We start from the raw sequence: 55,465 nt of genomic DNA, 5'->3' as shown, positions 1-55,465 counted from the left end.
CGCGCAGGGCTTCTTCCAGTTCGTAGCCTGCAAGATCGTCGGGCAGGCTCCGGGCTGCCTGTACGTGGTCCAGCGCCCGCCGGGCCGCGTCCGCCTGCCGCTCGGTGGTCAGCCACGCCTCGCCGCGCGCCGCGTCCCCCAGCAGTGCCGTCCGAACCCCCTCGCGCAACAGGGGAAGGCCCTCACCCGTGACGGCACTCACGTCCAGCAGATCCACACTCGTCCACGCGGCGGGAAGATCGGCCTTTGTGCGGAGGCGAATCACCCGTGCGGGCGTGCCGGTCAGGTCCAGCGGCAACTCCTCGCGCGGCGCGCTGCCGTCCTCCAGGGCCAGGATGAGATCAGCGGCCTCTGCCAGCGCCCGTGCCTGCCTGACCCCCGCCGCCTCGATCTCGTCCAGAGTCTCGCGCAGGCCCGCGGTGTCTACCAGCGTGACCGGCACGCCTGCCAGTTCCAGGCCCGCCTCCAGATAGTCGCGAGTGGTGCCCGGGGTGGGTGTCACGATGCTGCGCTCAAAGCCGACCAGCGCATTCAGCAAGCTGCTTTTCCCCGCGTTGGGCCGCCCGATCAGCGCCAGTCGCGCGCCCCGCGTGCTGACCTGTCCGGCACGCGCACTGGCGAGCAGGGCTTCCAGTTCCGCCTGGGCGTGGGCCAGCGGCTGGGCGCGGTCCTCATCCGGCACGCCTTCCTCGGGGTAGTCCAGCATGGCCTGAATGGCGGCCAGCGCGCGGATCAGCCCGCCCGCCACCCGTGCCACCCGCGCGCCCAGCGCCCCCGACAGGCCCAGGCTGGCCTGCCGCCGCGCGCCATCGGTCTGGGCCTCTACCAGCCCCAGCACGGCCTCGGCCTGCGCTAGATCCAGGCGGCCTGCCAGGTACGCCCGCAAGGTGAATTCGCCGGGCCGCGCCGGGCGGGCGCCCAGTTCCAGTGCCCGCGCCAGCACCCGGCTCAGGACGGCTGGGCTGCCGTGCGATTGCAGTTCCACCACGTTCTCGCCGGTGTAGCTCCGTGGCTCCCGGAAAATCAGACACAGCCCCTCGTCCAGGACCTCGCCGTCGTCTGCGACCAGCTCACCAAAGAGAAAGCGCCCACCTCCCGTGCCGGAGGGGGTGCGCCTTCCTTTGAACAGGCCGTCGGCCACGGTCAGCGCCGCTGGTCCGCTGACCCGCACGATGCCCACCCCCGCGCTGCCGGGGGCAGTGGCAATAGCGGCGATGGTGTCGGACAGGCCAGAACGGGTCACGGGGCCAAGCGTAGCAGGGGAGAGGGGTGATCCAGATGGCAGGAGATCACCAAATCGCTCAGCGCTTCCAGCGCCCCCGTCCACGCGTGCCTGCCTTCGCGCCCGGCGTGCTGGTGTGCGCCCGGATCTGCTCGTCGTCATAGCGCAGCATCACGGCCAGCCGGGCGCGGCTGATGATGTGATGCGGGTGTTTGGGCACGAAGGCAGTCACGATGTCCAGGTGTCCGTCCCTGTGGTACTGGGCCACCACATGCAGCGGCAGAGCCACCCCGCAGGCCTCGAAGGAGCCGCAGACCAGCCAGCGCCGATCTTCTGGGTACACGGCGCGCACGCGCCCGCTGAGCAGCACGTTGATGATGTCGTGTTCTAGAAAGCCCTCGGCGCGGGCGTGACCGATAGCATGCGGGCACAGGTGGTACCGGGTGTCGTAGACCGCGTCGCGCAGCTGAGCGTGGGCGCGCGACAGGCTGAATTCGTCGGTGGCGACGCCGGCCAGCTCGACCTCGCGCTGCGGCTTGACCGGGGCCGCGCGTACGGCGCGGGGGGGCAGGGGTGTGGGCGCACGGCGGGCAGCCTTCTCGGCGCGCGACAACTGGGCGCGCAGGGCCAGCAGATCAGTCCCGGTCTGGACCTCGGCCAGCAGCGCAGACTGCGGCTGCCCCTTGGACTGGGTGGGTGTCTGCGGCGCAGCGGGCAGGGCACGGCGGCCCCCCTGACGGTTGTGGTTCATCCCAAGCGGTTTGCTGGACTGTTTGGTCACGGCGAACACCTCCGAAAAAACGTTGCCCGCCTCCCTGCCCTTCGGTCCTTTCTGTCGGGTGACCCTCTGACCTGCACCCTTCAAAAAAGAAAAGGCCCCTCAAACACGGCTTCGTGTCTGTGGGGAGGCAGGCGTCGTACCCTGTTCAGGGCATGCAGTCAATATAGCACGGCGCGGCAAAAAAGGGCGTGACGCGCTCGGCAGACAGCGCGCCGCCTCGCCTCCTACGCTGAGAGGCGAATTTCAGGCCGCCGCCGATCCACCGCCTTCCCGCTGGAGGACACCCCATGATCCGTTCCATGCAGGCCACCGATATTCCTGACGTCCTCGCGCTGCTCCACTGGATGGACGCTGCCCCCGAACGTGAGGTCTTCGCTCCCGATTCCCGTGACCCGCGTGAACTGCATCTGGAATGCGAGGACGGCCTGTGTCTGGTAGAAGAGGATGACGACGGCGTGCGCGCGTACTGCGCCCTGTCGCCCTTCCGCGACGGTCTGGTGCTTGAGGGACCGATCAGTGACGGCGGCTCTCTGAGCGCCCTGCTGAACCGCGCCGCGCAGCATACCGAGGGCCAGCCAGTGTATGCCTTCACCGCCCGCGACAACCTGCCGGTGCGCTCCGCGCTGGAGGCTGCCGGGTTTGCGCCGCTGCACAGCACTGCCTTCTACTCCGCGCCGCTGGGCCAGATCTCGCGCTCCGCCCGTGTTCCTGAGGGTCTGCGGGCCACCAGTACCCTGCCCATTGCCGAATACCGCGCTCTGTACCGCGCTGCCGAGGACGCCTGGGCCGGCCGCCTGGACTGGACCCCCGAGCAGTACGCTGCGCACTTCGCCGACGATACGGTGAGGTTGGTGGCGCTCTGGCGTGGGGACCACCCGGTAGGCTTTGCCGAGCTGGAATTCAGCCCGGACGACGCCCGCGCCGACGTGACGTATCTGGCAGTCCATCCCGCCGAGCGTGGACAGGGGTTGGGTCGCGTGCTGCTGGCCCTGGCCGCCGCCGAGGCCCAGACGCATCCTGAACTGCGCACCCTGCGTGTGCGCGCCCATGACCATCTGCGCTCGGCCCGCGCCCTGTATGCCCATATGGGGTTCACCCACTGCCGCAGCATCGTGACCTACCTGCTGGACGGCGAGGAAGAGGCGTAGCGGGCTCCCAGAAATTAGAAGCTGGTCAGGACACGCCCTCTGCCACAAACCCCGCCGCCCGCGCGCCGATCATCATGGTCGTGGCGTTGGTGTTGGCGTGGATGATGCGCGGCATGACGCTGGCGTCGGCCACCCACAGCCCCTGTGTGCCGTGCACGGCCAGCCGACGGTCTACCACTGCAGTTTCCCCGTCCCCCAGCGCCGCCGTCCCGACAGGGTGATACAGCGTCGCCGCTTCGGCGCGGATAAAGGCGGCGATCGCGGCGTCGCTGCGGATGCCGCCGCCGGGTAGGGCCTCGCCCTGCCGGTGGGCCAGCAGCGGCGGGGTATCGGCGATCTCGCGGGCCAGCCGAACGCCTGCAATCAGGCTCTGGAGGTCACGTTCGTCGCTCAGATACTGCGGATCGATCAGCGGCGCGTCCCGCACGTCCGCCGAGGCCAAGGTGATGCGCCCCCGGCTGTGCGGCTCCACCAGCACGGGGCCAATCGAGAAATGATGTCCCTCTTCTCTGGTAAAGCCGTGGTCCCGGAAGTACGCGGGGCCAAAGTGATACTGCAGATCGGGGTCATCCTTCTGCGGGTCCAGGCCGGGGCGGGCGTGGGCAAATGCCGAGGCCTCGGCAATGTTGCTGGCCAGTGGACCGCTACGGTTTCGCAGGTACTGGGCCAGCGCCAAAACTTCGGGCATGGCCCCCAGAGACGGTGTGTGCGAGCGGAAGATGACGGGCGTCGCCAGATGGTCCTGCAGGCCCTCGCCCACTCCGGGGAGATGCTGGCGCACGCGCAGGCCGTGTTTTTCCAGCTCGGCACGCGGCCCCACGCCCGAGAGCATCAGCAGTTGTGGCGTCTGCACCGCGCCCGCCGCCAGGATGACTGCGCCAGCCGGAGCGTCCAGCGTGCGCCCCTGCCAGCGAAAGCGCACGCCCACCGCCCGCGGTGCGGTGGAATGCGAGGGGTTCCACAGCATCTCCAGCATCTGTGCTCCGGTCAGCACCGTCAGGTTGGGGTGGTTCAACACGGGTTTCAGAAAGGCCCGAAACGCGCTGTAGCGCTCACCGCGCAGGTGGTTGCTTTCCAGCAAGCCCGCGCCCTCCAGTACGCCGTCGTTGAAAGTCCTGGCCTCTGGAATGTGCAGTGCCGCCGCTGCCGCCGTCACGAACGCCTCGCTCAACGGGTGAGAGGCGGCCCGCGAGCCGACCGGCAATTCGCCGTCCACTCCACGCGTTTCGGACGCCCCGCCCCGAAAGTTTTCCAGCGCCCGGAAGGCGGGTAGCACGTCCGCCCAGGTCCAACCCTCGCCCCAGCCGTCGTAGTCGCGTTTCGAGCCACGGATGTAGATGGTGGCGTTGATGGCGCTGGAGCCGCCCAGCACCTTGCCCCGTGGCCAATAGAACCTTCGGCCATCGGCGCGGGCTTGCGGCACCGTCTGAAAGTTCCAGTCCACGGCAGAACGGAACAGGCGCGGAAAGCCTGCTGGGGTGCGAATATACGGATTGGTGTCGCGGCCCCCGGCCTCCAGCAGCAGCACCCGCAGACCCGCGTCCAGCAGCCGCCTCGCCGCCACGCAGCCCCCCGATCCGGCCCCGACGATGACCACATCCGCCCGATTCTTGCCTGTCTGAGCTGTCATTGAACAAAGTATAGGGAGCCGCGCTCAAGTCCAGGCTAGGCCAGCAAACGCTCGGTCAGTCCTGGCAGCAGACGGTAAATGTTGACGCCGCATTCGCGGTCAAAGTCGCCTTTGAGCTTCAGCTTCGCGCGCCACTTGTCGGGCGTACGGGCATTGAAGGTGTAGCGCAGAGCGATGTCCACCAGCCGCTCCTCAACGGTACAAAACCCCCCAGCGAGCCCCAGCATGTCGCACAGCTGAATCAGGCGGTCCTCGTCGGTCTGCCGGGCGCTGGCCATCAAGCGGCTCAGGCGCTGCCACTCCTCGGGCGTGCCGTCCCATTCGCCCTGCAGGCTCTCCATGTCGGGAATCACGAAAGCGTGCGTCACGGCGATGCGGGCGGCGTCACTGTATCCAAGGCCCAGCAGGAAGTCGTGGCCGTCAAGCAGATGACGGTCCCGGTTCGGCCCGGTGCGCCGTCCTAGGTCATGCAGCAGCCCCAGCGTGTAGGCCCGTGTGGGATCGAGGCGCGGATGAACTTCGGCGATGTGCCGCGCGGCCAGGGCGACATTCCGTGAATGGTCCACCCAGGCGCCGGGGTTCAAGGCCGCAGCTTCCAGCAACAGCCCCTCGGCGGTCAGGACGTCCGGCAGGCTCAGGCGCGGCTCCACTCGGCGGCCTGCCTGAGGGCGGCGGCAGCCTGATCGATCTCGTCCGGGGTGGTGGCCCGCCCGAAGCTGAAGCGCAGGCTAGCGCGGGCGTCAGCAGCGCTCAGGCCAATGGCGCTCAGCACATGGCTGGGCTGCATGGTGCCGGCGCTGCACGCGCTCCCGGCACTGGCCGCCACGCCCAGCAGGTCCAAGTTCATCAGTAGAGCCTCGCCATCGGCCCCCGGCAACGTGACCGAGACGACTTTGGGGCTGCCGTCCGCTGGATGGTTGACGCGCAGGCCAGGAATGTCGGAGATATTCCCCATAAATCGCTCGCGCAGCCCGGAGAGGTGGGCAAACGTCGCCTCGCGCTCAGCCTCGGCCCCGTTCAGGGCCACGCCCGCCGCGTAGACCCCGGCGGTGTCCTGGGTGCCGGGGCGGGTGCCGCCCTCCTGCCCCCCGCCGAAAGTCACCGGGGGCAATTGCGCGCCGCGCCGCACGTAAACGAAGCCCACGCCACGCGGCCCGCCCCATTTGTGGGCACTGAAGGTGGCGTAGGTCACGCCCCAATCGGCCAGATTCACGGCCAGCACGCCGGGGGCCTGCACCGCGTCGCTGTGATAGGGCACGCCCCGCGCGGCGGCGACGGCAGTCAGGGCGGGCGTGTCCTGCACGGTCCCCAGCTCGTTGTTAGCGTGATGGATGGACACCAGCGCGGTCTCGGGGCGCAGCGTGGCCTCCAGCTCCTGCGGCGAGTAGCGCCCGTGGGCATCGGGCTTCAGCCAGGACACCGCCCAGCCGCGAGCCTCCAGCCAGCGGGCCGGGGCCAGCACGGCGGAATGCTCGGTGGGTGTGGTGATCAGGTGGCCGGGCGCACCGTGCGCTTCCTGCCACTCGCGGGCCACGCCCAGCAACACGGCGTTGTCGCCCTCGGTGCCGCCGCTGTTGGCGATCACGGTACGCGGGTCCACGCCGAAGGCCGCGGCGACGTGCGCGCGTCCCTCCTCCAGCCGCTCGCGGGCGGCCTGACCCGCCGCGTGGACGCTGGCGGGATTGCCGGGCAGGGCCGCCGCCTGCGCGTAGGCGGCGAGTGCCTCGGCGGTCATGGGATGTGTGGCTGCGTAGTCTAAATAAATCATGCCGTGTGCTAGTTGGGATTGACGGTGGCGTAATCCGCCCCGTCCTGCCGCACGATGAACACCGCGTCCCCCACGACCTGGATGGGCTGCGAACTGTTGGCGTTGCGCCCGGCGAGTTGCGAGGCGTCGGTGGGTTGCAGGATCTGGCGTTCGCCGTTCGCGTCGCTGACCACCACGCTGTAGGTTCCGGCAGGTAGATCGGCGGGGAAGGTGTACTCGAAACTGACGCTGCGGGTCTCAGGGGCAGTGGTCTCGGGGGTGCCCGTTTCTGCATCTGGAACTGTGGCAGAACCCTCCTGCGTTGTGGGGACCGTGGTGTCCGCCGGCTCCTGTGGAGCGGGGATCTGTTCCTGCGGCAATGGTTCGGGGGTTGCCTCCTGCGGCAGGGGCTGCGGCCCGCTGGGAACCTCGGACTCAGGGGTCTCGGGTTCGGGCGGAGGTGGCAGGGGCAGGCTGCCTGCCGGGCGACTGGGCGGGCTGTAACGGGCCACCGCCACGGTCAGGGTCACGGGGCCGCCCACCTCCACCCGAACGAAGGGCGCGGGAGTCTGCTCCAGCACGCTGCCGGGGGGCTTGTCGCTGGGCTGCTCGCTCACCTTGGTGATCACCAGACCAGCCGTCCGGGCGTACTCGCGCGCCTGATCCACGGTCAGGCCCGTCAGGGAGGGCAGCCAGGTTTCCTTGCCGCTAATTCCGGTGCTGACCATCACCTGCACGGGCTGACCGCGCTGGGCGGGCGAGCCGGCTTCGGGCAGTTGCGAGACGATACGCCCCTCGGGAGTGTTGGTCAGCGTGCCGTCCACCTTGAGCACCTTGCCCAGCACCATCGAGCGGTCCTTGAGGGTGTTCCTCGCCTGATCGAGGTTCTGTTCTTCCAGTTTGGGCACTTCGACGGAGGGGGGATTGTTGACCGTCAGCGTGATCAGGCGTCCAATCGGCAGGTTGGTGCCGGCTGCCGGCTCCTGCCGGATGATCGTGCCCACTCCCTGGTTGCCCACTTGTCCCTCGGTATAGGCCACCCGGAAGCCGTCGGCGGTCAATTTCTTGGCCGCGGTCCGCGCGTCCTGCCCACCCACAGCGGCCACCTCACGCACCGGGGGATTGAGGTAGATCTGCGCGGCCTGCGCGCCCAGGTAGACCGCGCCGCCCAGGAACAGCAGCCCCGGAATAAAGGTCAGCCACGCGCCGGGCTGGCGGGGCCGTTTGATGCGTCCACCGTTCAGCGCGGCCAGCGTTGGGGCGTTGCGCGCCGCGATGTCCTCGGGCGTGCGGGGCAGCTGCAATGCCCGCAGGTAAGCAATCCTGGGCTCGTCACCCTCCAGCATGATGTCGGCGTCGCTGAGGGCGTATCCGTGTTCAGCCAGCCGGGCCGCCAGCGTGCGAACGTTGTCCACCGTTTCCTGGCGCTTCTTGGGCTGCGCCAGCGCACCTTCCAGCGGGAGGCCACCCACCGTCTGCCACACCGCGTAATACGCGCCGGGCCGCGCCACGATATCGGTCAGGCCCGCCGGATTCAGGGCACGCAGCACCGAGCGGTACGCGTGAAATGCCTGACGGTCCGCCGGGGTGGAAATGTCGAACCACGCCACCTGCCGGGTCACACCCTCGGCGGCCCGGACCTCGGAGAGCGTCACGTTGCCGTACCGTGACAACTCCCTCAACACGCCGTACTTGCCGTCGATGGTGGTCATCCTGTTGGTCGCTCCTGCATCGCTCGCCTGCCCCGTCATTCATCCACAGCATAGCGCGGGCCGTGTGTGCGAGGTGGGAGGTCTTGAACCCTAGCGGATCAAGTCGCCAAACCCGCTGTGGGTCCATCCAAATCCCAGTTCCTGCTGTGCAAGAGATTCAGACACCACCGCCAGGACGGAGGTCTCCGTCTCCTGCGCTCAACCGGGACAGTTCGAGAATCCGACGGCAATGGCCCGCCCCATCGGTAGTCGGGCCGCCCGCCGTGCGTGGACTGTTCATTTCGGATCTTCGCCCGGCGCTTCAGGCAGTGTGGCCCCGGATGTCCGCTCCGGTCTTTGCCTGGAGTTCCTCCAGTGTCACGCCGGGAGCAAGCTCCACCAGCGCCAGCCCGCCTTCAGTCACGTCAAGCACCCCCAGATCGGTGATGATCCGGTCCACCACACCCACGCCGGTCAGCGGCAGGGTGCATTCCTGCAAGATCTTGTGGGCCTCGCCCTTGGCGGTGTGTTCCATTAGCACCACCACGCGCTGCACCCCGGCCACAAGATCCATCGCGCCGCCCATGCCCTTGACCATCTTACCGGGGATCATCCAGTTGGCCAGATCGCCGCGTTCGCTGACCTGCATGGCCCCCAGGATGGCGAGGTTGATGTGCCCGCCTCGGATCATGGCGAAGCTGTCGGCGCTAGAGAAGAAGCTCGCGCCGGGCAGCGCCGTCACCGTCTGCTTGCCCGCGTTGATCAGGTCCGGGTCGACGGCGTCCTCTGTGGGGAAGGGGCCGATGCCCAGCAGGCCGTTCTCGGATTGCAGCATCACCGACACGCCCTGCGGGATGTGGTTGGCCACCAGCGTGGGCAGGCCGATGCCCAGATTCACGTAATAGCCGTCCTGCAATTCCTGTGCGGCGCGGGCCGCCATCTCGTCACGGTTCCAGGGCATCTTTAGACCTCCTCTCCGGCGGCGGACGAGGCCGGTGTTTCAGCCTTGCGCGTGGTCCGCTGCTCGATGCGTTTTTCCGGCGTCGCGTTCAGAATCACGCGCTGCACGTAGATGCCGGGCGTGTCGATGGTGTCGGGATCGAGCTGGCCGACCTCTACGATTTCCTCCACCTCGGCCACCGTGACCCGCCCGCAGGTCGCCACCACCGGGTTGAAGTTCCGCGCGGTCTTGCGGTACACCAGATTGCCGCTTCGATCGGCCTTCCAGGCCTTGACCAGACTGAGATCGGCCACGATGCCGCGTTCCAGGATGTAGCGCTCGCCGTCAAACTCCTTCTCTTCCTTGCCCTCGGCCACCACCGTGCCCACACCGGTCCGGGTGTAGAAGCCGGGAATGCCTGCCCCGCCCGCGCGCATCCGCTCGGCCAGGGTACCCTGAGGCGTGAATTCCAGCTCCAGCTCCCCGGCCAGGTACTGGCGCTCGAACTCCTTGTTCTCGCCGACGTAGCTGGAGATCATCTTCCTGATCTGACGGGTCTGGAGCAGCAGGCCCAGGCCCCAGCCGTCCACTCCTGCATTGTTGCTCACGGCGGTCAGGTCACGGGCCCCGCTGTCGCGCAGCGCCCCGATCAGGGCCTCGGGAATGCCGCACAGCCCGAAGCCTCCCACCGCGACGGTCTGCCCGTCGGCCACCACATCCGAAAGCGCCTCCGCGGCGCTGGCATACACTTTGTCCATGTGCCGGCCAGTCTAGCGGGCCGGCGTTACGGTAGGGTCACGCGGCGCCGCGGGTCACCGAAAACTCCCCCAGTCCGTTCAACGGTGGGGGAGAAATCTGGGGGTTGAACCTAGCGGCGGATCAGCTGTTGGTTGTCCCCGAGTCGCCGTGGACCTTAGCTTTGAGGGCCGCCATGGCGTCTTCCAGCTCCCGGTCCCGTCCAAGGTCCTTGAGCTGGGCGTCAATGTCGTTCTCGTTGCGCAACTCGGTCATGGCCCTGTTGCGGTCTTCCATGCCGGCGACGCGCTGCTCCATTTCTTCGAAGGCGTCCATCGCGCCCCCGGCCTTGTTGAAGCCGCTGGCGCGGTCCAGGGTCTCGCTGGCCTGTGCAGTCTTCTGGCGGGCCGCCAGCAGCGACTTCTTGGACTCCATCTCGTCGATCTTGGCTTCCAGCGCGCGCAGCTGGGTCTTGAGCTGATCGACAGTGCTGCTCTGGGTGGCGCGCTGCTCGTCGAAGCCCTGGGCCAGGTCCTTGGAGTTCTGGGCGCGGCGCAGCGCTTCTCTTGCCAGATCCTCGTTGCCGCCGCGCAGGGCTTCCTCGGCCTTCTTGTTGTACTCGTCCGCCAGGCGGCGGTTGGTGTTCGCCTCGCGCTCCAGCTTGGCGTTCTGACTCATGGCGTCGGCCACTTCGCTGCGGGCTTCGCCGTAGGCAGCTCGCATGTCGCGCAGGGCCTGATCGATGATCTTGGCGGGATCCTCGGCCTTGCTGATCATATCGTTGACGTTGGCGCGCAGCAGTCGGGACAGTCGGTCAAGAATGCTCATGGTGAATCCTCCTTGGAAAATGAACAACGCCTCAGGGCAACAGGCGATTGCAGCTATGATTACGCACCCGACGCGCGGCGGGTTGCCATCAGCCCCGTTATGAGGCGAGGGTCAAGGCGCTCTCAAGGTGCAGCGGCCCCAGCAGAAGGAGGTGAACGGTCAGACCCGCTCACCTCCTTTCCAGTGGTCTCGCCTTAGAACACGATGGGCTTGAGGCCGATGCTGTCGGCCCCGCAGGCCACGGTCAGGCTCTTTCCGGCGGGAGTCACGGTGCAGCCCAGCGAGCGCAGGCCGTCCAGCGGGAAGATCAGGTTGGTGCCGTCGGTGGCGGGGGCCAGGGGCAGTTCCACCGTGCCGCTGGCGGTCTGCGCGGACTTGCGGCCGACCGTGGCAGTCAGCACCGAGCCGTCTTCCGTGGTCAGGCGGTAGCTGCCGCCGCCCTGGCTGGTCACGTTGACCACCCCGGCCAGATCCCGGCCCAGCACGTAGGGCTGACCCTTGATCACGCCTGCCGGTGTGGTGGGTTTGCCGGCGGCTGGGGCGGCCTTGGCCTGCGCGGCGTCCACCACCACCAGGCTTTCCTTGTCGTTTAGCGCGCTGAGGAGGACAAAAGCACCCAGCGGTCCATTCGCCCGCTCACGGACCAGCAGGGTGCTGGCCTTTCCAGTGGTTTTCCAGGTGCCCACCGCACGCCCGCTGAGTTTGCCGGCAATCAGGGGACGCAGCGAGGCCGCGCCGGTTTGGGTATACAGGCACACCGCCCGTGGGCTGAGCTTGAGGCTGGACGGGCAGCTCACGATCTGTCCTTTGATGGCGGCGCTGATCTCGATGGCGACGGCGCTGGCAGCCTGCGTGGTGGCCGCAGAGGTGGCGGCGGGTTTGGGCGCGGCGGTCTGGGCCGAGGCCGGGGCAGACAGGGTCAGCGCGCCGAGGCCCGAGGCCCCCAGCAACAGCAGGGCCCGCGCCGCATGGCGCGCAGGGGTCAGGGCAACCGAATCAGAATTGGGGAACATATGCGCGCATCCTAAGCGCCGCGCATGAGCATCTACTTTGAGGCGGCTGACCGCGCCTGCAGGTCTAGCCTGCCAGCCGTGCCAGCGCCCGCTGAAAGACGTTCAGGCTGCCGGGGTCGTACAGCACCATGCGGACTTCCAACTCTGGATGAACCTCCAGAAATGCCCGGATCGTCGAGAGGGCCACCGGTGCGGCCTTCTCGGTCGGATAGCCGTAGACGCCCGTGCTGAGCGAGGGAAAGGCGATGCACGAACAGCCATGTTCCACCGCCAGTTCCAGGCTGCGACGGTACGCCCCGGCCAGCAGTTCGGCCTCGCCGCTGTTGCCGCCGCGCCAGATCGGCCCCACGGCGTGGATGACGTACTGCACGCCGCGCCCCTCCAGACCGAAAGCGGGTGTAATGACGGCTGTGCCGGTGGGTGTGCCGCCAAGGCGCCGGATGGCCCGCAACAACTCCGGTCCGGCGGCGCGGTGGATCACGCCGTCCACGCCGCCGCCCCCCATCAGTTCCTTGTTGGCCGCCGTAACGACGGCGGCACAGTCCTGTGCGACGATGTCGCCCTGAACCAGTTCAAGCGGCATAGCTTCCCCTCCGATTCCTGTTATGAATCCACGACACGCTGCAGATCCTGCGCGTCCAGCGTCTCGCTCCTGACCGCCTGCGCCGCCGTGACCGCTGCCCGGTCCTCAGCGGTCCACTCAGCAGGGGCCACCTGCGCGGCCCGCTCGGCGCGCTGCACGGCCAGCAACTCGTCCACGGCGCGGTCGAGGTCATCGTTCACGATCACGTAGCGGAAGGCGTGCGCCTCCTGAATCTCCTCGCGGGCGCGGCGTAACCTCTTCTCGATGCGCTCGGGGGTCTCGGTGGCGCGGCCCTCCAGCCGGCGGCGCAGTTCGGTCAGGCTAGGCGGCATGATGAACACCAGCACCGCCTCGTCGCCCATCCGTGCCTTGACCTGCATGGCGCCCTCCACCTCAATTTCTAGCACCACGTCCTGCCCACGGGCCAGGGCGGCTTCGATGGGTTCGATGGGCGTGCCGTAACGGTTGCCCACGAAGGCGGCATGTTCCAGAAAGCCGCCCGCCCTGGCCTTGCTGTCGAACACTTCCGGCGGCACGAACACGTAATCCACGCCGTGACGTTCTCCAGGCCGGGCCTCACGGGTGGTCCAGGACGTGCTGTAGAAGACGTTCTGTCCCGCCAGCCAGCGCTCGCGCAGGGTGCCCTTGCCCACGCCGGAGGCTCCCGTGATCACGATCAGAAGGCCCCGGCGGGCGGTGGGCGGTGTGGACGGTTCGGCCAGGTCGAGCATCATTGCCCTCCAGAATACCTGCAAGGCGCGCCAGCGTGATAGGGGCACAGCGAGAGTGGGGCAGCTCGGACTGGCCTGCCAGAGTGTGATGCCTGCCGAAAGCCTGGCCCACCTTCCGCCCCGGTTGCGGCCTCTACACTGAAAGGTGTCTTCCGCCCTGACGGTCCGAATGCTGGCCCCGCTGCTGGGGGCGCTGGCGCTGATGGGTTGCACGCCGCTGTACGAGGTGCACCCGGCGCGCACCCCGGCGCTGAATCTGCAGGGGCTGCCACCGGACATCGTGATCTTCAGCATGGCCGGGCGCTGCGCGCCGCCGTGTCTGGCCCCGCGTGACAACTGGGACTATCTGGAATCGCGCGGCACGCTGGACCGGCTGGCCGACGTGTTCACGGCGGCCGGCTTCAGCGTGCAGGTGGCCGGGTACGCCAGCAACGCCGCCGCCAGTTTCTCCTCTGAATACATCGGCGGGCCGCAGCGCGGGTACGAGGCGCTCCGGGGCGACTTCGCGAGGGTCACGAACAGCTGGATGGGGTCGGCCCGCCCACCCCGGCTGGTCCTGCTGGGCCACTCGCAGGGCTCGGTGTGGCTGCACCACCTGGCGCGCGTCAATCCCTATGTTCCAGTTGCCCTGCAGGTCGATCTGGACGGCATCTGCCTGGCCTGGAAGTCCGATTTCGGGGACGGCATCCGCGCCCTGGGGGACCCTTACGGTGACGAGCCGTCCCCCCTGCACGCCTGCGACGCCTTCACGGTGGCCGGGCGCACGGTGGGGGCCAAGGACATCGTGTGGCCCAATGTGGCCCGCAATCTGGAAGTGCAGAGCAAGCGTGTGCCGGCCCGTCCCTCGGCCAGCGGCGGATGGCCGGTCAACTACCTGTTCGAACTCACCCCCAATGTCCGCCTGGACGGCACCCGGAGAGGCATTGAGCGCTTCATCTCCTCGCGTGAGGATCACAGCGCCATCTCGTTCCCGAACAGCGACGCACTGGCCTGGGTCACGGGCAAGGCTGCCGCCGTTGCCGCGGAATGGCGTTTGGAGGACGCCCGGCGCGACAACCTCAAGCCGGACCGTTGACCGGTTCCGCCCCCATCTGCTCCAGGGCGCCGTAGCCCCGCGCCTGCAGGTTGTAGAGGGCGGCGTACTGCCCGCCGCGCTCTATCAATTCCGCGTGACTGCCCGACTCCGCGATCACGCCGCCGTCCAGAACCACGATCTGATCGGCCAGCCGTACGGTGGAAAAGCGGTGCGAGATCAGCAGCGTGATTCGGTCGGTGGTCTGAGCACGCAGCGCCTCGATGGTGTCCGATTCCGCGCGGGCATCCAGCGCCGCCGTCGGCTCGTCGAAGACCAGTACTGAGGCGTCGCGGAAGTACAGTCGCGCCAGTGCCAGCCGTTGCCACTGCCCGCCCGACAGCTGGCGTCCGCCCTGAAACAGTCGGCCCAGCGGCGTGTTCAGCCCTTCGGGCAGCTCGTCCACAAATTCTGCGCCGGCCCGCTGCACCGCGCCCTCCACACCGCCCGCCTCTGAAAGCCGCGCCACCTCGGCCAGCGCCACGTTCTCGCGGGCGCTCATCTGATACTGGCCGAAGTCCTGGAAGATGATGCTCATCTGCTTTTGCACGCTGCGGGGGCTGAAGCGGGCGGCGTCCATACCATTGAGCAGAATGGTGCCGCTGCTCGGTTCGAACAGCCGCGTGAGCAGCTTGACGAGGGTGGTCTTGCCCGCGCCATTCTCGCCCACCAGGGCCAGCGCCTGTCCGCGCCGCACGCTGAAGTTCACGCCGCGCAGCACGTCGCGCTCGGTCAGCGGGTAGCGGAAGCCCACATTCTTGAATTCGATGGTGTCGATTGGCCCGCTCCACACCTCGCCGGCATCCAGATCGCGGCTGGGCAGTTCCAGGAAGTCGAAGAGATTGCGCATGTACAGCAGGTTCTGATAGATGCCGCTGACGCCGTTCAGGAGGTTGCTCACCGTGCCCTGTACCTGCGCGATGCCCAGGACGAAGATGGAGAAGTCCCCTACGCTGATCTGCCCGTCCGCCGCCCGCCGCAGAATCAGCGCGCTCGCCAGCCCGATCAGCAGCGCGGAGGCCAGCGCCGCCGAGAAGCCCCACACCGAGCGGCGGCGCACCAGGTCTTCCAGGGTCTTGCGGAAGCCCAGGTAGTACGCACGCCAGCGGCCCAGCAGATGGCCCTCGAAGCCGAACAGCCGCACTTCCTTGACCAGCGTGTCGGAGGTCAGCAGGCTGCCCAGGTAGTTCTGCACGCGGGCGTCGTGGGTCTGGCGGCGCAGCATGCGGTAGCCCTCGATGCCGAACCGGTTGCTGACGATCACCCCCGGCACGCTCGCCAGCAGCACCAGGGGCAACACCCATACGCCCAGCCGGGCCATCAATGCGCCCACCGACACGAGGGTCACGGCGGCCCCCGCCAGTCCCACCAGTTGCGTCGCCACGCCGAGGGGCCGCGAACCCACCTCGCGGTACGCCTGCTGCAGCCGGTCGTAGGTCTCGGCGTTCTCGAAAGCCTCCACCGACAGGCCCGACGCCTTGTCCAGAATCCGGCGGCTGACGCTGTGTTGCAGGCTGTCGCCCAGCAGTTGCTGAGAGGCAGTGCCCACCGTGGACAGCAGGCTGCCGAACACACCCAGCGCCACCTGAATGGCGAGCAGGGTCAGCAGCGCCGCGTAGGTCACGCCGCCGCTCGCCGCCTGCGCCACCTCATCCAGTAGCAGTTTGCCGACGTACAGATTGGCGGCAGGCAGCGCGCTCCCGATCAGGGTGGTGGCGGCATAGGTGAAGCTGTGCCGGGGGCTGGCATGCCACACGAGCCCCAGCGTGCTGAGCAGGTCACGCAGCCGGTGCGACAGGGCCACGTTCTCGTTCTGAACTGGGTTTTGCGGGCGCGCCATGCCGGTCATCCGCGCCGAGTCTGCCGCAATTGGCTGGTCACGAAGGTAATTAGGGCCGTCCACTCAGGGTGATCAGCGTCGTGTCTCCTTCCTGGGTGGCCAGATACTGAATTTCTGGCGCGCCCGCACGTCCCAGAAAGGCCGAATAATTGCCCGTCCCGATCAGTTCATCGCTGAGCTGCCCGTACCCCCCAGCTTTGATGGCGGGCAGGAGCGCGCGTGGCTGCCAGCCCGGCACGCGGTACTGCTCCACCCGCGCGTCACCGGCGCGGACCTCCGCGCGGTAGCTGTCGCTCTGGGGGCATTCGGGCTGGAAGCCGGGCGGCAGGGGCGCCACGCCGTTCCAGACCGTGCCCGACTGTTCGATGCAGTACAGCGGTCCCCGCCCCCCGGCCTCGCGTGCCAGCCACACTCCTCCGATGGCCCCAAGCGCCGCCAGAATTGCCAGTACCGCGCCCAGCTGCGGCCAGCGCCTCTTGCTGCTGGCTGACCTATTCCCTGACGTGTTCAAGGGCATTCTCGATCAGCAGGGTGACGTGGTGGTCCAGCAGGCGGTAGTACGCCACGCGGCCCGCCTTGCGGAAGGTCACCACCCGTCCGGTCCGCAGCAGGCGCAGTTGATGACTCACCGCGCTCTCCGAGAGGCCCACCACCGCTGCCAGATCGCAGACGCACAGTTCGCGGGCCTTCAGGGCACTCAGAATCTTCAGCCGGGTGGGATCCCCCACCAGCTTCAGGAAGGCGCTGGCGGTCTCGACCTCCTGCCCGCCCGGCAGCTCGGTCCGTGCCTGCGCCACCGCGTCGGGATGGACGCAGTTCACCTCGCAGACGTCCGCCGGGGCCTCCTCCTGTTGAGAAACCGTTCTCATTTCTGCAGTGTAGCGCGACGGACCGAAGGGTCCGGTCATGAGCCCAACTCGATGAGGTACAGCGCGATGAAGCCCAGGAAAAAGGCGCTGGTGATCCACGGCGTTTCCTTGACCTCGTGAGCCTCCACCAGCAGTTCCTCGGTGACCAGAAACAGCAGCGCCGCCGCGCCGAAGGACAGCACGATTTCCAGCGGTAGCCCTGAGAGCCCCTGGAGCAGCGTGCCGCCCAGCGCGGCCCCCACGATCACCAGCAGGCTCAGGCCACCCACCGTCAGGATGCTGCGGCCCCTCGAGGCCCCACGCTGGCCCAGGCTGGCCGCCACCGACAGGCCCAGGAACAGCAGTTCCAGCGTCAGGGCAACCACCAGCAGCGTTCCCACCCGCTCGCCTGCCGCGAAGCCCACGCCGATCAGCAGGCCATCGATCAGAATATCGATGCCCACCGCCGCCAGCAGCCCGGTGGCCGCGCGTGGGGCCGCATCTGTGTCCTGCCCATTGTCGTCCTCCGGCTCCAGCCGTCCCACCAGCGCCCGTACCGACAGCATCACGCCCACGCCCAGTGCGAAACCGATTACCACGCCCAGCGGCTCGCGGCCCGCCGTGATCTGAGGCAGCAGTTCCCCGGCCACGGCTGCGAACACCACGCCCGCCGCGAAGTGCTGAACGAAACTGCGAACACGCGGCCCCGGAGGACGAAAACTCGCCACCACGCCGCCCAGAAAGGTGGCCACCACCGGAATCAGCGTCAGCAGCAGAATCTGGGTCAACGAGGTCGTCATTTTGCGGCCCCCAGCGCGGACAGTATGCCAGGCCGCTGATCATCGAAAAGGTCGTGAAAGACCTGATCTCCGATCACCGTCACGGGGGCAATCCGCACGTTCGCCTTCGCCTGCATTTCGGCCAGCGCCAAGGGATCTCCCCGCACGTTCTTTTCGGTGAAGGCGGCCCCCTGGCTGGTCAGCAGCCGCTTGACGGCCTCGCAATCGGCGCATTGGGGAACCGTGTAGACGGTAATGTCACGCATGTCTCAGGCTCCCGGGGTGGCCGGCAGGCGAGACGGCGCGGCGGTCTGCCCCGTCGTCTGGCCGCTCCATCCCAGCAGCCTCAGCGCGTTGGCCGTGACAATCGCCGTTGCCCCGGTGTCGGCCAGAATCGCCATCCACAGGTTGGTGTAGCCCAACAGCGTCGTGACCAGAAAGATGGCCTTGAGGCCCAGCGCAAAGGCGATATTCCATTTGATGTTGGTCATGGTGTCGCGCGACAGTTGGACCAGATCAGCCACGCCCTGCACCCGCTCGCGCAGCAGGGCTGCGTCCGCCGTTTCCAGCGCCACGTCGGTGCCGCCGCCCATCGCAATGCCCACGTCCGCCTGGGCCAGCGCCGGGGCGTCGTTGATGCCGTCCCCCACCATCGCCACCCCGCCCTGTCCCTTCAGTTCGGCAATCAGGCGCAGCTTGTCCTCGGGCAGCAGTTCCGACTGGACCTCCAGCCCCAGCCCGGACGCGATGGCACGGCCTGTGCGGGCGTTGTCGCCCGTCAACATCACGGCGTTCACGCCCATTGCTCTCAGGCGGGCAATGGCGTCTCTGGCGTCTGCGCGCGGCTCGTCCCGGATCGCCAGGACGCCCAGGACCTCACCTTCGCTGTGCAGCACCACCGCCGTCTTGCCCTGCTCCTCCAGTGCCGTCAGTCGGTCACGCAGGTCCGGCGTCACGCTCAGCGTGCTGGCGGCGTGCTGGGGCGAGCTGATGAAGAGGTCACGGCCTTCCACCCTGGCACGAACGCCCTTGCCGGCGAGAGCCCTGGCGTCCTGCGCGATGGGAGCGGTGACGTTCTGACGGATGGCCTCTTTCGTAATGGCCTGCGCCAGGGGATGGGAACTGCCTGCTTCGACGGCGGCGGCCAGTCTCAGCACTTCACGTTCTGTGACGCCCACACCCAGCACGTCGGTCACGCGTGGCTTGCCCGCCGTCAGCGTGCCGGTCTTGTCGAAGGCCACGGTCTTGACGGTGCCGATCGCCTCCAGTGCCGCGCCGCCCTTGATCAGCAGTCCGCGCCGCGTCCCCGCGCTGATGCCGCTGGTGATCGCCGCAGGCACGCTCAGGACCAGCGCGCAGGGGCAGCCGATCAGCAGCAATGTGATGCCCTTGTACAGCCACGGAGACCACGCTGAGCCAAAGACGAGCGGCGGAACGAGGGCCACCAGCGCCGACACCAGCACCACCCCTGGGGTGTAGTAGCGGCTGAACCGGTCTATGAAACGGGCGGTGGCCGCCTTGCTGCCCTCGGCCTCCTCTACCAGATGAATGATGCGGGCGATAGTGTTGTCGCTGGCCTCCCGGTCCACCTGGATGCTCAGCACGCCGTCGGTGTTGATGCTCCCCGCAAACACGGGATCGCCCACTGTTTTGCTGACTGGCATGCTCTCGCCCGTCACCGGGCTGTCGTCCAGGCTGGACGTGCCGCTCAGAATCGTGCCGTCCGCCGGAACCCGTCCGCCGGGGCGCACCTGCACGGTCTGTCCAACCTGCAGCGAATCGGCGGGCACTTCGCGCGTCCCGACCGCATCCACCAGCAGCGCCGTCTTGGGGGCCAACGCCGACAGCGCCTGAATTCCGGCCCGTGCCCGGCCTGCCGCCACGCCCTCCAGCAGTTCTCCGATGGCGAAGAAGAAGACCACCACCGCGCCCTCTGCCGCCTGCCCGATTAGCACCGCGCCGATGGCCGCCAGCGACACCAGCATGTTGATCGAGAACGGATCGCCCAGCCGCGCGCTGGCATACGCCTGTTTCGCCAGCGGCCAGACCCCCAGCGCGGTGGCCGCGATATACCCGTAAACAGATAGCCCAGGCTCAATGAAACCGAAGCCCCAGGCCAGGCCCAGAAGCACCCCTGAGAAGATCACCAGCCTGCCCTGCCTGCCCGCGTACCACGGCGTTCCGGCGGGCAGCACTTCATGGACGTGTCCGGCGTGGTCATGCCCCTCATGGTCCTGTGCCGAGGAATGTTGCGCGGCAGGGGGGGTCCCGCTCTGGGGCGCCTCCTGCAAGGATGGCGTGTAGCCCAGCGCCCTCAGGTTCTTCTCCAGCTCCGCGCGGGAAGTCTGCGTCTCGTCCAGCTCCAGCTTGAGGGTCTGCCTGGCGAAACTGGTTCTGACCTCCGCCGTCCCTGGCAGTCGCCCCACCATTTGCTCGACCTTCTGCACACAACTCGCGCAGTCCATACCGTCCACGAAATACTGCAGAGGCGCGGCACCGGGAGAAGGAGAGGAGGAGTCCATGAACGTCAGTATATATGAATGAGCGCTCAGATGTTTCGGGCGGGCTGGGACAAGTGCTGGGAAATTGCTGTCGCCTGCGGCTTTTGGCCGACAGATCAAGTAGCCTCTGAGCCATGCCCGCCGCCCATTACCTCCGTTCGATCTGCGTGATTCCCGTGGCTCCGGGCGCAGACCTGCACGATCAGGCGCTGTGGGAGCGGGTGTTCAGTGGCTGGCGCTTCATGCCCCTGCGCAATGCCGACGGCTCGCTGACCGAGCAGGCCCAGTCGGTCACCGATCTGGTGATCACCCATGACCGCGCCGAGGTCCAGGCGGGGGCGCTGGTGCTGGTGTCGTGGCCGCAGGCGGGCCAGAGTCTCCCCGGTCTGGTGAATACCCTCGACGCGGGCCGGTTTGTGGTGGTGCGCGTGTTCGGGGTGCATCTGACCGAGGTGCAGGACCGCACCGAGCGCCTGACCGAACAGCTGCTGAAGGAAAAAGCCTTTGCCTTTTCTGCCGGAACCCGCGTGACCCTGGGACTGAGTGTGGACGGCGTGCGAACGGACCTGACCAGCGGACGCATCCACAGGTCGAGGGGCGGAGCCTGGAGCGGCTTCTACCAGAAAAACAAGTACGCCCTGATCGTGATGCTCGGGGTGTTCGTGCTGGCTCTCTCGGCGGTGCTGCTGCTCACCCCGGACCGGTCCTATACCCCGCTGGCCAAGGTCTATGACCTGGCAGGCCGGGTGCTGTCGGCGGTGCTGTTCAACATTGTCCTGCTGGGATCGCAGTTCCTCTTCTACCTGCGTCACCGCGACGTGATCGAATGGGAAAAGCCGTAGGCCCTTCCCCCGGACGGATAGACCTCTGGCCTTGCAGCCCCCGCCACAGGCGCGATACTTCCGGCCATGCCCCGCGTCTGGAAATTTGGCGACAGTGTGAACACCGACGACATCCTGCCCGGCAAGTTTGCCCCGTTCATGGCCGGGGAGGACGTGTTCCAGACTTTCGCCTTTCACTACACCCGCCCGGAATTTGCAGCGCAGGTGCGTCCTGGCGATGTGCTGATCGGGGGGCGGAACTGGGGCCTAGGCAGCAGCCGCGAGTACGCTCCACAGGCCCTCAAGAAGCTGCAGATCGGGGCCATCGTCGCCCCCAGCTTCGCGCGCATCCATTACCGTAACCTGCTGAATCTGGGTATTCCCGCCTTTGAGGCCGATCTGATCGACATTCTAGAAGACGGGGAAGAGGTCACGCTTGAGATCGATACTGGGACGCTGACCTACCCGCGCGGTACCGTCCAACTGCCGCCCCCGCCCGAGTTCCTGCGTGAGGCCCTGGCCGAGGGCAGCATCCTGGCGTTTTTCAAGAAGCACGGACGCTTTCCGGGTGAACGGGGTGAGGGCGAAAAGCCCACGGCGGAGCAGAACCCGTAAACTGCAAGTTATGGCTATGCTGGAAATTGAATGCCCCGTCTGTGCTGAGGTCCTAGAACTGAGCGACGAGGACCGCACCGAGTTGCAACCCGGTGACGTGATCGTGTGTGACTCGTGCAATGCGGAAATGGAAATCACCCGCAATGGTGGCGGCGAGGACTTTGAACTCGAACTGCTGGGTATTCTGACCACCTGCCCGAACTGCAATGAGGAATTCGAGGTGACCGAGGATGTCCTCGCCGCCGCCCCTACCGTGCAGGCCGCCGATGGCAGCGAGGTCAGTCTCGTGAGCTGCCCCCACTGTCAGGCCAGCATTGAACTGGAGTTTGAGGACGAGGCCGACGCTCCCTTCTTGTCTAGTCAATAACATTTGATAGATTTCTGATCATTTAGCCTATCAAACGCAAGGAGAGTATATGACTACCATTCAATTTGAAAATCCAGATACCGGTGCGTCCATTGAGTTGACGAACCCCGAACTCGGCGAACTGGTCATTGACGACGAAACTGGCGTGGAGTACGAGGTGGTGTCGGTGGATCCACCTCGCCTGGAAGCTGCCCCGCAGGAAGCGGAGGACTGGGGAGAGTAAGTTCCGTTCAGCGTGCGGCGGCCAGGGCAAAATTCGCGCTGGCCGCCGCACGCTGCGGACTTTTCCCGTTTCAACTATGGCCGAACTCGCTGTTCTGTATGACCGCATTCGCCCAGACGAGAAAATGCTGTTCGAGGCATTGGACGCCCTGGGTACGCCCTACGACAAGGTGTACGTCCCCCACCTGAAATTGACCTTTGACGGGGCAGGCGCGCAGGCCGTGCCGTGGAAGGTGGCCATCGAACGCTGCGTCAGCCAAACGCGTGGGCACGCGGTCACGCGCGCCTTGGAAGGGTTTGGTGTGCAGGTAATCAATCCCGGTCACGTCATCGAACTGTGCGGCGACAAGCTGGCGACAAATGCCTGCCTGTACGCTGCGGGTTTGCCCACGCCGCGCACAGGAGTCAGCTTCGACGGTGACGCCGCGCTGGAACAGATCGAGGCTCTAGGCTACCCGCTGGTGCTCAAGCCCACCGTCGGTTCGTGGGGGCGCATGGTCAGCAAGCTCAACGACCGCGACGCCGCCGAGGCTGTGATCGAGCACAAGGAAGTCCTGGGCGGGCCGCAGCACGGCATCTTCTACGTGCAGGAACTGGTGAACAAGCCCGAACGCGACATCCGGGCCTTCGTGGTTGGCGGCGAATGTATCGGCGCGATCTACCGCACATCAGCGCACTGGATCACCAACACGGCACGCGGCGCGACGGCCAGCAAGTGCGAGGTCACGCCCGAACTCGCCGATCTGGCGGTGCGCGCCGCCGCCGCCGTGGATGGCCGGATCGTCGCCATCGATCTGGTCGAAGATCCCGAGCGCGGTCTGCTGGTCATTGAGATCAACCACACCATGGAATTCAAGAACAGCGTGGCCACCACGGGCGTGGACATCCCGCGCCGGATGGGGGAGTACGCCATTGGTCTGCTGAGAGAGGTGTCCCACGGTCAGGCCAGCTAGCGGCGCGGGGCCAGAAATCCGCGCCATGCTGACTTTTTCATGCAGGATGCTCTAGCCTCGGGCCATGACTGCAGCACAATCCAGCGAAAAGCCCAGCCGCCTTCCCGCCCGCGCCGAGGTGCCCCGGGAGCAGACCTGGGACATCGAGGCGCTGTACGCCACCCCCCAGGCCTGGGAGGCCGAGGCCGAGGCGTTGCCAGGGGCCATCGACGCGCTGGCGGCGCACGCTGGCGGGCTTAACAGTCCCGAAGCCCTGCTGACCTACCTGAGCGCGGCCGACGACGTGGAACTGCGGCTGACCCGTTTCTTCTCCTATGCCAGTATGAGTGCCAGTGTGGACGGTCACGATGCGGTGGCCGCCGCCCGCCGGGACCGGGCCAGCAGCGTTGCCGCCCGTTACGGCAGCGTGTCCGCCTTCTTCCGCCCTGAACTGCTGGCGCTGGACGAAACCACGGTCTCGCAGTGGCTGGATCGCCCCGATTTTGCCGATCAGCGGGTCCGCCTGGACCGCATCCTCCGCAACCGCCCGCACGTCCGCAGCGCCGAGGTGGAGGAACTGCTGGGCGCGGTGGCCTCACCCTTCGCCTCCGAGCGCAGCATTCACCCGGCGCTGGCGAATATGGACCTGCGATTCGGTACGGCGGGGGGCGTCAAGGTCACGCAGGGCAACGTGGACAGTCTGATCAGTGGACCGAACCGCGAGGTCCGCCGCGAGGCCTGGGAAAACTACGCTGACGCCCATCTGGCTGCCCGCCACTCGCAGGCCGCCATGTACGCCACCAACGTCCGCCAGAGCGTGTTTCTGGCTCGCGCCCGTAATTACCCCGATGCCATCACCGCTTCGCTCGCGCCGGACCGTATTCCAGTTGAAGTCGTGACCACCCTGCTCGACACCTACCGCGCCAACACTCCCATCTGGCACCGCTACTGGCGCGTCCGCCGTGACTGGCTGGGCCTGCAGGAGCTGCGCGAGTACGACGTGAAAGCCTCGCTGGTGCCGCCCCGCAAGGTGGAATACGCGCAGGCGGTGGACTGGATTGCAGCCGGCATGGCCCCGCTGGGCGAGGACTATGTGAAGGACCTGCGCTTCGGCCTGACGGAAGACCGCTGGACCGACTACGCCGAGAACGACGGCAAGCGCCAGGGCGCGTATAGCAACGGCGGCGGGCGGGTCAAGCCGTACATCTTCATGACCTGGAACGGTACGCTGGGCAGCTACAGCACGCTGGCTCACGAAATCGGCCACTCGATGCACTCGCTGTTGTCCATGCGGGAGCATCCCTACTCGGTACCGCGCTACACGCTGTTCCACGCTGAGGTCGCCAGCAATTTCAATCAGGCCATGGTCCGCCGTCACCTGCTCACAGAGGCCCGCGCCGCCGGGGATACCCAGCTGGAAGTCGCGATCATTGAGGAGGCGCTGGGCAACTTCCACCGCTACTTCTTCATCATGCCTACACTGGCCGCTTTCGAGCTGGAGTGCTACCGCCGGATTGAGGCTGGGGGGACCCTCAGTGCCCCAGACCTGATCGAACTGACGGCCGATCTGCTTCACCAGGGGTATGGCGACGGCGTGACCATGGACCGCGAGCGCAGCGGCATCCTGTGGGCGCAGTTCTCCACGCACCTGTACGCCAACTTCTACGCCTACCAGTACGCCACGGGCATCAGCGCGGCGCATCAGCTCCTGGAACAGTTTAGCGAGGACGAAGCGGCGGCCCGCGAGACCTACCTGCGCTTCCTGAAGTCTGGCGGCAGTCTCGATCCCATCGATGCGCTCCGGGAGGCCGGCGTGGATATGCTCTCGCCCGATCCCGTGCAGGCGACGTTCCGCACCCTGGAGCAGTATGTCGGTCGCCTGGAAGAGTTGCTGGGCAAGGTCTAAATCTGGTCAGCATCCTGTTGGCGGTCCGTTAGAGAAAGCCACAGGAACGGGGAGGACGGTCCAGACATCCAGGACTGGTTGGTCTCCCTTCTCTCATGGCCGCTGGCAACGGTGACAATGACGACGCAGGCCCACGCTTCCCTATAGGCCCGCTAAAGTCCCACTGAACCTCTGGTGAAGGTCAGCTCCGGACGCACTGAACCTTCCGCTCACCCCCAGGACACGACCGGCCCGTGTAATGAGCGACGTCTGCGCCTACCGGATGGCGCGGCTTTTCCTGGGAGGGCAACCATGTTCTATTACGACAACAAGCTGCAGTATCAGGTCCGCGTCGATACCCCCGATCCTCGTTTCGCCCGTCTATTGCAACAGGCCATCGGCGGCGTCGAGGGCGAGATGCGGGTGTGCCTGCAATACCTGTTTCAGGCCTTCGGAGCGCGTGGCCCGGCCAAGTACCGCAACATGCTGATGTCCACCGGCACCGAGGAGATCGGTCACATCGAGATGCTGGCCACCGCCGTGGCCCTGAACCTGGAAGGGTCGTCAAGCCGCGTCAAGGACGAATTTGCCGCGAACAATCCCGTGGTGGAAGCTCTGATGGGCGGCATGGACCCGCGCCAGTACCTCTCTGCAGGCATGGCCGCGCTGGCCTCGGACGCCAACGGAGTGCCGTTCAATGGCTCGCATGTCTACGCCAGTGGCAACCTGGCCGCCGATATGTACGCCAACGTGACCGCCGAGGCCACCGGACGCGCCCTGGCCTGCCGTCTGTTTGAAGCCACCGATGATCCCGGCATGAAAGACATGCTGCGCTTCCTGATCGCCCGCGACACCATGCACCAGCAACAGTGGCTGGCGGTCATCGAGGAACTCGGCGGTCACAAGGGCACGCTGCCCATTCCCAACTCCTTCCCGGTGGAGGAAGAACTGCGTGACGTGAGCTACGACTACTTCTTCACGGGCGTGGAGGGTGTCGAGGTGCCGTCGGGCCGCTGGACCCAGGGCCAGTCGCTCGACGGCATGGGCGAGTTCCGTCTGAACGCAGTCAAGCCAATGGGCCAGGAGCCGAAGCTGGCCCCGCCGATGCCACAGGCGTATGCCGAAAAGCAGCAGATGGAAGGAACCTCCGGCGACGACTGAAGCACATCCCTTCAGAGCAAAAAAAGGGAGAGGGACGATTTACCGTCTCTCTCCCTTCTTCCTTGCGGACAGTTACTTCAAGGCGTCGTTCATCCCGATCACGTCCGGTACCTTGAGGCTCGCTCCGCCCACCAGCGCGCCGTTGACGTTCGGCTTGGCGCAGATGGACGCGATGTTGTCCGGCTTGACGCTGCCACCGTACAGGATGCGAATCCCCTCTGCGTCTGAGCCGTAGCGCTCGGTCAGCGCGTCGCGAATGGCAGCGGCCAGTTCCTCGGCGTCGTCGGCTGTGGCTGTTTTGCCCGTGCCGATGGCCCACACCGGCTCGTAGGCGATCACCACGTCCGGCCCCACGCCCGTCAGGCTACCTTGCAACTGTCCCAGCGTGTAGGCCACCTGTTCACCCTTCTCGCGTACCTCGAGGCCCTCGCCCACGCAGACAATCGGGGTCAGACCGTTGGCCTGCGCCTGCCTGGCTTTGGCGGCCACGTCCGAATCGGATTCGTGGTGGTACTCGCGGCGCTCACTGTGGCCCACGACGGCGTATTTCGCACCCACGTCCACGAGCATGGCCGCGCTGATCTCGCCGGTGTACGCGCCGGACTCGTGGGCCGAGACGTCCTGCGCGCCGAGAGCGACGCCGGGAGGCAGGTGCGCCGCCAGCGACGGCAACGTGATGGAGGGGGCCATAACTGCCAGTTCGGCCTCGCCCAGCTCCAATTTCTCACGTAATTCCTCGGCCCACCCCCTCGCCTGGGCGGGGGTCTTGTTCATCTTCCAGTTCAGTGCCAGTAGGTTCTGTGGCATGGGGTCTCCTTGGGAATGGATGTGCGGGAAAGAGGGGGTGAAACCGTCAGACCGCTCCTGCGCGGGCCTTACGCCATCGCCTCCACACCGGGCAGCGCCTGACCTTCCAGCAGTTCCAGGCTCGCGCCGCCACCGGTACTGATGTGAGACACCCGGTCAGCCTGTCCGCTCTTGTTGATGGCACTCACGCTGTCGCCGCCGCCGATGACGGTGTAGGCGTCACCCAGGTTACCCACGGCGGTGGCAATCGCGTTGGTCCCGCCCGCGAAGGCCTCGAACTCGAAAACGCCCAGCGGGCCATTCCAGAACACGGTCTTTGCGCCCTGGAGCGCCTCGGTGTAGGCCCTGACGGTCTCTGGCCCGGCGTCCAACCCCTGCCAGCCATCAGGAATCTGGTCGCTGGGCACGACCTTGGTGTTCGCGTCCGCGCTGAAAGCGTCGGCGGCGATCACGTCGCTGGGCAACATCAGCTTGTCGCCGAATTCGGACAGCAGGCGCTTTGCGAGGTCGAGCTGATCGTCCTCGTGGATGCTGTCCCCGATCTGACCGCCGCGCGACTTGATGAAGGTGTAGGCCATACCGCCGCCGATCAGCATGCGGTCCACCTTCGGCAGCAGATTCTCGATCACCTTGATCTTGTCGCTGACCTTGGCCCCGCCAATGATGACTACGTAGGGACGCGCCGGATCGTGCAGCAACCGGCCCAGCGCGTCCACCTCGCGTTGAAGCAGCAGACCCGCCGCGTGCGGCAACTCTGCCGCCACGCCGCTGACCGACGAATGTGCCCGGTGGGCGCTGCCAAAGGCGTCCAGTACGAAGGCGTCTCCCAGCCGCGCCAGTCTGGCGTTCAGGGACCAATCGTTCTTTTCCTCTCCTGCCTCGAAACGCACGTTTTCCAGCAGGGCCACGCTCCCGGCCTTCAGGTTCCGCACCGCCACCAGGGTTTCGTCGCTGGACGGCAGGCTTTCGATGAAGGTCACGTCCTGGCCCAGCGCCCGCGACAGCACATCCGCCACGGGTTGCAGGCTGTATTTGGCCTCCGGCCCGCTCTTGGGGCGTCCGAAGTGGCTCATCAGCACCACTGAAGCTGCGCCCATCTCCAGCAGCCTCCTGATGGTGGGCAGACTGGCAGTCACGCGGGTGTCGTCCTGCACTACGCCGTCCTTGATCGGCACGTTGTAATCCACACGGACCAGCACACGCTTGCCATTAACGTCCAGTTGATCGAGCGTTTGCATGTTGACTCCTTGAACCTTTGCGGCTTGAACAAAAAAGATGGCAGAAGGCCCTGAGCCCTCCACCATCTTCCGTCAATGTTTAGACGCCTTTTTCCTGGACCAGTTCCACCAGATCGGCGATGCGGTTGCTGTAACCCCACTCGTTGTCATACCACGAGAAGAATTTGACCAGATTGCCCATCGCCATGGTCAGGCCGCCGTCGATGATCGCGCTGTGCGGATCGCCCACGATGTCCTGCAGGACAATCGGATCTTCGGTGTAGCTGATGATGCCCTTGTGGCTGCCCTCGGCGGCCTTGCGGAACACGTCGTTGACCTCATCCACGGTCACGTCGCGACCCAGGATGACCACCACGTCGCTGATGCTGCCCACGGGCGTGGGGACGCGCAACGAGGTGCCGTCGAATTTGCCCTTCAGCTTAGGGTACACCTGCGAGACGGCCTTCGCCGCGCCGGTGCTGGTGGGGATGATGTTGATCGCGGCGGCGCGCGCCCGGCGCAGGTCGCTGTGCGGCAGGTCCAGAATGCGCTGATCGTTGGTGTAACTGTGGACCGTGGTCATGATGGCTTTCTCGATGCCAAACGCCTCGTCCAGCAGTTTCATCGGCGCACCCAGGCTGTTGGTGGTGCAACTCGCGTTGCTGATGATGTTGTGGTTCTTGGGATCGTAATCCTGCTCGTTGACGCCCAACACGATGGAGAAGTCCTCGTTCTTGGCTGGGGCGGTGATCAGCACTTTCTTCGCGCCGCCGGCCAGGTGCTTGCTCGCACCCTCACGGTTGGTGAAAATCCCGGTGGACTCGATCACGATGTCCGCACCCATCTCGCCCCACTTGATGTTGGCAGGATCGCGTTCGGCCAGCGTGTGGATCCTGTTGCCGTTGACGGTCATGCTGTCTTCGTCGTAGTCCACAGTGCCGTTGAAGCGTCCGGCGGTGCTGTCGTACTTGAGCAACGTCGCCAGGGTTTTGTTGTCGGTCAGATCGTTGATCGCCACCACATCCACGCCCCGGTCCATCAGGATGCGGAATACCAGACGCCCGATGCGGCCAAATCCGTTAATGCCCACTTTCATCTTGCCCGTCCCGTTTGTAGTCATGCTTCCTCCAGTCGTGAGGGCCGCCTCCCACTGCGGGCGGCGACTGACCTCTCATGGCCCAGTCTAACGGCTGCTCACCTCCTGGGCTTGGTGTCGTCTCTACACCAAAGCGTCACACTGCCAACGTGAGAAGAGAAAGGGTGTCCACGCGGACCCCGAATGTATTCCCTCCTTTTGGCCCAGAACGGTGGGTTTCACCCATGCTGGTGACCTGGAAGGAGACCTCAGGAGTCGGGACAGCTGCGGCGGTGCGTGGGCGTACACTTGGCTGGACTTGATGCTCCAGCGTGCCACCGATTCTTCTCTCAGACGTCTGCTGGCGCTTCTGACGGTGGTGGCCGCTTTCGCTTTTCAGATGCGTGCGGGCGGCATGGCGACCTTGCCGTCGCCGCAGCCACCCCGCACAGCACAGATGGCTGGGCACGCCATGACCCAGGCGCCCACTGTGCCTGCTGCCGTGCCGGGAGTACCGGTCCAGGGAAGCCACAGGGAAAGCGAAAGCCACAATCACGGCGCGCACTGCCCGTTCTGCGTGACCGGGGCTTTCGCGCTGGAGGCGGGTGTGCTGCCGCTGCCCAACGGGCCGCCTGTTCTGTCTCCACAGGTTCTGCTTTCCACCCCAGGCCCTCGGCCTGCCGCGCTCCGCCATGCCGACGCCCGCGCGCCACCCTTTCTGCTCTGAAAAGCCCACGACTTCCCCCTTTTTCAGAGGAGATTTTCAGCCATGTCTAAACTCTTAGCGCTGTCCGCTGCGCTGCTGCTGTCCTTCGCCGCTGCCCACGCCACGGTGAAGACCGAAATGGGCCAGTCCGAATCCGGAGCTGGCAAATCCGAGACCTACCGCCTGCAGGTGCCTGTCGAGAAGGACATCGCCACCACCCAGGTTCGCCTGGTGGTTCCCGCGGGCGTGGGCGTCAGCCGCTTTCAGGTCACGCCTGGCTTTGCCCGCACCGTCACCAGAAACGCCGACGGGCTGGTGACCGAGGTGGTCTGGACGGGCAACATCGCCCCGATGGAATACGCCCGCTTCTTCTTCCACGCAAAGAACCCGGAAGCGGCGGGTGAACTGGTCTGGAAGGTTTACCAGACCTACGCCGACGGCAGTGTGGTGGCCTGGGACGACACCCAGCCCGACACGGCGCCTGCCAGTCACACCACCGTCAAATAACCGTCTACTGGGGGAGGCAACTGGCCTCTCCCCTGAAAGATCACGGAGACCCTATGCGCGCACTCTTGCTGTTGCTGGCGCTGGCCCTCGGCACCGCCAGCGCCCATACCACCGTCCTGTCCATCACGCCCACAGCCGATGCCAGTGTGGCCGCCCCGAAAGAGGTGGTCTTCAAATTCAGCGAACCCATTGAGCTGCGTTTCAGTACCTTCCGCGTGATGGCTCTGGGCGCGGAGATGAAGCCTGAAGATGGGGCCAAAGCGGCCTTGACCCTCAAGCCCGACGCCCCCGAACTCGTGAGCCGACCGATCACTGCCCGGACTCTGGCCGCGCAGCTTCGCATTCCGCTCAGGCCCGGTCTGAACGCCGGAACCTACGTGGTGGCCTGGAAACTTCTGTCCGAGGACGGCCATCCGGTCACGGGGCACAGCGTCTTCACCGTGAAGTGATCGCCGACCTGCTGCCCAGGCTGCTGCTGTACCTGGGCGCGGTGCTGTTGGTGGGCGGCGTCGCGGCCCGTCGCCTGCTGACGCCAGCCCACCCGCGCCTCGCGTGGCTGGGTGCAGGACTGGCGCTCCTCGTTGCGGGCGGCGGTCTGGGGGTGTCCACCACCCTGGCCGATCTGGGCTTCACCGCTCCCACCGACATTCTGGATTACCTGACGGGCACGGCGGCTGGCCGTTCCGTGTTGGTTTTGTGGATAGGCAGTCTCGTCCTGCTGGCCGCCGAGCTTGCGGCGTTGACGTGGCTTGCGGCGCTGGGGGCTTGCGGCGTGCTGCTGTGGGGACTGGCTGGCATTGGCCACGGAGCCTCACACGGGCAGGGTGTGCACGTCCTGCACACCCTGCACGCCGGGGCGATGTGCCTGTGGCTGGGTGGCGTGTCCGCGCTCCTGACCTCACGTGGGGCCTCCGCCGCCCTGGCCCGCAGATTCACTCCCTATGCCCTGGGATCGGTTCTGATCCTGGGCGTGAGTGGAGTGTGGATGTCAGTGGAGCATGCGGGCAACCTGCTCCAGCTCCCCGAATCGGCATATGGACGGTCCCTGCTCCTCAAGCTCGCACTGGTGATTCTGGCGCTCCTGGCCGCCACCGTCGTTCGCTCTGCTTTCGCACGCGGCCAGGGGGTGCGCCCTCGTCTGGCCGCCGAGGCGCTTACCCTGCTGGCCGTGCTGGGCGTGACTGCCTCGCTATCGGGGCAGGCTCCGCCCACCCACGAGTCCGGAAGCCAGCATTCGGCACACTAACGCGGGTCAGCGCAGGGGGCGTGGCGCCAGAGGGTAGTCCACGCCTCCTTTTTTTGTTGCTGCCCAGACTTCCGTTTCCACCTTCCCCCATCTCGCCGCATACTGACCCCCATGAGCGACACCCTTCTGGTGATGAAATTCGGTGGCACCAACATGCAGGATGCCGCAGCCATCCGCCACAGCGCTTCTCTGGCGGGGCGCAGCATCTCGGCAGGCGTGCGAGTGGTGGTGGTGGTTTCCGCCATGGCGGGCGTGACCAACACACTCCTTGCACTGGCTGACGCGGCTGAGTCTGGTGACATCGCTGCGGCCAACGACGAGATCGCCGCGCTGCGAACCCGCCACTTCACGGCGGCGCAGGAACTTGGCGCTGCGCCCGACAGTGCCACCGTGCGCGACATCCGCGAGATGCACGAGACGCTGCGTCAGGCGGTCTACGGCGTTTACCTACTGCGCGAGCTGACGCCCCGCAGCCGTGACCTGATCGTGGCGTTCGGCGAGCGCCTCTCGGCCCCGCTGATGGCGCTGGCCCTTGAAGCCCAGAGCTACCGCGCCCATCACCTGACCGGCGGCGAGGCGGGCATTCTGACCGATCATCATTTCGGCAATGCCAAGCCGCTGCCCACCACCTACGAGCGGGTCAAGGATCGCCTGAGCGGACTCCTGGCGGCGGGGGTCACCCCGGTGATTTCCGGGTTCATGGGGGAAACCGATCGCGGCGCGATCACCACGCTGGGCCGCGGCGGCACCGATTTTTCGGCCACCATTATCGGCAAGGCGCTGGGCGCGGACGAGGTCTGGGCCTGGAAGGACGTGGACGGGGTGATGAGCGCTGATCCTAGAGTGGTGGCCGACGCCCGCAACATTTCCACCCTCAGCTACGGGGAGGTCATGGAACTGGCCTACTTCGGCGCCAAGGTGCTGCACCCGCTGGCCGTCACGCCCTTGCAGGAAAGCGGTATTCCGCTGCGGGTCAAGAGCGCGGCCGATCCCGACTTTCCCGGAACACTGGTGCAGGCCCAGGCCCTGGACGAGGCCGGGCACCCGGTCAAGGCCGTCACCGCCATCCGCAATGTCTCGATCATCAATATCAGCGGTGCGGGCGTACTGGGCATTCCAGAGGTCATCGCCAGCGTGTTTGACGCGATTGCCCGCGAGAACATCACGCTGCTGATGGTGTCTCAGAGCAGCTCGATGAGCAACGTTTCGCTGGCGGTCCAGAGTGGCGACGCCGAGCGCACGCTGTCCGCCCTGCGCGCTGGTGTCAGCCGCGAACTCAAGGTGGACCGCCAATCCGACGTGGCGGTCCTGGCCATCGTGGGCAGCGGCATGCGCGGTCAACGTGGCGTTTCCGCCCGGCTCTTCACCGCCCTTGCCAGCCAGGACATCAATATTCTGATGATCTCTCAGGGCAGCAGCGAGTTGAACATTTCTGTCGCCATTGAAGGCCTGCAAGTGGACGACGCCACACGCGCCGTGCATACCGCCTTCGGCCTGGGCACTCCAGCCGCAGCGAGCATATGAAGGGAAAAGAGGTGCATTTAAAGGAACATAAGTTTCACGAACTAAATTATCGTGAATAAAATCACTTGAAGATTGGAGCTATATTCCTTGTTGTTCCACCGATCTGGCAACAGTCCCCAATGACCTAATCAAGAAGGGAGAGCATGGTTGTCGGGCGTGCCCGCTCGAATCCAACTCGGCATCCTGTTCGTGCGCCCCGGATTGTTTGGCGGGACGCACGCAGGAACGGTCAGGGTAGGTTGACCGCGGCCGTTTCGTCTCCTATCTGAAACATGTATAGGCCATCCTGCACCTTGCCGATAACCGGACCAAAAACGTCACCCGTGAAGGCTTCCAGCCGCTCCAGTGGAACCATCAGGCTCAACGTGCGGGCTTCACCCGGTTTCAGTGCGGCCCGGACGACACCGACTGGCCGTCTGACCGTTTCCAGATTTCCTGTCGGTGGCAGGCTGGCGTTGACAATGAATGTTCCGGTGCCTGCCACATCGCCCGTGTTCGTCACAGTGACGTTGACCCGGACGCCGGCATCTGTCGCGACTGCTCCTGCGTCGGTGGTGCGGAAGGAGGTGTAATCGCGCCCGAAGCCCAGTGGATACAGGGGCAAAGGCGCCTCGCCCGCGCCCTCGGGGGGACGATCAGCAGTCAGGCCTGCCTCTCCCAAAGTTCCGGGCCAGGTAAAAGGCAGACGGCCTGGAAAGCCGGTGCGGCCATACAGCGCGTCAGCCAGAGCGGCGCCGCCCTCACTGCCGGGCAGGTAGGCCATCACGAAGGCCGAAACGCGGTTCTGAAGGTCTTCGGGCAGCAGGACCGGTCGGCCCGCCATCAGCACCAGCACCACCGGTTTGCCAGTGCCCAGCACGTCGCGCAGCAGTCCAATCTGTGCGGGAGGCAGCGACAGCGTGGAATTGTTCGCCTGACTTTCCGCAGCGGGCGGCTCACCCAGCGCCACAATAATGGTGTCTGCCTTCGCCGCAGCTTGCAGCAGCGCCGCGCGTTTGGTGTCGGGCAGGGCGCTGACAGTCAAACTTGCCGGAGCCGAGGCCTTCAGGGCGGTGGCCAGGCTGCTGATTTTTGGCACGTCCGTCACGTTGCCCTTGCCCACGCCCTGCCAGTTGACGCTCCAGCCGCCCAGTTGAATGGCCGCGCTGTCCATCGCCGGGCCGGTCACCAGCACCCGTCCTTTCTTGAGGGGCAGGGTCTGGTCATTTTCCAGCAGCGTCAGGGTTGCGGCAGCGGCCCGTTTCGCCAGTGCCCGGTGATCGATCAGGACACCGCTCCCCGCAGGCCGGGCGTCCATCAGGCCCAGCTGGGCCTTGAACGTCAGTACCCGCAGGGCCGCCTCGTCCAGTCGGGCGGGGGAGACCTGCCCATCCTCCACCGCTTCCTTCAGTGCGGCGCCGTATTTCTCCACGTCGTTCGGCACCATGTACAGGTCAATCCCGGCGTTGACACTGGCGGCGGCGGCCTGCACCAGATCGGCGTGGGTCTTGTAGACCGTCACGAGCCGCTCAACGTCGTTCCAGTCGCTGACCACCAGTCCGCCAAAGCTCAGCTCCTCCCGGAGTACCCCGGTCAGCAGCTCGTGCGAGGCGTGAACCGGCAGGCCGTTGACGCTGCCGCTGTTGGCCATGACGGCCAGCGCTCCGGCCCGGATGCCCGCTTGAAAGGGCGGCAGATTCAGCTCGTGCAGGGCGCGCTCGCTGATCTCCGCATTGGCCCGGTCCCGGCCCAGTCCCGGCGAGCCGTACCCCACGAAATGCTTGAGGGTGGCGGCCACCCCGCCCGATTGCAGGCCCGTCACGGCGGCGGCCACCTGATCGGCCACCAGCCACGGCGATTCGCCGAAGGTCTCGTAGAAGCGCCCCCAGCGTGGATCGCGGCCCAGATCGGCCACCGGGCTGAAATTCCAGTCCATATTCATGGACCGCATGTCGGCGGCAGTGGCGCGCGAGATCTCCTGGGTCAGCGCCGGGTCGAAGGCCGCGCCAAGCCCGAGGTTGTGCGGGTACAGCGTTGCGCCCGGCACGTTGTTGACGCCGTGCACTGCATCGGTGCCGAAAACGGCAGGCAGGCCGCCGGGCAGCCCCTCGCGGCCCAGCGCCTCCAGCCCGCGCAGGGTGTCGGCCCAGCCTCGCGGTGTGTTGGGCTGCGGAGCGTCCCCACCGCCGTTGAGCGTCGCGCCGGGCCTGAGCCTGGACAGGATCTCGCCCGCGTTCGGGGCAATGGGCCCGCTGCGCCCGCCCTCCAGAAAACGGAAGAAATGCGCCATGCTGACCTGCCCGATCTTCTCGTCCAGCGTCATGGTCTCCAGCACGGCGCGCGCGCGGCTCTCGGCTTCAGAGGGGGATAGTCGGGGCACGGCCTGTGCCCCGGCCACCCCGGTCAGCAGCAGCGCGGCGGTCAGCAGATGCTTCACTCGGTCTCCGTGTACTCGGCCCAGTGAAATTCTGCCGTCCTGCCCCGCCCGCTCAGGTCCTGACAGGTCAGCGCCAGGAAGGTCCCTGTGAAGCTCAGGCCGCCGCAGTGCTCATCGCTCAGCAGCCCCGCGCTCAGCCTGTCACCGATAGATTGCCAGGTCTCACCGTCCACGCTGTACTCAAACCAAAACTGTCCACCCGAATACACCAGTCCAAGCTCCACTGGATCGGCGTTACCCACCGGAACTTCCTGTGACAGCAGTTCGCGGTAGGCGCCGTTCTCGCTCTGGAGCAGCGCCAGGGTGCGGCCCAGCGTCTCGTCGCGGCTCAGGCGCAGGAAGACCCAGTTGCGCGAGTCATAGTAGGCGCACACGCCCGCCATCTGCTGGAAATCCTCGGGATCAAAGCTGAGCGCCGTGCGGAAGCGAGCCTCCAGCGATTGCAGCCGGCGGCCCACCAGGGCCAGCCGATGTTTGCTGTTCAGCGATTCGTGCCCCGTAAGGCGCAGGCTGTGGCCGGTCAGCTCCACGCCCATCAATTCGGCGGGCGCACGCAGGGTCATCCACTCGGGGCGCAGAGTCATGCTACTGAACCCATCGCGTGCGGGTGGTGTGGGCCACGGCTGCGGGGGCAGCGCAGGCAATTCGGTGTGCAACTGCGGGTGGTGCCCGCCGGAGGCCAGACGCGGCCAGCCGTCCTCGTCCCAGACCAGGGCTTGCAGCGCCGTCTCGCGGCCCAGCGGGCACTCGCCCTGCTCGCTCAGGGGCCGCCCGCACAGGTAGGCCAGCAGCCATTGTCCGTCGGGCGTGTTGGTGAAGCTGGCGTGCCCGCTTTTCTGAATCGGCAATCCCGGCGCGTCCACGGCGCTCAGGACCGGGTTGTCGGGATGTACCTCGTAGGGGCCGTGAAGGCTGCGCGAACGGGCCAGCGTTACCGCGTGTTCGTAACTCGTGCCGCCCTCCGCCGTCAGCAGGTAGTACCAGCCGCCACGGCGGAACAGGTGGGGGGCTTCGGTCACGCCCAGTTCAGTCCCCTCGAAGATAATTTCACGGGGGCCAACGAGTCGCCGCTCTTCCGGGCTGTACTCCTGCAGCACGATGCCCGAGAAGCGGTTGCGCCCCTGGCGGTGGTCCCAGCGCATGTTGACAAACCACTTGCGCCCGTCGCCGCCCTCGTCCACCACCGTGCTGCCGTGTGTGTCGTGAAAGAGGCTGGGGTCAAAGCCGCTGGAATTCAGGTACACCGGCTCGGACCACGGGCCTTCGATCTGCTCCGCCGTGGTCAGGAAGTTGTGGCTGTCCTTGAAGACCTCGGCGCTGCCCCAGCTTTTCACGTCGGTGTAGATCAGGTGGAAGCGCTCGCCGTCATGGGACAGGGCCGGTGCCCAGATTCCACCGGAATCGGCGTTGCCGCGCATGTCCAGCAGTGTCGTCCGGGTCAGCGGCTGCGCGGCGGGCCGCCAGTTCACCAGATCACGCGAGTGGTAGATCGCCACGCCGGGATACCACTGGAAGGTGCTGGTGGCGAGATAATAGTCCTGGCCCACCCGCACGATGCTGGGATCGGGATGAAAGCCGCGCAGCACCGGGTTGGTGACCGTTACGGTCCCCGGCCGTGCTGGCCGCTCCAGCTGCGAGGTCATGCGGGCTGGCCCTCCTGGGCGCGGGTCAGGAAGTCGCGGTACCAGCGCCCCGACTGCTTGAGGGTCCGCGCCTGCGTTTCAAAATCCACATGCACGATGCCGAAGCGCTTGTCGTAGCCCTCGGCCCACTCGAAGTTATCCATCAGTGACCAGGCGAAGTACCCGGCCATCTTCGCGCCGCCGGTGATGGCGGCCCCCAGCGCGGCGAGATGCTGCTGGAAGTAGCGGGTGCGCTCCTGGTCGTGCACGGTGCCGTCCTCCGCCACGGTGTCGGGATACGTCGCGCCGTTCTCCGTGATGTAGATGGCGGGCGGATTGTAGTCGTGTTGCAGCCGCACCATCAGATCGGTCAGGCTCTGCGGCGCCACCTCCCAGTCGAAGCCGGTGTACTCGCTGCCCTCCACACGCAGTTGCCTCACGTCCAGGAATCCGCTGCCAGGGGCGTCGGCCACCACGCTGCGCGAGTACATGTTGACGCCCAGAAAATCGGTGGGGGCACCGATGATGTCCAGATCGCCGTCCCTCACCAGCCCCTGCGCCTGCGGACTGGCCGCGCCCAGCAACTCCACCATGTCCTGCGGGTAGCCGCGTCCGAACACCGGATCCAGGTACCAGCGGTTGGCAAAGCCGTCCTGGCGCCACGCGGCAGCCCTATCTGCCTCGCTGTCGGTGGCCGGGTACGATGCCGCCAGGTTCAGGGTGATGCCGGCCTTGGCGCCGGGCACGTTGGCACGGATGGCCTGCAAGGCCAGCCCATGCGCCAGCAGCAGGTGGTGGGAGGCCGCGAAACTCTCGGCCAGATCCGTATGGCCCGGCGCGTGAATGCCGTTGCCGTAGCCCATGAACGCGGCCACCCACGGCTCGTTGATGGTAATCCAGTGCTCCACCCGGTCTCCGAGGGCGTCGGTCACCACTGCGGCGTAGTCGCCCAGCGCCAGCGCCGTGTCGCGGGCGGGCCAGCCGCCCCGGTCCTGTAACACCTGTGGCAGGTCCCAGTGGTACAGCGTCAGCCACGGCGTGATGCCCCGCGTCAGCAGGCCGTCCACCAGCCGTGAGTAGAAGTCCAGCCCAGCCTGGTTGGTTTTTCCCCGTCCCTCCGGCACGATGCGTGGCCAGGCCACGCTGAATCGGTAGGCGTTAACCCCCAGGGAGGCGATCAGGTCGAGATCGCCCTCCAGGCGGTGGTAGTGGTCACAGGCCACGTCGCCACTGTCGCCGTTCAGGACTTTGCCCGGTGTGGCGCAGAAGGTGTCCCAGATGCTGGGGCTACGGCCATCCTCGTGCGCGGCCCCCTCGATCTGGTAGCTGCTGGTGGCGACGCCCCAGGTGAAACGCGGTGGGAAGATTTCCGGGTTGGGTTGGTTGGTGTTGGCTGTCATGGTTTCCTTGGGGAGGTGGGAGTGGGCTTGTTTGCGAAGTGCACGCTGAACGGGCGACTGGCGACGCTGGCTTTTGGTGCAGCCTTGAGTACCACCCGCGTCAAGCTCAGCGGTGGCAACATGAGTGGCCCGCCGATCCTCAGCGCACGCGGAGGTTGGTCGGCCATGACGTCCGCGTCCGTGACCGTCTTGGCCCCGATTACGGCGAAGCCGGGCAGATCGAGGGTGAGGGGTTGAGGGGTTGCCCGTGTGTTGATGGCGAACAGGGTCAGACGACTGCCTTGCTGTGCCGCGTGAACCCATACTTCCGGGTCATCGCTGGTGACGCCCAGGGTCTGGCCCCGGTAGTGCGCCAGTTCGCGGAAGGCGGCGTATGACATCCGGGGAAAGCCCGCATCGTCCAGCAGACCGTGATTGCCCGTTGCCATCAGCGAGAAATAGGTATTGAAGACCGCGCCGCTCTCCGACAGGCGCAGCGCCGCCTCGGCGGCCCACAATCCGCCCACCGCATCCGACAGGTGGGTACTGCGGTCCGAGCGATACGACTGCGCGTACTCGGTCACGCCCTGCGCCAGCGGTCTGCCGTGGCCTTTCGGATTGGTGGCCGGATCGCTCCACAACGTTTCGACCCGCTTCACGGTATCCGTCACCCGACGGATCGAGTCGAACGCCTGAGCGTCGCTGCCGTCGCCATTTGAGGGATACAGGTGCCACGTCACCAGATCAAAGGCGTCGCCGCATTCCCGGATGGCCGCGTCCAGAAACGGGCCGGGGTTGCTGACCGCTGGTCCGGCGATCCTGGCCTGCGGATCAACGTTCAGAATGGCCGCTTTCTGTGCCCGCACCGCGCCGCAGTATTTTTCCGGGGTCCAGCTCGGATCGCTGCGGTTGGTGGCGTACAGGTCTGGCTCGTTGCCGATCTCGTAGTACGCGACGTTCAGGCCCAGTTCCCGCGCCATCCGCACCAGCTCGGCGGCATCTTCGGGAGTATTCCTGGCCGCCGTGCCGTCGCGGTCCCCGCCAGCCCGGGAGAACACCCGGGTCTGCAACATCAGTGGCGGCTGACCCAGCAGCGTCCAGTTGGTTTTGAGGGTCTGCATGGCCTGTGGGGTACGGTTCTGCTCGTCCCCGATGTTTCCGCCGGGCCAGCGCAGCGCGCCAGGTTGCAGGGCACCCAACGGGTCCACCGCTTCGATCACCGGCATCCAGTTGCCCACGTTGAAAGCGCTGACGCTGGCGGGGAGAATCGGTTTCGGAGCTGTGCCCGAGGGCGTGATGGTGGCTGCTCCCGCCGAACCGAGCAGTGCCAGCGTCACAACAGCGGCGGTCTTCCTCACCCTCAGTCCTTGACCGCGCCGCTGGTGAGCCCGGAAATGACCTGACGGCTGGCAAGCAGGAAAATGATCAGCAGCGGCAACACCGTCAGCACCACCATCATCAGCGTCGCGCCCCAGTCGGCATTGATATTCGTCGCGCCGCCGGTGATCTTGCGCAGCGACAGCGGCAGGGTCATAGTGCTGTCCTCGCTCAGGCGCATGATCAGCGCGCCCTTGAAGTTGTTCCACGACCCCACGAAGGTCACGATGCCCAGCGTCGCCAGAATCGGGCGGATCAGAGGAAGCACCACACGGGTGTAGATGCCGAATTCGGTGGCGCCGTCCAGCCGGGCGGCCTCGATCAGCGATTTGGGCAGCGCGGAAAAGATGTACTGGCGCATCAGGAAAATCCCGAAGGCATTGGCCATGCCCGGCACCCACAGGGTGCGCGGCGTGCCGATCCAGTGCAAGAAGTTGTTCATCACCAGGAAGGAGGGAATGTCCATCACCAGTGGCGGAATCAGCATCGTGATCAGGATGAAGCCGAACAGGTAGCGCTTGCCCTTGAACTCATACATGGCGAACGCGAAGCCCGCCAGTGAGCAGAAGAATAGCGTGGTCACGGTGGAGAGGATGGCGATGTACAGCGAGTTCCAGAACTGACGCAGGGCATGGTTGTCGGTCGCTGCCATCATCTTCTGGAAGTTGCTGGTCAGCGCGTCCCCGAACCACAGGTGCGGCGGCACGGTGAAGATCTGCGAGCTGGGCAGCGAGGCCCACACGAACATCAGGTAGAACGGCACCAGCGACAGGAAGCAGGCCAGGCCCACGAAGATCCACAGACCCGCGCGGCTCAGCGTGAACCTGGGCGAACGCCGGGGTGGCCTGGGGGGAGACACCGTGGTTTCAAGAGGCTGTGTGGTCATACGGGCTCCGATTGAATCGTTTCGGCGAAACGGTGAAATCCGAGCGGAAGGGGCAGGAGGGAGGCGGCTTCCGGGCGTGGAGTCAGCAACTTGGTGCTTTCCCGAACCGTTGCTGAACCTGATAACCGCCGGTTCACGAGCGGCCTCCGCCACGGGAGAACAGGTAGTTGTTGATCATGCTCAGGATGAAGATCGCCAGGAACAGCAGCCAAGCCATTGCTGAGCCGTACCCCATATCCAGGTCACGGAAGGCCACGTTGAAGATGTGCATGGCCGAGGTCAGCGCCGCGCCGCCGCTGCCGCCCGCCTGACCCAGCAGGATGAAGGGTTCCTCGAACAACTGCATGTTGCCCACGATGGTCAGCGTGAAGGCGTAAAACATCATCGGGCGCAGCAGCGGCAGCGTGATATAGAAAAACTTCTGCACGTTGTTCGCGCCGTCCACCGTGGCCGCCTCGTACACGTCCTCGCTGATGGCCTGCAGGCCGCTCAGATACAGGATCACGTTCCAGCCCACGTAGCGCCAGAACACCACGGTGGCCACCGACACCGGCACCAGTTCCGGAAGCGCCAGCCAGCGCACAGGCCCCAGCCCCACCAGCGACAGTCCGTAGTTCAGCAGCCCCAGGTTCTCCGAGAACAGCATCCCGAAGACAATCGTGATCGCCACGGCGTTGGTGATGTACGGCAGAAAAAGGATCGTGCTGATGCCGCTCTGCCACCGGCGCAGGGCCTGGTTGATGACGAAGGCCAGCGGCAGCGCCACCAGATGTTGCGGCACCCCCGACAGCAGGCCAATCCAGACGGTGATCTTCAGCGATACCCAGAACTGGTCTGGTGCGCCCAGCGCCAGCTTGAAGTTGTCCCAGCCCACGTACTCCCAGTTGCCCAGCCCGTCGAGTGGATTCCACAGGTGAAAGGCCAGGAACAGGCTGAAGCCCAGCGGAAACAACCCGAAGATCAGGAACAGGATGAAGAACGGACTGGTGAACAGATACGGTGCGGCGCGCTGCTGAAAGCGGTTGTAGCTCCAGCGGCGGCGCTGGCGGGGCGGGCTGGTGGGCAGGGGCACTCGTTCTTGCATGGGGCCTTCCTTTGGCGCTGTGGCCGACACCGGGGCGGGACAGGGACAGAACAATCGAAGCGCGAACTACTGGGCTGTCGGCCGTATGGAAACGCGAAGGGGGAGCCGCCTTTCTCGCTCCCCCGGACGGTCACGGCACAGGCGTTGTGCTCAGCGGGCGCGGCGCAGGATCTGGGCGCGGGCGTCGGTCAATGCCTGCTTGATGTCCTTGCCCTGCTCGAGCACGTTGGTCAGCTCGGTGTTGACGATCTGATCGGCCACCGAGTCGTACTTGTTCACGTCGATGGGCTGGGTCTTGCGGGCAGCGTCGCGCCACAGCACGCGGGCCTTTTGGTTGCCCAGGAACGCCACGCCCTGGCTGAAGAGGTTGTCGTTCTGGGCGGTCAGCAGCGCGGGGAACGCGCCGTTGATGGTGAAGGCCGTGAGTTGCTGGGCCTTGTCCATGGTCATGAACTTGATGAACTCCCAGGCCCACTGCTTGTTCTTGGCCGCCGTGGGAATGGCGTAGAACGAGCCGCCCCACGAGGCGTAACCGCCCTCGGGCAGGTTTTCCACCCGCCACATGCCCTTGGTGTCGGGGGCCATCCAGCTTTCCAGGGCGCCGGTCAGCCACGCGCCGCTGAACTGCGAGGCGACGGTGCCTTGTTTAAACGCGTCGTACCACTCGTTGCTCCACTCGCCGATCTTGGCGTCCAGGCCCTCGGCGCGCACCTGCTTGGCCAGGGTGAAGGCCCGCACGAAACGGGCGTTGTCAGGGCCGACCAGCAGGTTGTTCTTGCTGTCGAAGTAGATGCCCTCGCCGGGCTTGAGATTGGTGCGGCTGACCACGCCGTAGATGCTCTGCGCGGTGTTGATCAGCGACGCCCCGGTCTTGGCCTTGATGGTCTTGCCGGCGGCGATGTAGCTTTCCCAGCTCTTGTTGAGCTGCGCGGGATCAACGCCAGCCTTGTCCAGCACGTCCTTGCGGTACAGCAGCGTGCCGGGGCCGATGTCGGTGGGCATGGCGATGAAACGCTTGTCCGAGCTGGTGGCCTGTGCCACCGTGAACGGCGTGAACAGCTTCTTGTACTGCGTGGCGTTGTAGGGGGCCTTGTTCAGGTCTTCCAGGCCCTTACCCTCGGCAAACTTGCCCACGTAGCCGATTTCCAGGGCCATCACGTCGGGCAGGCCCTGCCCGGTGGCCAAGGCGGTGGTCATGGCGTTGTGGTGATCAGCAAATTCCTGGGCCACCAGTTTGATGGTGATGTTGGGGTGCAACTTGTTCCAGGCGGGCAGAACAGCCTTGATCGAGGTGTCGAGGCTGGGGAAGGCGGCGACGGTCACGGTGACTTTCTCCTGGGCGCTGGCCGATCCGGCGAGCAGGGCGGAAACAAGGGCGAACAGGGCAATTTTCTTCATGACTGACCTCCAAGGGTCGATGTGAAAGCGCTTTCAAAAAATGCAGATGGCAGGGCAGGGCGGCGATCAGGAACTGTCATACATCAACGTTTCTCCGTTCGTTTCTTTCGAGGTGAGGGGATGGGCGCTGGCCCGGTGGATTCACGAACAACCAACTCGGGGACGTAAGGAGGCATGCTGAGCTGTTCCCCGGCCAGCAGCCGCAGCACGGTCTCGGCAGCCAGCTGGCCCAGTTCATTGACCGCCTGGTGGACGGTGGTCAGTGGCGGCGTGGTATAGCGCGAGGAAAACAGATCGTCGAAACCGGTGAGAGAGATGTCATCCGGCACGCGCAGGCCCCGGCGGTAGAGCGTCAGGCGGGCGCCGAAAGCCATCTGGTCGTTGGCACAGACCAGCGCCGTCAAGGGGTGGCCCGAGCGCAGCAGCTCCTCGGCCGCCCGTTCACCGCTGGCCTCGGTGTAGTCCCCGCGCCTCATCAGGTGGGGCTGGACCGGGAGGCCCACCTCCTGCAGGGTGGCCTCGAAGCCCTCGCGCCGCTCCACCGCGTCGTGCTGGGATTCGTCTCCACCGATGTACCCGATGTCGCGGTGGCCCAGTTCGGCCAGGTGATGGACCACCTGCCGAATGCCAGCGTGGTTGTCGATCAAGACGCAGCGCTCGGGCAGACCAGCGACTGCGCGGCCCACCGCCACTAGTGGCACCCGCGCCGCCACCCGTTGCAGCGCCGCATCGTCAATCACGCCGCCCAGCACGATCAGGGCGTCCACCCGGCGGCGCATCAGCAGATCCAGCGCCTGCTGTTCCTGCTGAGCCCGCCAGTGTCCACTGACCACCAGCGGATGGTACGCGGTGCCTTCCAGACCCTGCTCGATGCCCGCCAGCGTTTCTCCGTAGAACGCGCTGCTCAGTTTCTGAGTCAGCACGCCCACCGAGAAACTGCGCCCGTTCGCCAGTGCCTGCGCCTGCACGTTAGGGGTGAAGTTCAGGCGGTGGATGACCGCCTCTACCCGCTCACGCTTGTCCGGCGTGACGTTGGCGGTGCCGTTCAGAATGCGCGACACGGTACTGGGTGAGACACCCGCTTCCCGCGCCACGTGCATCAATGTGACGGTTGCAGACATAGCGAAACTCCTGACAGGCACGGTAACCCGCCTGACCAATCAATTCTGACTTGTTGAACATTTTGAGCTTAAGTGATTTTGAAAGCGCTGTCAAGCCTGGGCAACTCATGTCTCAGGGCCGGGTTGCGGGGGACGGCGCCAGAGTGACGCAAGGCGCCTCCCAACGCTGCAGATTCAGCGCCAGGGAAGCGCCTCATTCTCCTAGGGTGTGTCCGCAAACCAAGGAAGCAGTGCAAAAATGACGTGTGGTCCGGCGTTACGAATTGACTGATGAACAGTGGAGCCAGCTGGCTCCACTGCTGCCACCGCAACGACCTCGGACGGGCCGCCCTGGCCTGGATCACCGCACCGTGCTGAACGGCATCCTCTGGATCACACGCTTCGGGAGTGCCTGGCGTGATCTGCCCGAACGCTACGGCAATTGGAAGACAGTGCGTTCTCGGTTCTACCGATGGCAGCCGCAGGGCCTCTGGGCACAGTTGCTCACCCGAGTGCAGGAACGTGCAGATCATGCCGGCCAGGTCGAGTGGAATGTCCACATGATCGATCGCACCATCGTGCGCGCTCATCAAAGTGCAGCAGGTGCAAAAAAGGGGACGGCGATGAAGCGCTCGGCCGGTCACAAGGCGGATTCGGAACGAAGAGCCACCTGAAGTGTGATGGCCGGGGACGGCCGCTCGCCTTCCTCCTCACGGCTGGGCAACGCCACGAGATGTTGAAGTTCGAGACGTTGCTCGATGCCGGTAAGATCAAACGGCGGAGTCGGGGCCGGCCCCGACTCCGCCCCACCATGGTCCTGGCGGATCGGGCGTACAGCGGTGACAAGGCACACCGGCTGTGCCACAGACGAGGGATTCGTCTGGTCGTTCCTCCGAAACGAGGCCACAAGCGGCCACGTGTACGTCCTTGAGCGGTTGGTCGGGCGCCTGAAACGCTCAAGGAGAATTGCAACCTGGTTTGAGAAGCGGGCGTGTGACTATGAGGCGATGGTCACCATCGCCTGCGTGATGGAATGGCTTTGAGGGTTTGCGGACACACCCTAGCGCTCTGACACATCTGGCAACTCGTTCAGCGGGTCTGGTCCCGTTCACGCCCCGACTGTACCGGAACGCTCTCATCTACTGGCGCGCGGGTGTCGTCGCGTCCGCCGGGCGAATTCCGCAGGGCAGGCCAGCGCCTCGCCATGAGCAGGTACAGGCCGTAAGCCCATGCCGCGGCGCTCAGAAAGCCCACGATTACATCGGTGGGATAATGCACGCCCAGGTAGTTGCGGCTGGCCGCCAGCAGCACACCCCAGAACACGCCCAACACCGCCACCGGCCAACCCAGCCGTGAACGCCAGAAGATCAACCCCAGCGCGATCCCGAACGCAGCGTTGGACATGGCGTGGCCGCTGGGAAAGCTGAAGCCCGACTCGATCAGTACGGCTCCCAGCTCATCCGGCCGGGGACGTTGGAAGATCACCTTGGCCAGCACGTTGAGCAGAGCAGCCCCCGACAGGGCGAAAGCCAGGTACCACGCGTGGATGCGCCCGCCGGCCCGTGCCACCAACAGAGCAATCAGCAGTGCGATGAACGGCAGGACCCGCACTCCACCGATCACTCCCAGACCAGCGGCAATCGCCGTCAATGTGGGTGTACGGTGCGCGCGGTACCAGTCCAGAATCGCGCTATCCCATGCGAACCCCCCGTCTCTGAAAATATCTTCCGTCAGATTGGCGATTAGGACGAGCGGCAGCAGCACGCCCAGCAGCAGCGACAGCAAGACGTGCCAGTGGGTCTTGACGAAGACCACAAGCTCTTGGAGGAGGCGCGGGAACACCGTTCCATTACACCCCGCACCGCGCGCCCATGCGCTTGGCGGATGCTTAACTCTCGTCTCTCACCGCCGTGATGCTTCTTTCGACGCGTTCAAAAAGCGTGTCCTGTACAACGCTCCCATGCCGGGGACTTCGTGCAGGAGTAGAGGTAGAGGTTTCCCGACACTTTGCCTCCCACATAAGGACGACAGTGCTGTAGGCCAATTTGCGCAGCGCGAATGAGCCACCCGCAGGATGTGCCCGGACCCCTGTCTGGCGCACCATAGGTTCATAAGCGCCGGACCCAAGGATGCCGCAGCGGCAGCCAGCGCCCCCAGGAACCCACCATGCATTTCGACCTTCAGTTCGCCCAGCAACACGCCCAGGCCCTGCGCCAGGAAGCCGCCCAGGCCAGCCGCGCACTCCAGGCCCAGCCCGCACACGGCCAGCGTCCCCAACTCAGCCTGCGGAACCTGTTCCACCGCCCCCGGCCCGCATGACTGCTCAAGCCTTCCTGGCCCAACGCCGCCCCCTTCGATACTGAAGAGGGCGGTGTTTCTTTGGCTGTCTTTTTGATCTCCCGGATCAGAGATGGTTCCTACTACGCGAGATCATCAGTCTGACCGCCCCGGTCTACCGGGATCCCCAATTGTCCTAACTCCAGCAGATTGTCTGGCATGTACATGAAGGGCCGCGCGGATCAGTGTCTGCGCGGCCCTTCATGACTTCAAAAGATCAGTACAACGTGCCCCCGGTGCTGGCATACACATTCCCAGTCATGTAGCTCGATTCCTGCGAGGCCAGCAGCACGTACAGCGGCGCAATTTCGGCGGGTTGTCCCGGGCGGCCCAGGGGCACCCCCTCGCCGAACTTCTGGACCTTGTCCTGTGGCTGCCCTCCGCTGGGCTGAAGGGCGGTCCAATATGGTCCGGGGGCCACGGCATTCACCCGGATGCCCTTCTCGGCCACCTGCTTGGCGAGGCCGCCAGTAAAGTTGGCGATGGCCGCCTTGGTCATGGCGTAGTCCAGCAGGTTTGCAGACGGCTGGCTGGCCTGGATGGACGTGGTGTTGATGATGGTCGACCCCGGCTGCATGTGCGGCAGGGCGGCCTTGGTGATCCAGAACATCGCGTAGATGTTGGTCTTCATGGTGGCGTCGAACTGCTCGGTGGTGAGATCGGCGATGGCCTCCACCGCCGTCTGCTTGCCCGCATTGCTGACCAGAATATCCAGACCGCCCAGGCCATCTACCGCCTGCTGCACCAGCTCCTTGCAAAAGGCCTCGTCCTTGAGGTCACCGGGAATGACCACCGCTTTCTGCCCGGCAGCCTCGATCAACTTGACCACGTCCTCGGCATCGCTGTCCTCCACCTTCAGGTAGTTCAGGGCCACGTCTGCCCCCTCCCGCGCGAAAGCGATGGCAACAGCCCGCCCAATGCCCGAATCGGCCCCGGTGATCAGTGCCTTGCGTCCTTTCAGGCGGCCAAAGCCCACGTAGCTGTCCTCACCGTGATCGGGGGTGGGGTCCATCTCGCTGGCCAGGCCGGGTGCGGACTGCGGCTGCTTCGGAAACGGGGGGCGCGGGTATTGGGTCTGGGGATCGCGCATCTCGTACTGGTTCTTCACAGGATCATTGGTCATGCCCGGCAGTGTTGCCGCCGGACCCTGCCCGAAATCCACCCCCCCATACACTTGAAAGGTTGTTTCAAGGGACGGTGTGTAGACGCTGAACCGCTAGGCCAGCGGCACCCTGTTGGCCTCACGCTGGCTCAGAAAATCCTTGACGCTCTGTGCTGCCCGAGTGGTCATGCCCGGCACGGCGGCAATCTGCTCCACTGGTGCGGCGGCCAGGTCTTCCAGGCTGGAGAATTCCTCCAGCAGCGCGTCCCGCCGCTTCTGCCCGATGCCCGGCAGATCGTCGAACACGCTGCGGAGCATGTCCTGGCCACGTAATTTGCGGTGGTAGGTGATGGCGTACTGGTGCACCTCATCGCGAACGGCAATCAGGATTCTCAGAGCCGGATGCGTGTGCAGGAGCAGCAACTCGCGGTTAACGCCCACTTCCGTCCCTGTTTCCAGCCACCACTGTGCCCCGTAGCGCCCCGGCAGGATGATGGTTTCCTCGCGCTTGGCCAGGCCCACCACCGGCACCTGGATGTTCGCTTCCTTAAGGGCGTCCAACGCGGCATTGACCTGCCCGCGTCCACCGTCGATCACGATCAGATCCGGCAGGGGCAACTTGTCAGCCAGACTGCCCGTGAATCGCCGATGGACCGTCTGCTTCATGGAGGTGTAGTCGTCCGGGTGGTCCAGGCCCCTGACCTTGAAGCGGCGGTGTTCGCCGCGCCGCGCCCGCCCACCCTCGAAGACCACCATGCCCGAGACGATGTTGGTGCCGAACAGGTTGGAGTTGTCGTAACCCTCGATGCGCCATGGGCGATCCGGCAGTGCCAGCACCTCGCGCAGCGCGTCCAGCCCCGGATGGTCGCCTCGCCGTTCCAGCAGCGCCAGCTCCGAATCCAGGCCGTTGACCGCATTCCGCTGGGCCATCTCCACCAGATCCACCTTGTCGCCGCGCTTGGGGGTGCGCATGGCCGTCTTGCGCCCGGCCTTGTCGCTTAAAAACTCGCTCCACAGCGGCGCGTCCTCGAATTCGGCGGGCAGCAGGATCAGCGGGGGCACATGCGTCGCCTGGGTGTAGTAGTCCTGCACGAAGGCCCCCACGATCTCGCCGGGTGTACCTTCCTCTGCATTGGTCAAGAAGCGTTTGTCGCGCCCCACCACCCGCCCGCCACGCATGCGGAACAGCTGGACCATCGCGTATTCCCCGGCCTGCGCCACCCCCAGGAAATCCAGATCGGTCTCGTCGCTCACGAAGGCGTGCTGCTCGGTGCCGAACAGCTTTTGCACGGCCTGAACGCGGTCCCGCACACGCGCGGCCTGCTCGAAGTCCTGACCTTGCGCCGCCCCCTTCATGTCTTCCTTCAGGCGGGCAATGACGGGGGTGGCGCGGCCCTCCAGCAACGATTTCACGTCGTCCACCACGCGGGCGTATTCCTGCGGATCGGCCTTGTCCACGCAGGGCCCCAGGCAGCGCCCCATGTGAAAGTTCAGACATGGGCGCGGTTTTTTCTGCATGGGCAGCCCGCTGTTTTTTCGGAGCGGAAACATGGTGTCGATCAGATGCTTAACCCGCCGCACCGCCGAGGAATCCGGATACGGCCCGTAGTAGCTCCCCCCGTCCTTGAGCACCCGCCGCGTGACCACCAGCATCGGGAACTCCTCGTTGGTCAGTTTCAGAAATGGGTAGTGCTTGTCGTCCTTCAGAGTGACGTTGTAGTGCGGGCGGTGCTGCTTGATCAGGTTGGCCTCTAGGACCAGGGCCTCGACCTCGTTGCGCGCGGTGATGAATTCCAGCGACTCGGCCAGCGCGGTAAACTTGCCGCTCTTGCCCCCTGCCTTGAAGTGCTGACCCACCCGGCTGCGAATGTTGTTGGCCTTGCCGATGTAAATGGGAATGCCCCCCTTGCGGAAGATGTACACGCCGGGGGTGGTGGGCAGCACGGGCAGGTCGTCGAAATGCACGTCCCCAGCATAGGGGAGAGGCGCCCTAGACACCGTAACGCCTGTTTCCGAGAACCTTGAGTGTACCTTCGGCCACGTCAACCGTGGGGCAGGCCAAGGTCTGCGTGCGGTGTCGCTCTAGACTTCTCACGATGTCTGTGCCGGCGCCCTCTCCATTTGTAACCCTGACCGTCAACCGTTATGCGCCCGCTGATCTGCGGGCGGGCATGCGGCGTATGGCGACGGACCATGCCCACCTGCGTGGGCTACCCGGACTGGATTTCTACCGTCTGCTGGGCACCGGAAGCGGTGCAAAACTCTCGCTGAGCGTGGATCTGCGTCGCTGGGCCCGCTTCGCTGTGTGGCAGTCGCGCGCCGCCTTTGAACTGTTCGAGGACAGCCCGTGGCGCCAGCAAGAGCGTGGGGCGGTGGCCGAGACCACCACGCTGGTGTTGCGGCCCCTGCGCTGGCACGGGCGCTGGGCCGGACAGGAACCGCTTGGCCGCGCCGCTGCCGTGGCCCCCTCCAGTCGGGCTCCCACCGCCGTCCTGACCCGCGCTGTGATCCGTCCGCTTCGGCTGGCAGCCTTCTGGAGTGCGGTGCCGGGAACCCAGGCCTTCCTGCCGGACCAGCCCGGGCTGATTTCCGCGCTGGGATTGGGCGAGTGGCCGCTGCTTCAACAGGCCACCTTCAGCGTCTGGCACGACGAGGCGAGCATGCGTGCCTACGCGTATCACGGCGGCGCGCACCGTCAGGCCATCGCCCGCACCCGTAAGGAGAACTGGTACAGCGAGGAACTGTTCGCCCGTTTCGAGGTGCAGGAGGTCCGGGGCGTGTGGCTAGGGCTGCCGTCTGGCCCGTCCTGACTGGCTACACTCCGGCGGTGACCTCCTCCCGCCTTCTACTCGCCCGACATGGGCAAACCTCTGGCAACGTCATGGGCATTCTTCGCGGTGCGGACAGTCGGCACGACGAACTGACCGACGAGGGCCATGCCCAGGCCCGAACGCTGGCCAGACAAATTGCGGCCCTGAATCCCGAAGCGCCGCGCGTTTACGCCAGCACCTACACCCGCACCCAGCAGACTGCCGCGCCAGTGGCCGAACTGCTGGGCGTTCCCGTGACCATCCTGGACGGGATTCAGGAGATTGATCCTGGCGATTGGCGCGGGCGTCCCTACAGTGACCTGAAGACCAGCTTCGACGAGCTTGTGGGCCCGGATGACAGCGTTTCTTTTCCGGGTGGGGAAAGCCAGCGGGACGTGGCCGACCGATTCGAGATGGCCCTGAACACTGTGCTGAGCCAGCCCGGCACACCGATCATCGTCTCGCATGGTGGCGCATTGATCTCGGTGCTGATCCGCCTCCTGCGCGCCCCAGTGGTGGACAGCTGGCGCTCTGACCGCTTCGCCCAGGCCAACGCTGGTCTGACCGAGTTGATCCGGACGCCGAGCGGCTGGGCGTTTGGAACTTGGGCTAAAGATAGCGAGCAAATCTAAATTTCACGATATGGAATGATCGTGAATCTTTTCACTAGAAGCATGTTAGATTGTAGGCGATCCACTCAACCTTCCTCAAGCACTCTCGCGTAAGCCTCTAAATACTGCGGCACAATCAGAGTAGGAGAGAAGCGGGTGGTCGCCGCGTGGCGGGCCGCCGCCCCCATGCCCAGATACAACTCGCGGTCCCGCAGGATCCGCAGCGCCGCGTCGGCCATGCCGTCCACATCGCCCACTGCACATAGAATGCCGTTCACGCCGTCCTCGACCACTTCTGGGATGCCGCCTGCGCGCGCGGCCACCACGGGCACCTCGCAACTCATGGCCTCCAGTGCGGCCAGACCGAAACTCTCATTGCTGCTGGGCAGCAGGAACAGATCGCTGATGCCCAGCACGGTTTCGACATCCGGGAAGGAGCCCAGAAAATGGGTCCGGCCAATCACCCCCAGTTGCTGCGCCAGTTCGAACGCTCGCGGTCGCTCCGGGCCGTCTCCGATCATCAGCAGGCGCGCGGGCAGTTCTGAAGCTACGCGGGCAAAGACCTGCACCACGTCCTCCACGCGCTTGACGGGGCGGAAGTTGCTGACGTGGACCAGCAGCGCTTCCTCCGGATGGGCGAAGCGCAGCCGCACCTCGGGATCGGTGATGCGCTGGAAGCGCCCCGCGTCCACAAAGTTGTGGATCACCTCGATCTCGCGGTCGAGTCCGAAGGTTTCACGGGTCTGCTCGGCGAGGAAACGCGACACCGCCGTCACATGGTCGCTGCGCTCGATGGCATGGCGCGTCGTGTGACGGAAGGCCGGTTCCGCGCCCACCAGGGTGACATCGGTGCCGTGCAGGGTGGTCAGCACTCGCCCCCGCCCGGTGATGGCACGGGCATGGATGGCCGCCGTAGCGTGCGGAATGGCGTAGTGCGCGTGGGCCAGCTCCACCCCGTATTCCAGCATCACCTCGGTCAGGGTATTGGCGGCCGCCAGTTCCGGGTACGGCTGCTCGAAGAGCGCGTAGGCAAACCCGCTGACCTGGTGGAAGTACGGGCCGTGCATCCCTCCCTGGCCGGAGAGGCGGAAGGGCTGCGCCGTGCCGACGAAATGGACCTCGTGTCCGGCCCGCGCCACCTGAAGCCCCAGCTCGGTGGCGACGACGCCCGAGCCACCCGCACTGGCGTGACACAGCACGGCGACTTTCACAGGCGGCATCCGGGCCAGGGGAAAGTCGTGGTAGCCCGCATCATGGCTGGGCAGTATAGCGGCCGGCGTGCGGTTCTTCGCTCAAACCTTAAGATTAGTTGCCTTGAGCTTTGCTGAGACCCCCCCCTTATACCCCCAAAGACCCGATGACAAGGACGAAAACAATACAGACACTTTGATGAGCTGGAACTGAGAATTGATGAATGATCGCGGTTCTGACCGACTCCACCTGTGACCTCCCCATTGAAGAAGCCCGCAAATTAGGCATCCATATTATTCCGCTGACCGTCCATATGCAGGAGCGCGAGCTGCTCGACTGGCAGGAAATCGACCCAGATGCCGTCTATAGCCACATGAAGGCAGGTGGCACGGCCAGCACGACGCCGGTGGCCGTTGCCGCCTTCGCCGCGCGTTATCGTGAGCTGCTCGACACCCATGACGAGGTGGTCAGCATCCACCTGTCAGGCAAGCTCTCGGAGACGGTGAACCATGCCCGGCGTGCCGTGTCCCTGCTGAATATGGAACGCCGCATTCACGTGGTGGACAGTGGCCTGGCCAGCACCCCTCTGGCTGAGGCAGCCCTGGCCGCCCGAACGGCGCTGCTGAGTGGAGCCGACCCGGCCAGCGCCGTTCGGGCGGCCGAGGCCGTCTGCACCCAGATTCACGCCGAATTCAGCGTGCCTTCACTGGAATATTTGCGCCGCGGGGGAAGGATGGGCCGCACCCAGGCCTTCTTCGGCAACATGCTGGGCCTTCGCCCGATCCTGGGCTTCGAGGGCGGCGAGTTGAAGGCGCTGCGGCGCTGCAAGGTGGACAATGCCATTCCAGACATGCTGAGCGGCGTGCGTGAACATTTCGGTGATCAGCCGCTGTGCATCTCGGTCATTCACGCTGGACGGGACAGCGGCCGCATGCAGGCCCTGCGTCACGCTGTGACCACCAGTGGCCTGAATGTCAAACAGGCCCGCATGCACTTGATGGGGCCGGTGATCGGCGCGCACGTGGGGCCGGGTACGTTCGGTTTCATGGCCCGTCCGGCCTGAGGGACAGCACAGGGCACGGATCAAGGGGACGCGGCGTGGATTACGCCGCGTCCCCTTGATCCGTGTCTAAGGTCAGGTTCTACACCGTCAGCCCGTCGGCCTCCAGTTTCTCCAGATATGCCGCGCCGCCCTCGACCTCGGCCAGATAGCCCGCAGCCTGGCCGAAGACCAGCGTTTCAGCCAGCGTCTCGCTCTTGAGGTAGTCCTGCCACGCCTCTGCGGCGGCGCGCGCATCACCGTCCAGATCGAGGTGCAGCGTGATCCGGTCTTGCACTTCGAAACCCGCCTTCTTGCGCCCGTCTTGGATGCCGCGCACCAGATCCCGGGCCAGACCTTCAAGTTCCAGCTCGCGCGTGAGCGTGGTGTCGAAGGCAACCAGATACCCGGCCTCCTCCTGTGCGGCGTAGCCCTCTGGAGACTGGGCGTCCACCAGCACCTCATCCGGCCCCAGCTCGAAGCGTTCGCCCGTGGGGGCAATCACTTCAAACTGCTTGCCGTCTCTGACCGAGCGCGCGATCTCGGAGGCATCTGCGGCGGCCAGCGCCGCACGCACCTGCGGGACCGCCTTGCCGAACTTCTTGCCCAGCAGCGGCAGGTTCGGGCGCAGCGCGTAGCTGACCAGCTCGGCGTACTGGTCCAGCAACTCTACTTCCTTGACGTTCAGCTCCTCACGGATCTGCTCGCCAAAGCGTCCCAGAGCCGCCGTCATCTGGGGTGTGCGGGCGCGCAGCATCACGCGGGGGAGGGGTTGACGCTGACGCATGCCGCTCTGGGCGCGCACCGCCCGGCCCAGGCTGACCACCCGCAGCACCGCGTCCATCTCATCCACCAGCGACGGCGCGGTCAGTGACGTGTCCACCGTAGGCCAGCTGGAGAGGTGCACGCTTTCGGGGGCGCTGTCGTCCACGCTCCGGACCAGATTCTGGTACAGCGTCTCGGCCAGGAACGGCGTGAACGGGGCCGTGAGTTGCGTCACCGTGACCAGCGCGTAGTGCAACGTGGCGTACGCGCTGAGATCCACCTGCCCGTCCCCACTCCAGAAGCGTCTGCGGTTGCGCCGCACGTACCAGTTGCTGAGGTCCTCAGTGACGAAGTCCTGCAGCGCCCGGCTCGATCCGGTGGGATCGTAGTTCTCCAGCCGCTCGGTCACGGTGGCGATCAGCGCCTGAACCTTCGCCAGCAACCAGCGGTCGACCTCCGGACGTTCCAAGAGGGGCGGTGCCGAGCGCAGATCGGGTTGATCCAGATTGGCGTACAGCACGAAGAAACTGTAGGTGTTCCACAGCGTCAGGAAGTAGCTGCGGAAGGCCTCGCCCACCAGATTCATGCCGAAGCGCCGTGAGAGCTCGGGCGGTGCGGACACGTACATGTACCAGCGCGCCGCGTCGGCCCCGTACTGCTCGAACACGTCCCAAGGATCGACGATGTTCCCCTTGCTCTTGGACATCTTGAGGCCCTTCTCGTCCAGGATGTGGCCCGAGCAGATGACCGACTTGTAGGCCACCGAGTCGAAGACCATCGTGCCGATCTGGTGCAGACTGTTAAACCACCCGCGCGTCTGGTCGATCGCCTCCGCGATGAAGTCGGCAGGAAAGCCGCCGTTCTCGAACTTCGTCCTGTTCTCAAACGGATAGTGATGCTGCGCGAAGGGCATCGAGCCGCTGTCGTACCACACGTCCATCACGTAGGGAACGCGCGTGTACGTTTCGCCGTCAAGCTCGAAGGTGATGTCGTCCACGTACGGGCGGTGCGGATCGAAGTCGGGGGAGGCCACCTCGGGCCGCCCACTGAGTTCCGCCAGCTCAGCGTAGCTGCCGACCACCCTGTACTTGCTGCCGTCAGCCGTTTCCCACACGGGCAACGGTGTGCCCCAGTAACGGTTGCGCGACAGATTCCAGTCGATCAGGTTTTCCAG

The 55,465-nt window shown here is 65.7% G+C and carries 54 protein-coding genes (2 of these 54 cut by a window edge); 20 read left to right on the top strand and 34 right to left on the bottom strand.

What is annotated here, in order from left to right:
- A protein-coding gene (gene mnmE / locus HNQ08_RS08410; protein WP_229790046.1) for a tRNA uridine-5-carboxymethylaminomethyl(34) synthesis GTPase MnmE crosses the window boundary here: on the bottom strand, nucleotides 1-1,243 show its 5' portion. It extends 80 nt beyond the left edge of the window; the window shows 1,243 of its 1,323 coding nt (coding positions 1-1,243); the start codon lies at nucleotides 1,241-1,243; its stop codon lies beyond the left edge, outside the window.
- A 58-nt stretch (nucleotides 1,244-1,301) separates the two neighbouring features.
- The gene (locus tag HNQ08_RS08405) at nucleotides 1,302-2,003 is read right to left on the bottom strand and encodes a DUF4258 domain-containing protein (RefSeq protein WP_229790047.1); all 702 of its coding nucleotides are present in this window, start codon (nucleotides 2,001-2,003) and stop codon (nucleotides 1,302-1,304) included.
- A 287-nt stretch (nucleotides 2,004-2,290) separates the two neighbouring features.
- On the opposite strand from HNQ08_RS08405, the gene HNQ08_RS08400 reads away from it, so the two are divergent.
- A complete protein-coding gene (locus HNQ08_RS08400) occupies nucleotides 2,291-3,151 on the top strand; it encodes a GNAT family N-acetyltransferase (RefSeq protein ID WP_184129842.1) in 861 nt (286 codons plus the stop codon).
- 25 nt (nucleotides 3,152-3,176) lie between these two features.
- Here HNQ08_RS08400 and HNQ08_RS08395 read toward each other — a convergent pair whose 3' ends face one another.
- From HNQ08_RS08395 to gmk, 10 genes are all read right to left on the bottom strand, one after another.
- On the bottom strand, nucleotides 3,177-4,781 hold the full coding sequence (locus HNQ08_RS08395; protein ID WP_184129839.1) for a GMC family oxidoreductase: 1,605 nt from the start codon (nucleotides 4,779-4,781) through the stop codon (nucleotides 3,177-3,179).
- Between the two features lie 35 nt (nucleotides 4,782-4,816).
- Nucleotides 4,817-5,431, bottom strand: coding sequence for an HD domain-containing protein (locus tag HNQ08_RS08390; protein WP_229790048.1), 615 nt, complete (start codon nucleotides 5,429-5,431; stop codon nucleotides 4,817-4,819).
- On the bottom strand, nucleotides 5,416-6,549 hold the full coding sequence (locus HNQ08_RS08385; protein WP_184129836.1) for a cysteine desulfurase family protein: 1,134 nt from the start codon (nucleotides 6,547-6,549) through the stop codon (nucleotides 5,416-5,418). The genes HNQ08_RS08390 and HNQ08_RS08385 overlap by 16 nt, the downstream gene beginning before the upstream one ends.
- A gap of 8 nt (nucleotides 6,550-6,557) precedes the next feature.
- The gene (locus tag HNQ08_RS08380) at nucleotides 6,558-8,240 is read right to left on the bottom strand and encodes a PASTA domain-containing protein (RefSeq protein ID WP_184129832.1); all 1,683 of its coding nucleotides are present in this window, start codon (nucleotides 8,238-8,240) and stop codon (nucleotides 6,558-6,560) included.
- 301 nt (nucleotides 8,241-8,541) lie between these two features.
- Nucleotides 8,542-9,180: a CoA transferase subunit B gene (locus HNQ08_RS08375; RefSeq protein ID WP_184129828.1), complete on the bottom strand. Its 639-nt coding sequence runs from the start codon at nucleotides 9,178-9,180 to the stop codon at nucleotides 8,542-8,544.
- Nucleotides 9,181-9,182: 2 nt separating this feature from the next.
- Nucleotides 9,183-9,917 (bottom strand): CoA transferase subunit A, encoded by a 735-nt coding sequence (locus HNQ08_RS08370; RefSeq protein ID WP_184129825.1) that lies wholly within the window; start codon nucleotides 9,915-9,917, stop codon nucleotides 9,183-9,185.
- Between the two features lie 121 nt (nucleotides 9,918-10,038).
- Complete coding sequence (locus HNQ08_RS08365; RefSeq protein WP_184129821.1) at nucleotides 10,039-10,722, bottom strand: PspA/IM30 family protein; 684 nt, start codon at nucleotides 10,720-10,722, stop codon at nucleotides 10,039-10,041.
- 194 nt (nucleotides 10,723-10,916) lie between these two features.
- Nucleotides 10,917-11,735 (bottom strand): hypothetical protein, encoded by an 819-nt coding sequence (locus HNQ08_RS08360; RefSeq protein ID WP_184129817.1) that lies wholly within the window; start codon nucleotides 11,733-11,735, stop codon nucleotides 10,917-10,919.
- 64 nt (nucleotides 11,736-11,799) lie between these two features.
- A complete protein-coding gene (locus tag HNQ08_RS08355) occupies nucleotides 11,800-12,318 on the bottom strand; it encodes a macro domain-containing protein (protein WP_184129814.1) in 519 nt (172 codons plus the stop codon).
- 20 nt (nucleotides 12,319-12,338) lie between these two features.
- The gene (gmk, locus tag HNQ08_RS08350; RefSeq protein ID WP_184129811.1) at nucleotides 12,339-13,052 is read right to left on the bottom strand and encodes a guanylate kinase; all 714 of its coding nucleotides are present in this window, start codon (nucleotides 13,050-13,052) and stop codon (nucleotides 12,339-12,341) included.
- A gap of 142 nt (nucleotides 13,053-13,194) precedes the next feature.
- Between gmk and HNQ08_RS08345 the strand changes: the two genes are divergently transcribed.
- The gene (locus HNQ08_RS08345; protein ID WP_229790049.1) at nucleotides 13,195-14,124 is read left to right on the top strand and encodes a hypothetical protein; all 930 of its coding nucleotides are present in this window, start codon (nucleotides 13,195-13,197) and stop codon (nucleotides 14,122-14,124) included.
- Here the strand turns inward: HNQ08_RS08345 and HNQ08_RS08340 are convergent.
- From HNQ08_RS08340 to HNQ08_RS08315, 6 genes are read right to left on the bottom strand one after another with little or no spacing between them, the layout of a single operon-like run.
- Nucleotides 14,108-15,970 (bottom strand): ABC transporter ATP-binding protein, encoded by a 1,863-nt coding sequence (locus HNQ08_RS08340; RefSeq protein ID WP_184129808.1) that lies wholly within the window; start codon nucleotides 15,968-15,970, stop codon nucleotides 14,108-14,110. The two genes, HNQ08_RS08345 and HNQ08_RS08340, sit on opposite strands and share 17 nt — an antisense overlap.
- 40 nt (nucleotides 15,971-16,010) lie before the next feature.
- Nucleotides 16,011-16,478: a hypothetical protein gene (locus HNQ08_RS08335; RefSeq protein ID WP_229790050.1), complete on the bottom strand. Its 468-nt coding sequence runs from the start codon at nucleotides 16,476-16,478 to the stop codon at nucleotides 16,011-16,013.
- Nucleotides 16,453-16,830, bottom strand: a complete 378-nt coding sequence (locus HNQ08_RS08330; protein WP_184129805.1) for an ArsR/SmtB family transcription factor — start codon at nucleotides 16,828-16,830, stop codon at nucleotides 16,453-16,455. Before HNQ08_RS08330 ends, HNQ08_RS08335 begins: the two co-directional genes overlap by 26 nt.
- Nucleotides 16,831-16,865: 35 nt before the next feature.
- Entirely contained in the window at nucleotides 16,866-17,609 is a 744-nt protein-coding gene (locus HNQ08_RS08325) for a ZIP family metal transporter (protein ID WP_184129801.1), read from the bottom strand.
- A complete protein-coding gene (locus HNQ08_RS08320) occupies nucleotides 17,606-17,854 on the bottom strand; it encodes a glutaredoxin family protein (protein ID WP_184129798.1) in 249 nt (82 codons plus the stop codon). Before HNQ08_RS08320 ends, HNQ08_RS08325 begins: the two co-directional genes overlap by 4 nt.
- Nucleotides 17,855-17,857: 3 nt before the next feature.
- A complete protein-coding gene (locus HNQ08_RS08315) occupies nucleotides 17,858-20,110 on the bottom strand; it encodes a heavy metal translocating P-type ATPase (RefSeq protein WP_229790051.1) in 2,253 nt (750 codons plus the stop codon).
- 113 nt (nucleotides 20,111-20,223) lie between these two features.
- Between HNQ08_RS08315 and HNQ08_RS08310 the strand changes: the two genes are divergently transcribed.
- The 7 genes from HNQ08_RS08310 (at nucleotide 20,224) to HNQ08_RS08280 (ending at nucleotide 26,092) form a co-directional block, all read left to right on the top strand.
- Nucleotides 20,224-20,931, top strand: a complete 708-nt coding sequence (locus tag HNQ08_RS08310) for a hypothetical protein (RefSeq protein WP_184129795.1) — start codon at nucleotides 20,224-20,226, stop codon at nucleotides 20,929-20,931.
- Nucleotides 20,932-20,997: 66 nt separating this feature from the next.
- On the top strand, nucleotides 20,998-21,525 hold the full coding sequence (locus HNQ08_RS08305) for a LeuD/DmdB family oxidoreductase small subunit (RefSeq protein ID WP_184129792.1): 528 nt from the start codon (nucleotides 20,998-21,000) through the stop codon (nucleotides 21,523-21,525).
- Nucleotides 21,526-21,535: 10 nt separating this feature from the next.
- Complete coding sequence (locus HNQ08_RS08300) at nucleotides 21,536-21,892, top strand: hypothetical protein (protein WP_184129788.1); 357 nt, start codon at nucleotides 21,536-21,538, stop codon at nucleotides 21,890-21,892.
- A 49-nt stretch (nucleotides 21,893-21,941) separates the two neighbouring features.
- Nucleotides 21,942-22,115 (top strand): lysine biosynthesis protein LysW, encoded by a 174-nt coding sequence (gene lysW / locus HNQ08_RS08295; protein WP_184129784.1) that lies wholly within the window; start codon nucleotides 21,942-21,944, stop codon nucleotides 22,113-22,115.
- Between the two features lie 76 nt (nucleotides 22,116-22,191).
- Nucleotides 22,192-23,067, top strand: coding sequence for a lysine biosynthesis protein LysX (lysX, locus tag HNQ08_RS08290; protein ID WP_184129781.1), 876 nt, complete (start codon nucleotides 22,192-22,194; stop codon nucleotides 23,065-23,067).
- A gap of 64 nt (nucleotides 23,068-23,131) precedes the next feature.
- Entirely contained in the window at nucleotides 23,132-24,952 is a 1,821-nt protein-coding gene (pepF, locus tag HNQ08_RS08285) for an oligoendopeptidase F (protein WP_184129765.1), read from the top strand.
- A 291-nt stretch (nucleotides 24,953-25,243) separates the two neighbouring features.
- Complete coding sequence (locus HNQ08_RS08280) at nucleotides 25,244-26,092, top strand: manganese catalase family protein (RefSeq protein ID WP_184129762.1); 849 nt, start codon at nucleotides 25,244-25,246, stop codon at nucleotides 26,090-26,092.
- A 72-nt stretch (nucleotides 26,093-26,164) separates the two neighbouring features.
- Here HNQ08_RS08280 and tpiA read toward each other — a convergent pair whose 3' ends face one another.
- From tpiA to gap, 3 genes are all read right to left on the bottom strand, one after another.
- Nucleotides 26,165-26,899 carry a triose-phosphate isomerase gene (gene tpiA / locus HNQ08_RS08275; protein WP_184129759.1) on the bottom strand — a complete coding sequence of 245 codons (735 nt, stop codon included), beginning with the start codon at nucleotides 26,897-26,899 and terminating at the stop codon, nucleotides 26,165-26,167.
- Nucleotides 26,900-26,967: 68 nt separating this feature from the next.
- Nucleotides 26,968-28,137 carry a phosphoglycerate kinase gene (locus HNQ08_RS08270; RefSeq protein WP_184129756.1) on the bottom strand — a complete coding sequence of 390 codons (1,170 nt, stop codon included), beginning with the start codon at nucleotides 28,135-28,137 and terminating at the stop codon, nucleotides 26,968-26,970.
- A gap of 79 nt (nucleotides 28,138-28,216) precedes the next feature.
- The gene (gene gap / locus HNQ08_RS08265; protein ID WP_184130389.1) at nucleotides 28,217-29,212 is read right to left on the bottom strand and encodes a type I glyceraldehyde-3-phosphate dehydrogenase; all 996 of its coding nucleotides are present in this window, start codon (nucleotides 29,210-29,212) and stop codon (nucleotides 28,217-28,219) included.
- 301 nt (nucleotides 29,213-29,513) lie between these two features.
- Between gap and HNQ08_RS08260 the strand changes: the two genes are divergently transcribed.
- From HNQ08_RS08260 to HNQ08_RS08240, 5 genes are all read left to right on the top strand, one after another.
- Complete coding sequence (locus HNQ08_RS08260; protein WP_184129753.1) at nucleotides 29,514-29,918, top strand: hypothetical protein; 405 nt, start codon at nucleotides 29,514-29,516, stop codon at nucleotides 29,916-29,918.
- 42 nt (nucleotides 29,919-29,960) lie between these two features.
- On the top strand, nucleotides 29,961-30,404 hold the full coding sequence (locus HNQ08_RS08255; protein WP_184129750.1) for a DUF1775 domain-containing protein: 444 nt from the start codon (nucleotides 29,961-29,963) through the stop codon (nucleotides 30,402-30,404).
- Between the two features lie 53 nt (nucleotides 30,405-30,457).
- A complete protein-coding gene (locus HNQ08_RS08250) occupies nucleotides 30,458-30,853 on the top strand; it encodes a copper resistance protein CopC (RefSeq protein WP_184129747.1) in 396 nt (131 codons plus the stop codon).
- On the top strand, nucleotides 30,850-31,650 hold the full coding sequence (locus tag HNQ08_RS08245) for a CopD family protein (protein ID WP_229790052.1): 801 nt from the start codon (nucleotides 30,850-30,852) through the stop codon (nucleotides 31,648-31,650). Before HNQ08_RS08250 ends, HNQ08_RS08245 begins: the two co-directional genes overlap by 4 nt.
- A gap of 111 nt (nucleotides 31,651-31,761) precedes the next feature.
- A complete protein-coding gene (locus tag HNQ08_RS08240) occupies nucleotides 31,762-33,174 on the top strand; it encodes an aspartate kinase (protein WP_184129743.1) in 1,413 nt (470 codons plus the stop codon).
- Between the two features lie 229 nt (nucleotides 33,175-33,403).
- Here the strand turns inward: HNQ08_RS08240 and HNQ08_RS08235 are convergent, their stop codons facing one another.
- The 8 genes from HNQ08_RS08235 to HNQ08_RS08200 form a co-directional block, all read right to left on the bottom strand.
- Nucleotides 33,404-35,590, bottom strand: coding sequence for a glycoside hydrolase family 3 protein (locus HNQ08_RS08235; protein WP_184129740.1), 2,187 nt, complete (start codon nucleotides 35,588-35,590; stop codon nucleotides 33,404-33,406).
- On the bottom strand, nucleotides 35,587-37,233 hold the full coding sequence (locus HNQ08_RS08230; RefSeq protein WP_184129737.1) for a glycoside hydrolase family 43 protein: 1,647 nt from the start codon (nucleotides 37,231-37,233) through the stop codon (nucleotides 35,587-35,589). The genes HNQ08_RS08235 and HNQ08_RS08230 overlap by 4 nt, the downstream gene beginning before the upstream one ends.
- Nucleotides 37,230-38,612, bottom strand: coding sequence for a GH1 family beta-glucosidase (locus HNQ08_RS08225; protein WP_184129734.1), 1,383 nt, complete (start codon nucleotides 38,610-38,612; stop codon nucleotides 37,230-37,232). The genes HNQ08_RS08230 and HNQ08_RS08225 overlap by 4 nt, the downstream gene beginning before the upstream one ends.
- On the bottom strand, nucleotides 38,609-39,949 hold the full coding sequence (locus HNQ08_RS08220) for a hypothetical protein (protein WP_184129731.1): 1,341 nt from the start codon (nucleotides 39,947-39,949) through the stop codon (nucleotides 38,609-38,611). The genes HNQ08_RS08225 and HNQ08_RS08220 overlap by 4 nt, the downstream gene beginning before the upstream one ends.
- Nucleotides 39,950-39,951: 2 nt before the next feature.
- Entirely contained in the window at nucleotides 39,952-40,854 is a 903-nt protein-coding gene (locus tag HNQ08_RS08215; RefSeq protein WP_184129729.1) for a carbohydrate ABC transporter permease, read from the bottom strand.
- A gap of 133 nt (nucleotides 40,855-40,987) precedes the next feature.
- The gene (locus HNQ08_RS08210; protein ID WP_184129726.1) at nucleotides 40,988-41,938 is read right to left on the bottom strand and encodes a carbohydrate ABC transporter permease; all 951 of its coding nucleotides are present in this window, start codon (nucleotides 41,936-41,938) and stop codon (nucleotides 40,988-40,990) included.
- 150 nt (nucleotides 41,939-42,088) lie between these two features.
- The gene (locus HNQ08_RS08205; RefSeq protein ID WP_184129723.1) at nucleotides 42,089-43,336 is read right to left on the bottom strand and encodes an ABC transporter substrate-binding protein; all 1,248 of its coding nucleotides are present in this window, start codon (nucleotides 43,334-43,336) and stop codon (nucleotides 42,089-42,091) included.
- An 83-nt stretch (nucleotides 43,337-43,419) separates the two neighbouring features.
- Nucleotides 43,420-44,457, bottom strand: coding sequence for a LacI family DNA-binding transcriptional regulator (locus HNQ08_RS08200; protein WP_184129720.1), 1,038 nt, complete (start codon nucleotides 44,455-44,457; stop codon nucleotides 43,420-43,422).
- A 245-nt stretch (nucleotides 44,458-44,702) separates the two neighbouring features.
- Between HNQ08_RS08200 and HNQ08_RS27870 the strand changes: the two genes are divergently transcribed.
- Both HNQ08_RS27870 and HNQ08_RS27865 read left to right on the top strand, forming a co-directional pair.
- On the top strand, nucleotides 44,703-45,110 hold the full coding sequence (locus tag HNQ08_RS27870) for an IS5 family transposase (RefSeq protein ID WP_342355683.1): 408 nt from the start codon (nucleotides 44,703-44,705) through the stop codon (nucleotides 45,108-45,110).
- The gene (locus HNQ08_RS27865) at nucleotides 45,107-45,367 is read left to right on the top strand and encodes a transposase (protein WP_280527558.1); all 261 of its coding nucleotides are present in this window, start codon (nucleotides 45,107-45,109) and stop codon (nucleotides 45,365-45,367) included. Before HNQ08_RS27870 ends, HNQ08_RS27865 begins: the two co-directional genes overlap by 4 nt.
- A gap of 158 nt (nucleotides 45,368-45,525) precedes the next feature.
- Here HNQ08_RS27865 and HNQ08_RS08190 read toward each other — a convergent pair whose 3' ends face one another.
- On the bottom strand, nucleotides 45,526-46,278 hold the full coding sequence (locus HNQ08_RS08190; RefSeq protein WP_184129717.1) for a phosphatase PAP2 family protein: 753 nt from the start codon (nucleotides 46,276-46,278) through the stop codon (nucleotides 45,526-45,528).
- Between the two features lie 324 nt (nucleotides 46,279-46,602).
- Between HNQ08_RS08190 and HNQ08_RS08185 the strand changes: the two genes are divergently transcribed.
- Nucleotides 46,603-46,755: a hypothetical protein gene (locus tag HNQ08_RS08185; RefSeq protein WP_184129714.1), complete on the top strand. Its 153-nt coding sequence runs from the start codon at nucleotides 46,603-46,605 to the stop codon at nucleotides 46,753-46,755.
- A 235-nt stretch (nucleotides 46,756-46,990) separates the two neighbouring features.
- Here the strand turns inward: HNQ08_RS08185 and HNQ08_RS08180 are convergent, their stop codons facing one another.
- Together HNQ08_RS08180 and uvrC are read right to left on the bottom strand one after the other, a co-directional pair.
- Nucleotides 46,991-47,896, bottom strand: coding sequence for an SDR family oxidoreductase (locus HNQ08_RS08180; protein WP_184129711.1), 906 nt, complete (start codon nucleotides 47,894-47,896; stop codon nucleotides 46,991-46,993).
- A 93-nt stretch (nucleotides 47,897-47,989) separates the two neighbouring features.
- A complete protein-coding gene (gene uvrC / locus HNQ08_RS08175) occupies nucleotides 47,990-49,840 on the bottom strand; it encodes an excinuclease ABC subunit UvrC (RefSeq protein WP_184129707.1) in 1,851 nt (616 codons plus the stop codon).
- 131 nt (nucleotides 49,841-49,971) lie between these two features.
- Between uvrC and HNQ08_RS08170 the strand changes: the two genes are divergently transcribed.
- Nucleotides 49,972-50,685 (top strand): spheroidene monooxygenase, encoded by a 714-nt coding sequence (locus HNQ08_RS08170; protein ID WP_184129704.1) that lies wholly within the window; start codon nucleotides 49,972-49,974, stop codon nucleotides 50,683-50,685.
- Between the two features lie 17 nt (nucleotides 50,686-50,702).
- Nucleotides 50,703-51,317 (top strand): histidine phosphatase family protein, encoded by a 615-nt coding sequence (locus HNQ08_RS08165; RefSeq protein WP_184129702.1) that lies wholly within the window; start codon nucleotides 50,703-50,705, stop codon nucleotides 51,315-51,317.
- Between the two features lie 65 nt (nucleotides 51,318-51,382).
- On the opposite strand, the gene bshA is transcribed toward HNQ08_RS08165, so the two are convergent.
- A complete protein-coding gene (gene bshA, locus HNQ08_RS08160; RefSeq protein ID WP_184129699.1) occupies nucleotides 51,383-52,516 on the bottom strand; it encodes an N-acetyl-alpha-D-glucosaminyl L-malate synthase BshA in 1,134 nt (377 codons plus the stop codon).
- Between the two features lie 194 nt (nucleotides 52,517-52,710).
- Here bshA and HNQ08_RS08155 point away from each other — a divergent pair, with 194 nt between their 5' ends.
- Nucleotides 52,711-53,550 carry a DegV family protein gene (locus HNQ08_RS08155; RefSeq protein ID WP_184129694.1) on the top strand — a complete coding sequence of 280 codons (840 nt, stop codon included), beginning with the start codon at nucleotides 52,711-52,713 and terminating at the stop codon, nucleotides 53,548-53,550.
- A gap of 79 nt (nucleotides 53,551-53,629) precedes the next feature.
- On the opposite strand, the gene ileS is transcribed toward HNQ08_RS08155, so the two are convergent.
- On the bottom strand, nucleotides 53,630-55,465 hold the 3' portion of the coding sequence (gene ileS / locus HNQ08_RS08150) for an isoleucine--tRNA ligase (protein ID WP_184129691.1). Its footprint extends 1,344 nt past the window's final position; the window shows 1,836 of its 3,180 coding nt (coding positions 1,345-3,180); its start codon lies beyond the right edge, outside the window — the gene reads right to left on this strand; it ends in the stop codon at nucleotides 53,630-53,632.

It is taken from the genome of Deinococcus humi (genome assembly GCF_014201875.1).
In the GTDB taxonomy this organism is placed as follows: Bacteria; Deinococcota; Deinococci; order Deinococcales; family Deinococcaceae; genus Deinococcus; species Deinococcus humi.
The sequence above is the reverse complement of the archived record's forward strand: the minus strand, read 5'-3'. Positions and strand labels throughout refer to the sequence as shown.

Bases quoted from the DNA above. Each gene is read 5' to 3' on its own strand.
- HNQ08_RS08355 (WP_184129814.1), bottom strand. From the start codon at position 12,318: ATGCCGCTTGAACTGGTTCAGGGCGACATCGTCGCACAGGACTGTGCC.
- HNQ08_RS08205 (WP_184129723.1), bottom strand. From the start codon at position 43,336: ATGAAGAAAATTGCCCTGTTCGCCCTTGTTTCCGCCCTGCTCGCCGGA.
- HNQ08_RS08250 (WP_184129747.1), top strand. From the start codon at position 30,458: ATGCGCGCACTCTTGCTGTTGCTGGCGCTGGCCCTCGGCACCGCCAGC.
- HNQ08_RS08320 (WP_184129798.1), bottom strand. From the start codon at position 17,854: ATGCGTGACATTACCGTCTACACGGTTCCCCAATGCGCCGATTGCGAG.
- HNQ08_RS08310 (WP_184129795.1), top strand. From the start codon at position 20,224: ATGCCCGCCGCCCATTACCTCCGTTCGATCTGCGTGATTCCCGTGGCT.
- HNQ08_RS08395 (WP_184129839.1), bottom strand. From the start codon at position 4,781: ATGACAGCTCAGACAGGCAAGAATCGGGCGGATGTGGTCATCGTCGGG.
- HNQ08_RS08300 (WP_184129788.1), top strand. From the start codon at position 21,536: ATGGCTATGCTGGAAATTGAATGCCCCGTCTGTGCTGAGGTCCTAGAA.
- HNQ08_RS08370 (WP_184129825.1), bottom strand. From the start codon at position 9,917: ATGGACAAAGTGTATGCCAGCGCCGCGGAGGCGCTTTCGGATGTGGTG.
- lysX (WP_184129781.1), top strand. From the start codon at position 22,192: ATGGCCGAACTCGCTGTTCTGTATGACCGCATTCGCCCAGACGAGAAA.
- HNQ08_RS08375 (WP_184129828.1), bottom strand. From the start codon at position 9,180: ATGCCCTGGAACCGTGACGAGATGGCGGCCCGCGCCGCACAGGAATTG.
- HNQ08_RS08315 (WP_229790051.1), bottom strand. From the start codon at position 20,110: ATGGACTCCTCCTCTCCTTCTCCCGGTGCCGCGCCTCTGCAGTATTTC.
- gap (WP_184130389.1), bottom strand. From the start codon at position 29,212: ATGAAAGTGGGCATTAACGGATTTGGCCGCATCGGGCGTCTGGTATTC.
- HNQ08_RS08255 (WP_184129750.1), top strand. From the start codon at position 29,961: ATGTCTAAACTCTTAGCGCTGTCCGCTGCGCTGCTGCTGTCCTTCGCC.
- HNQ08_RS08380 (WP_184129832.1), bottom strand. From the start codon at position 8,240: ATGACCACCATCGACGGCAAGTACGGCGTGTTGAGGGAGTTGTCACGG.
- HNQ08_RS08200 (WP_184129720.1), bottom strand. From the start codon at position 44,457: ATGTCTGCAACCGTCACATTGATGCACGTGGCGCGGGAAGCGGGTGTC.
- HNQ08_RS08335 (WP_229790050.1), bottom strand. From the start codon at position 16,478: ATGCCCTTGAACACGTCAGGGAATAGGTCAGCCAGCAGCAAGAGGCGC.
- tpiA (WP_184129759.1), bottom strand. From the start codon at position 26,899: ATGCCACAGAACCTACTGGCACTGAACTGGAAGATGAACAAGACCCCC.
- HNQ08_RS08385 (WP_184129836.1), bottom strand. From the start codon at position 6,549: ATGATTTATTTAGACTACGCAGCCACACATCCCATGACCGCCGAGGCA.
- HNQ08_RS08230 (WP_184129737.1), bottom strand. From the start codon at position 37,233: ATGACCTCGCAGCTGGAGCGGCCAGCACGGCCGGGGACCGTAACGGTC.
- HNQ08_RS08305 (WP_184129792.1), top strand. From the start codon at position 20,998: ATGCCCCGCGTCTGGAAATTTGGCGACAGTGTGAACACCGACGACATC.
- HNQ08_RS08280 (WP_184129762.1), top strand. From the start codon at position 25,244: ATGTTCTATTACGACAACAAGCTGCAGTATCAGGTCCGCGTCGATACC.
- pepF (WP_184129765.1), top strand. From the start codon at position 23,132: ATGACTGCAGCACAATCCAGCGAAAAGCCCAGCCGCCTTCCCGCCCGC.
- HNQ08_RS08260 (WP_184129753.1), top strand. From the start codon at position 29,514: ATGCTCCAGCGTGCCACCGATTCTTCTCTCAGACGTCTGCTGGCGCTT.
- HNQ08_RS08170 (WP_184129704.1), top strand. From the start codon at position 49,972: ATGTCTGTGCCGGCGCCCTCTCCATTTGTAACCCTGACCGTCAACCGT.
- HNQ08_RS08225 (WP_184129734.1), bottom strand. From the start codon at position 38,612: ATGACAGCCAACACCAACCAACCCAACCCGGAAATCTTCCCACCGCGT.
- HNQ08_RS08155 (WP_184129694.1), top strand. From the start codon at position 52,711: ATGATCGCGGTTCTGACCGACTCCACCTGTGACCTCCCCATTGAAGAA.
- HNQ08_RS08215 (WP_184129729.1), bottom strand. From the start codon at position 40,854: ATGACCACACAGCCTCTTGAAACCACGGTGTCTCCCCCCAGGCCACCC.
- HNQ08_RS08400 (WP_184129842.1), top strand. From the start codon at position 2,291: ATGATCCGTTCCATGCAGGCCACCGATATTCCTGACGTCCTCGCGCTG.
- HNQ08_RS08210 (WP_184129726.1), bottom strand. From the start codon at position 41,938: ATGCAAGAACGAGTGCCCCTGCCCACCAGCCCGCCCCGCCAGCGCCGC.
- HNQ08_RS08365 (WP_184129821.1), bottom strand. From the start codon at position 10,722: ATGAGCATTCTTGACCGACTGTCCCGACTGCTGCGCGCCAACGTCAAC.
- HNQ08_RS08240 (WP_184129743.1), top strand. From the start codon at position 31,762: ATGAGCGACACCCTTCTGGTGATGAAATTCGGTGGCACCAACATGCAG.
- HNQ08_RS08330 (WP_184129805.1), bottom strand. From the start codon at position 16,830: ATGAGAACGGTTTCTCAACAGGAGGAGGCCCCGGCGGACGTCTGCGAG.
- gmk (WP_184129811.1), bottom strand. From the start codon at position 13,052: ATGATGCTCGACCTGGCCGAACCGTCCACACCGCCCACCGCCCGCCGG.
- lysW (WP_184129784.1), top strand. From the start codon at position 21,942: ATGACTACCATTCAATTTGAAAATCCAGATACCGGTGCGTCCATTGAG.
- bshA (WP_184129699.1), bottom strand. From the start codon at position 52,516: ATGCCGCCTGTGAAAGTCGCCGTGCTGTGTCACGCCAGTGCGGGTGGC.
- HNQ08_RS08325 (WP_184129801.1), bottom strand. From the start codon at position 17,609: ATGACGACCTCGTTGACCCAGATTCTGCTGCTGACGCTGATTCCGGTG.
- HNQ08_RS08270 (WP_184129756.1), bottom strand. From the start codon at position 28,137: ATGCAAACGCTCGATCAACTGGACGTTAATGGCAAGCGTGTGCTGGTC.
- HNQ08_RS08340 (WP_184129808.1), bottom strand. From the start codon at position 15,970: ATGACCGGCATGGCGCGCCCGCAAAACCCAGTTCAGAACGAGAACGTG.
- HNQ08_RS08180 (WP_184129711.1), bottom strand. From the start codon at position 47,896: ATGACCAATGATCCTGTGAAGAACCAGTACGAGATGCGCGATCCCCAG.
- HNQ08_RS08185 (WP_184129714.1), top strand. From the start codon at position 46,603: ATGCATTTCGACCTTCAGTTCGCCCAGCAACACGCCCAGGCCCTGCGC.
- HNQ08_RS08360 (WP_184129817.1), bottom strand. From the start codon at position 11,735: ATGTTCCCCAATTCTGATTCGGTTGCCCTGACCCCTGCGCGCCATGCG.